We start from the raw sequence: 56819 nt of genomic DNA, 5'->3' as shown, positions 1-56819 counted from the left end.
CTCCTTCCATGCAATCGACACCGAGTCGCCAGCGGCGTCGACCTCGGCGGTCTGGCCGCTGCGGCGGTCCTCCAGCGAATATCCCCGTGCCTGTGGGCGGGCACTGGCGGGCAGATGCTTGCGGGCGAAGGGTGGGCCATCCGGGCACTGGTACAGCACCCAGCGCTCGGCGCCCTCCGTTGCCTCGCGTCGCCAGTGCACTTCACGGTAGAGGATGTCGCCCTGCGCGGAGGTGGCCACGCCCTCGCTTCGCAACCAGGGTGCCGCCAGCACGGCTTGGGGCAGGCACAGCAGCAGCCAGGCAGTGCGCATGGGTCTTCATCCGGAAGAGGAGGGCCCAGGTCATACGGCGGGGGCGGCCCGTTGGATGCGTCGTGCCGGCTGCATCCAATTGCTGCCCCTGCGCGTACAGAGGACAGACCTTCACCCGCCCGCCGCGAACCCAGATGTACCCTGACGCCGCCAGCACACTCCTCAACTTCGATAGCGCACGCACCGTGTCCAGTTCCCAGCAGCCGAGCAGCGAGCCGACGAACTGGGCCGGTGACATGGACGGCGTGGCGCGCCTGCGCGACCGCGACTGTTTCATGCGGATCTATGACTACTTCATGCCGCGGCTGTGCGTGTACCTGCGCGGCCTGGGTGCACCCGACGGCGTCGCCGAGGAACTGGCCCAGGAATGCCTGCTGCGCCTGTGGCTGCGGGCCGCCGACTACGACGCAGCCCAAGGCGCCCTCAGTACGTGGCTGTACCGGATTGCGCGAAACCTGCATATCGATCGCATCCGTCGCGAGCGCAGCTGGATGCAGGTGCAGGCAGCGGTGGAGGACGCTGCCACACTGGATGTGATCGAGCGCAGCAGTGCCGAGCAGTTCGCCGACCAGGCACGTCTGCGCCAGCGCATCAACGAACTGCCCGCGCTACAGGCGCGGCTGGTGCGGATGTCCTATTTCGAGGCCAAGAGCCACAGCGAGATCGCAGAGGCGCTGGGCATGCCGCTGGGAACGGTCAAATCGCACCTGCGCCGCGCCTTTCTGCAGCTTCAGGCCAAAGTGGGAGGTGCGCTGTGAACCCGCACCACCATCTGCACGAATCGACCCTGATGAGCTATGCCGCCGGCGCGCTGCCGGCGCCGTTGAGCATCGTCGCCGGTGCCCATCTGGAGCAGTGCCCGCATTGCCGTCAGCGCCTGCGCGACGCCGAAGCGATCGGCTCGGTGCTGCTGGAGCAGACCCAGCCAACTGCAGCGGAGACGCGACGCGAACAGCTGCGCGAGGCAATGCTGATGCAGCTGGCCGCGGAAGCGCCGGTGCCCATGGCTGGGGTCGCACGCCCCGTGCCGAAGGAGCGCCCTGAGGCCAATCCGGACCATCTGCCTGCATCGCTGCATCCGTACTTCGGCGCCTCGCTCAGCGACCTGCGCTGGCGCTGGATGGCGCCGGGCGTGCACTGCATCCGTGCAGAGCAGATGCCTTCGCTGATCATGCTGAAGATCGCCCCGGGCAAATGCCTGCCGATGCACAGCCATGGCCGCAGCGAACTGACCCAGATCCTGCGGGGTTCGTACAACGATGCGCTGGGGTTGTTCGCGCCGGGTGACGTGGCAGATCTGGACGAAGACGTGGAGCATCAACCGGTGACCGCGCCCGGTGTTCCCTGCATCTGCGTGTCAGCGCTGGATGCGCCGCTGGTGTTCAGTGGCTGGCTGGCGCGGAAGATCCAGCGTTTCGTGAAACTCTAGCGGGGACGACGATGGTCGGGACGGGCGCATTACGGATTCTGTTGACCGGTGCCGCAGGCCTGGTCGGGCAGGGTGTGGCGTTGGCCTGCCAGCGCTCACCACAGGTGTCCCGCCTGACAGCGCTGGTCCGCCACCCGGGAAGTCTGAGCGGCGCCGGCAGCGAACTGATCGTTCCGGACTTCCTGCGCATCCAGGACCGGTCGGATGAACTGGCCGGGTTCGATGCCTGCTTCTACTGTGCCGGGGCGCCACCGGTCGGCACGGCAGAGGCCGAGTACCGACGCGTGACCCTGGACACCACCCTGGCGGTGGCCCGTGCCTGGGCGGCTGCGAATCCCGAAGGGTGCTTTCTGTATGTATCCGGTGCCGGCGCGGACCCTCGGAGCCGGCTGATGCCGTTGAGGATCAAGGGCGAGACCGAGGTCGCATTGCAGGGCCTGCCGGTGCGCACCGTGATGCTGCGCCCGGGCGGTGTCAGGCCGGTCCCGGGCACCGGCACCCGTCATGCCCTGTTGAAGCCCCTGTACTGGGGCGGTGCGCCGTTGATGAAGCTGGCCAGCGCGATTGCGCCATCGCTGATGACCAGCAATCTGGCTCTCGGTCAGGCGATGATTGCACTGGCCGGCAGGGAGCATCCGCCGGCCACGGTGGAGTGCGCGGACATCAACCGGATCGCCGCTGGCCTAGGCGACCCGGCCTCCTGAGCTCAGTGCGGCGCGGCCTCCAGCGCAGTGCGTACCGCCAGCGCCAGGTCACTTCGCGTAAACGGCTTCGGCAGCAGGGCAACCGCGCGTCCCTGGCTGCCCGCCTGATCGTGGTCACGTGGATAGCCCGACGTGAACAGGACGGCGACTTCCGGCCAGCGTTCGCGGACTTGACGGACCAGCTCCCAGCCCAACATGCCGGGCATCACCACGTCCGAGAACAGCAGGTCCACCCTGGTGTCGGGGCGCTCCAGCAACCGTAGCGCGGAGGGGCCATCGTGGGCTTCCAGCACGCGGTAGCCGAGCAGCCGCAGCGAATCCACCGTGTAGGCGCGGACATCGTCGTTGTCCTCGGCCACCAGAATGGTTTCCTCGCGCGGCGAGTAGCCGGCCAGGCCGGTCTGCGGGGTGCGTGTTTCGCGGGGCAGAGTCAGCGGCGAGCGCGGAAACATCATGGTAATGCTCGTGCCGCCGCCTTCCACCGAATCGATCAGCACGTGGCCGCCGGACTGCTTGACGAACCCATGCACCATCGACAGTCCCAGCCCGGTGCCGCGGCCGACCTGCTTGGTGGTGAAGAACGGTTCGAACACGCGGGCCAGGGTGGCCGCGTCCATGCCATGGCCGTTGTCGCGCACCCGCAACATCACGTACTGGCCTGGTGTTGCATCCGGGAACAGGGCAGCGTAGTCGTGGTCGAGGTGGCTGTTGTCGACCTCGATCACCAGCCGGCCGCCGTGTGGCATCGCATCGCGGGCATTCACCGCCAGGTTCAGTACGGAGGCCTCCAGCTGGCTGATGTCGATCTCCACGCACCAGATGTCCTCGGCGCTGCGGATCTCCAGCTGTACCAGCTCACCCAGTGCACGCTGCAGCATGTCGTGCATGTCCAGCAGGCGCTCGTGGAGGTTGGCGGCCTGGCTGTGCAGCGGCTGGCGTCGGGCAAATGCCAGCAGGCGCTGGGTCAGGCTGGCGGCACGCCCGACACCCTTCAGCGCGTTGTCCAGCGCCCGGCTGACCATCGCCCCGGCTTCGCCCGCGCGCTCATTCAGCAGCATGGCGTGCTCGACGTTGCCGGAGATGACCGTCAGGATGTTGTTGAAATCATGCGCGATGCCGCCGGTGAGCTGGCCGACCGCCTCGATCTTCTGTGATTGGCGCAGTGCATGTTCGGCCTGGAGGCGCGCCGTCGTTTCCACGGCCTCGGAGACCACGGCGGTGACCACGCCTTCGGCATCCAGCAGCGGGCGGAACGAAAAATCGAAGCTGCGCGGCCCGGTCGGGAGTTCCAGCTCCAGTGAATGCAGCGAACTCCGGCCCTGCACGGCTGCAGCGACGGCCCGATCGATCAGCACGCCGATGCCATCGGTTGTGGCGAACCAGAGCGATTCACCGAAGCGTTGGCCAACCACGTCCTTCTTGTCCGCCAGCACTGCGGCCAGTGACGCGTCATTGGCATCCACCACGCGCCCGGACAGATCCAGCAGCATCTGATGCTGGAAGCTGGATTCGAAGATCGCCTGCAGGCGCCGCTTGCTGGCGCGCAACTCGGCCGTGCGCGCCTGCACCTGCTGCTCGAGCAGCTGGTTGTCCTCGCGCAGGGCCAGCTCGGCCTGTTTCAGCTGCGAGACGTCGCTACCCAGGCAGATGTAGCCGGCCACGCTGCCGTCGGCCGCATGCTCAGGCACGCAGTCCATCTGCACGAATCGTGATTGGCCGCTGCGGTGCACCAGCTCGACCTGGAAGCTGGTGCGTTCGCCCTGCAGCACCCGTTCCAGGCTCGGCAGGGCGTGTTCGAAGGCGGAAATGCCGCTGACCTCGCGCGCTGTCCGGCCCAGCAGCTCGGCCAGGCTGAATCCATGCCAGTCCAGGAACGCCTTGTTGGCGAACCGGTAGCGATGCGCGTTGTCGAGCTGGGCGATCAGCGCGGGTACGGCATCCGTCACCTGCTGCAGCTGCGCCTGGCTCTCATTCAGCGCAGCCTGCGCATGAAGCAGCTGGTTGCGCTCATGGGCTTCCTGGCGGGCGCGGCGGATCGCATCCGGCAGGCGCTGCAGGCGCTGCTTGACCACATAATCGCGCGCGCCACGGGTCAGCGCCTGCACCGCCAGCTCTTCGGTCAGCGTGCCGGAGACGAAGATGAAAGGGGTCTGCGGAATCCGCTCGCGTGCCAGTGCGAGGGCCGCATCGCCATCGAATCCGGGCAGCACGTGGTCGGCGAGGATCACGTCGAACGCACGGCTGTCGATGGCCTCGATGAACGCGTTGCGGGTCCACAGGCGCTCGGCCTCGAATTCCAGGCCGGCACGCTGCAGCTGTGCGGTGATCAGCTCCGCATCAAGCGCGCTGTCCTCCAGCATGAGGATGCGCAGGCGCTCGCTGCGGCGCGATCCATCACGCATTGTTGTGCTGCCCCGAGCCATTGGGCCGATGCGGTGGTGGCTGGTTGGTGATGCCCCAGAACATGCCCAGCCCCTGGATGGCGTCGAAGAATTCCTTGAAGTCGACCGGCTTGACCACGAAGGCATTCACGCCCAGTTCGTAACTGCGCACGAGATCCTGTTCTTCGCGCGAGGAGGTCAACATCACCACCGGCGTGCTGCTCAGCTGCGGGTCGCCACGCACCTGTTCCAGCACCTCCAGGCCATTGACCTTGGGCAGCTTCAGGTCCAGCAGCACCACCACCGGGCCGCCGTGCATGGCGCCGGCGAACTTGCCTTCGCAGCGCAGGTAATCCAGCGCTTCGGCGCCGTCGCGTACATGGATGACATCGTTCAACAGCTGGCAGCGCGCAAGCGCGGCCATCGTCAGCTCTGCATCCTTGGGGCTGTCCTCTACCAGAAGGATCGGCCGCAGGTCCCTCATGGGTGTTCTCCTGTGAAGCGGGGTAGGGTGAAATGGATCGTGGCGCCCTTGCCGGGCTCGCCCTCGGCCCAGGTACGGCCGCCATGGCGGCCGATGATGCGGCGGACATTGGCAAGGCCGATGCCGGTGCCTTCGAACTCTTCGACGTGGTGCAGGCGCTGGAACACGCCGAACAGCTTGTCCACGTAGCGCATGTCGAAGCCGCAGCCGTTGTCGCGCACGAAGAAGTGGTCTTCGTCGTCGTTTCGCTCGTGACCAACCTCGATCACCGCGTGTTCGCGCTCGCGGGTGAACTTGATCGCGTTGGCCAGCAGGTTCTGCCATACCAGGCGCAGCATCGTCGGATCGGCCTCGACCTCCGGCAGCGGTGCGAGCGTCCACTGCACGTCGCGGCCGGCGTAGTCCAGGGCCAGGCTCCGGCGCACATCCTCGGCCAGCGCGGTCATGTCCAGCCGCACACGCCCCAGCGTGGAGCGCCCCATCTGCGAGAAGCTGAGCAGGTCATCCACCAGTGTTCCGGCGGACTTGGCCGATTCCACGATCGTGTCCAGGAATCGGCGCTCGGTATCGTTCAGGCGCTCGCCCGCAGAGCTGCCCAGCAGTTCGGAATAGCCGACAATGTGACGGAACGGAGCGCGCAGGTCGTGGCTGACCGAATAGGAGAAGGCTTCCAGTTCCTTGTTGCTGCGGAGCAGCTGCTCGTTCAGTTCGGCCATTTCCTCGGCCTTGCGCAGCACGATATCGACGATGGCCGTGCGCATCTCGTGTGCCGCGTCGCAGTCAGCGTCGCTCCACGGCAGGCTGCGCTGCTGCACGGTCTCCTTCCAGGCCTCGAACGAGTTGCGCGGGGACAGCGCCACGCCCGGTGCTGCTTCCTTGCGGGGATCGCCGCCCCAGCGCACGGTGCGCACCACTTCCGGGCGGAACCACATCAGGTAACTGTCATGCAGCTGCGAAATGGACACCGCCAGCAGGCCGCTGGCGACGTCGGCCAGGTGCGCGGCAGGCGACCAGTCGGCTGCCAGGTGATCGGTGCAGTAGGTTTCCTGGCCGGCCTGCTGCGTGGCCAGCCAGTTCGCCAGGGCCAGCACGTCGCTGGAGGAAGGGCACTGGCCAACACGCAGGCAATCGCCCTTGTGCACGATCGCCGCGCCGGCCGCGCCGGTCAGCGACAGCAGGCTGGCCTCGTCCTGGCGCAGGGCCGCCATGAAGTCCTCGTCGCCGGCCATGCGACCCAGTAGCTTGACCAGTATGGAACGACGGGCAACGCGCTCTTCGATCGCACGCGCACGCTCCTTCAACGCAATCTGCAGCGACAGGATCTGGCCCATGAACTCGCAGGCAGTGCGCACGTGGTAGGGCAGGCGGCGTGGCTGCACGGTGTGGCAGGACACCAGGCCCCACAAGCGGCCTTCATGCACCAGCGATACCGACATCGACGCGCCGGTACCCATGTTGCGCATGTAGTGCAGGTGCACCGGCGAGACGCTGCGCAGCACCGCCATGCTCAGGTCGGTGGGCGGCGCGTCGCGTTGATCCTCGGCCCGCATCAGCGGGGCCGGGGTATAGCTGTTGTCCGCGATCAGGCGTACCCGGTTGCGGCGGTAGAGTTCGCGGGCCTGTGCTGGAATGTCCGATTCGGGGAAGCGCAGGTCCAGGTAGGACGGCAACAGGCCGTTGCCATCCTCGGCCACCACGATGCCGTTCCAGCCAGCATCGAACTGGTAGACCAGGGTGCGGTCGAAGCCGGTGAGCCGGCGCATGTGCGCGGCAGCCAGCTGGCAGAGGTCTTCCACGGTGCTGGCCGACTCGATGCCGGCCATCAGCTCGCGGATGGCCGGATACAGCTCTTCCAGCGAGCCGGGCTGGCCCGGAACCGGTGCTTCCAGCTCGACCAGCAGATCGGTGGCGGAACGGTGCACCAGCAACTGATGCCGGCCGTGGCCGTCCAGATGCACGGCACCGACATGGGCACTGCTGCCGATCACGGCCTGCTGGAACAAGCCCTGGAACGGCGCCAGCACGCCGCCGAACACCTCACTGACGTGCCGCATCAACGGTTCGCCGAACTGCTGCAGCAGCCCGGGCTGGCTGATGGCGCGTTCGCGCACCTGCAGGGACTGCGGTTCAACGACCAGAAGCACACCATAGGGCTGGATCGCGCCGGGGGTGTGGATCGGTTCGCGCGCGCAACTGGACAAGGCAGTGTCGTGCGCGGACTGAGCAGAAGGCATCAAGGGCGGGACTCATCATTCGTGGATGGCTGGAAAGGCCCAGTGGTACATCCGGTACCCCTCAATGGTGAAGCAAAAGCGTGCATTCGCCTACCAGTGTATGCGTGTGAAGCGTGCTTCTGTCCAAGCTGAATTCTTCATGTAGGGACGAGGTCGAGCACTTGAGGTTTTCGCGAAGAATACATCTCCGCTGCACATCAGCTCGACAGGTCATTGCCTAGAGTGGATCCACTTCCCTGAGCGACCGCCCCGTGAACCTGCAGCCCGCGCCCCTGTCCCCGTACCGCATGCTGGCTGACAGCTGCCAGTTTGAACTGCTGGATGTGGACGCGTTGCAGGACCCGGCCAGCGGCCGGCTGCTGCACCTGTACTCGCTGGTTGCCCGCTGCCTGTCCTGCGAGACGATCTTCAAGGCCGAAGAAGGGCAGGGCCTGGTCAGCCATACTGCGGCGCGGGTGGTGCGATGCCCTACCGGCTGCGGGCAGCAGGCGTTCAAGCCGGCCCTGCTGCGGACCTGGCGCCCGCAGGCCGTTGCCCAGGCGTAAGCGGCGGAGATCACAGCAGCCCGGGATTGGCTCGCCATACCGCGAAGTTGAGCGCCGAGGCGAACGAGATCCAGGCCAGATAGGGAAGCAGCAGCGTCGCCGCAGTCGGACGGATGCGCGCAAACGCGACGATCGCTGCGCAAACCAGCGCAATCAATACAATAATGTCAGCGAAGGCCAGGGCGCCCAGCTTCCAGCCGAAGAACAGCCAGCTCCACAGCGCATTGACGGCAAGCTGCACCAGGTAGAGCATCAGCGCCGGTCGTGCCCCGCGCCAGCCGCGTTCGCGCCACACCAGCCACGCGGCAATCGCCATCATGGCGTAGAGCAGGGTCCACACCGGACCAAAGACACTGGCCGGTGGTGCCCACGGGGGAAGATCGAGGGTGGCGTAGAAGCTGGCCGCGGATGTGGACGCCCACGCGCCCAGGGCGGCCGCGACGAAGGTGATCGCCACCCATCCCAGCAGCCCGAAAACCTGCGAACTCCGCTTCATACTCCGCTTCATACCGTCCAGCATCCCTGATGCGCATGATCCCGTGTACGCGCAGAGGCCGCGAATGGATGCAGGTGTCGCGGGCCTTCAGTCTGAAGATCCGGCGGCAGACGATCCCTGGCTTGCTGGCAGCAGGGAAGGCCGTTGATCAAACCACTCGCGCGCCTTGGCCAGATGCCATTGGCGCTGATCGCCGTCCAGCTCGATGCCCGCACCCAGCAGCCCCCACCGGAGATAGAGGTCACCGCGTTTGCGCTGTTCCAGCAGATCCAGCCGCGCGCGTACCGACAGCCGATCGTTCTCGGCCTGCAGGCCATCGATGACCAGATGGCCAGGGCGCCAGCGCAGCGTCGCCTGTGCCTGTACCTGTCCGGAATCCAGCAGGGACAAGGTCCAGCGCGGATAGTCGGTGCGCTCTGCGAACAGCGCCAGCAACGGTCGCGCATCGCTGAGATCCAGGTCCGTGGTGGCATCCACCTGGAACGGAGACTGCGCATCGATACGGCCACGCTTGAAGGCGACGCGTCCTTTCCATGCCGTCGAGCCCTGCGTGTCCGCCACCTGCACGTTGCGCAGCTCGACCGTGGTACCGGACAGATCGAAATGACGCTGGTTGAAGTCACCGCGGCGCAGCGTTGCGTTCACGTCGATATCGCCGCCCATGTCCAACCCTGCCACCTTTGCGCTGGCGTTGCGCCCCAACAGCCGGGCCGTGCCATGGCCGACGCGCCCGTCGGTGTCGAGGGTCGCATCACCGCTCACGGTGCCGGTGCCACGCAGCAGCCGCACCTGCGGTGAGCCGAGGTAGCGGTTGTAGGCGGTCAGATCAGGGATGGTGGCTTCACTGAAGCGCAGCTGCGCGCGGACGCCTTTGCGCAGTTCCTGCAGGCGGCCATCGCCGGTCAGGTCCAGGGCCAGATCCCGGCCGTCGAACAGGCGCACGTCCCTGGCATCGGTTGGCCGCGCAGTGAATCGCGGCAGCCGGACGGCCAGCTGGGCCTGGCCGGGGCTGCCGGCCTTCAATTCGCCATGGGCGCTGGCCGTGCCCGCCAGGCGTACGCCGGCGACTTCGGCCACGGCCTCGGCAGCCGGGATGTCCACGGTGCTGCCTTCGATCAGTTCGCCATTGCGCAGGCGCAGATCAGCTTTCAGCGTGCCGCCGCCGTCCAGTTGCAGCCACGGCTTGCGGACGAACAGGGCAGGGATCCAGTTGAGCGAGGTGAACGTCCATTCGCCGCGCACAGTGCCAGAGCTGCGTTCCAGCAGCTGTGCGGGCTGTTGGAAGGGAATGTCCCGGCCACTGATATGCAGATCGGCATCCACCTCGCTGCCTGAGCCGGGCTTTGGCGGCAGGCGCGCCTGCAGGCGCAGGTCCTTGGCCACATTGAGCTGCAGTGCCAGCATGCCGCGATCGGGGGCGCCATCGCCCAGATGGAGCGGCAGCTGCCACAGCGCGTGGTCACCGGGCTGCAGCTGGCTATCGATCAGGTGGAGCGCCAGCTGCAGGCGCCCGGGCACGGGCGCGCTGGATATCTTCGGCGTTGTGGCATCGGTGTCCATGCGCAGGCCCTGGCTGCGGGCATCCACCTCGAGCTGGGCATGCAGCAGCTTCAACTTGGCCAGGCCGGGCGCCTGGTCCCGATAATGGCGCGGATAGCTGAAGCGCGCGGTGAGATCCATGTCGCCCAACAGCTGCACGCCGTCATAGCTGGTGTCTGCCTTGCTGAACGAGACTTCGGAATCGAACAGTTCGGATGGGCCGCCACGCAGCTGCTTCAGGAACCCCACGGTACCTTGGCCCTTGCCGATGATCAGCAGCTTGCCGAAGCGTGCGCTGCGGATGCTGTCGCTGTGGATGGCGTCGAAACGCAAGGTCCAGCCCTGGTCGCTGCGCGGCGGTGAAGGGATGGCTTCTTCGACGCGGCTGATCTCGGCGGAAACTCCGGTGGCCTGCAGCCTTGGCACCCGCACCTCGCGCTGGAACAGGGGCAGCACCGCCAATCGGGCGCTGGCGCGGTCTGCATGCAGCACGTAGACGGTGTGGTTCACGTGGCCGCGCATGTGCACGTTCCAGGCGATCACGTGGCCGGGCAACAGCGTAATGGCCGGCCCAGTGGTCATTACGAACTTGTGCGGCTTGCGGTTGGTGACCTGGTCGAACAGGGGCGTGTTGAGGAAGATGTTGCCGGCCAGCAGATACAGCAGGTAGATGCCCAGCAGGACGTAGGCCGGAACGCGCCATCGACGAAGCCGGTGCGGGATGTGCGCGGAATCAGGGGGCATCTACTGCTCAAAAGGTTGGAATTTCCTCAACTATTACGGAGCGGATGGCGGTGGCGCGTGAAGCAGCTACGGGGCCGGAGCTCGATTCTGGTAGTGTGCGGCCTGGTCATGACCACAGATCTGCAGGAGACGCATGGAGATCCGGCCCGCCCGCGCAGGCGATTTCGACGTGATGTGGGGCATGTTCAAGACGGCCATTGCGACGCAGGATGCGCTGCCCTTTGCCGGCTCTTTCGCAGTCGAGACGTTTCGCGCGCATTGGTTCCAGGCCCAGGCGCCTCATGTAGCTGTGCTGGAGGGCCGGGTGGTGGGCATGTACAAGATGGGCCCGAACTTTCCTGATCTGGGGGCGCATGTGGCCAGCGCCACGTATGTGGTGGATGCGCCGGCACAAGGGCAAGGCGTGGGCCGGGCGCTGGTGGAACACAGCCTGGAGCGGGCGAGGGCGGAAGGATTCCTGGCCATGCAGTTCAATTACGTGGTCAGTACCAACGGCCCGGCGGTGGCGCTGTACCGGAAGCTGGGGTTCGACGTGGTCGGGACGTTACCGAAGGCGTTCCGGCACGGTCAGTTGGGGTTGGTCGATGTCTTCGTGATGCACAGGTTCCTGTAGTGCCGTCGCCGGGCCGGTCGCCTCAATCAGCGTTCTTTGGGAGCGTGATGACGAATGAAGTGCGACCATCCCGCCATCGTCCATGGACCGTGCCGCGGTGCGCGTGGCAGATTTCCCGCACCAGGAACAGGCCGAGGCCCAGGCTCGCGTGTTCGCCTTGTGACGCGTTGTGCGAGCCTCTGCGCAAGGGATCGAACAGGCTGTTGAACGCTTCGTCCGATAGTTCGGTCCCGGTGTTGCTCACCGTGATCATGATCTGGTCGACGAGGCCCTCAAGGCTGATCCGCACATCGGTGCCGTGTTCGCCGTACTTTGCAGCGTTGGTCGTGAGGTTGTGAACCGCCTCGCGCAACGAAGAGGCATCGAAGCAACCGCGGGCATCGCCTTCAACCTCATACGTGATAGGGACGTGGGGCAGGGCAGCGCGAAGCAATTCGACTTCCTCGCCAAGCGATTGGGCAAGATCGCAGTCCACCGGATGAATGGCCATCCCATCGCCCAGCTTGCTGCGGCTGTAAGCCAGCAGGTCGTCGAGCAGCTTGTTCATGCGCATGCTGCCATTGATGATCCGCTCGGCCTGCCTGAACAATGCCGGATCCTGCAGCCCACTGGCCAGAGTGTCCGCCGAGAACATGACCGCTGCCAAAGGACCTCGGAGATCATGCCCGAGCGCTGCCAGGAAGATCTGCCGCCAGGATTCGACCTCGGCAGAGAACTGAGCAAGGGATTCGGCGACCGCCTGGTCGATGGCCTCATTGAAACGAAGGATGTCATCGATCGATGAAGCGATCAGCTGCTGGTCGGATGCCCATCGCCGAAGTACCGAAGCCCGGAGTGCTCGATACTCAGCCACCATCTGGTTGAGACCAAAGCCGGCGATGGCGCGGGTTCGGCCATGATAGGACGCGGCGGACTCGGGGCCGGGTTTCAACGGTGCAAGCCCGTGGGACTTTGCGAGCTGCTGGGAGGCTGTCTGCGGCGATCTGAGATCATCTACAACTGCCTGAAGAATCTGGGGAAGATGATTCCGAAGTTGCTTTGCGCTGAACTCGACAGTATCGGGTGCCTGCGTCTCGGCGAATGCCACCGCGTCTTCCAGGATTTCCCGCGCATTCCGTTCGATAAAATCAGCCAGGCGCATCGCCAAACCCGTCCTTAAGTGGTGCGTCGAGCCTACACCGGCGGGCCTGCATGCTGGGTGAGAAGGTTGGCGCCGTGGAGCCTGGTTCTGCGGGCGTTGGGAGGGTTGCTTGAAGGGGAGCAGCATGCGGCCAGGGCTGGACTGGCTGGGGTTCGTATGGGGTAGACCTCTTGGTAACATAATATACATTATGCGAAATACTGTATCGGGCGGCTGCAGCCTTCGTTGGCTCTGCATGGCAATGGCTGAGGCTCTGGCTTGGCTCTTGCCTCCCTGCTGGCTCCCCCGACAAGGATGAGATTGCAGCATGAGCAAGATCGATCCCCATGATCGCATCGACCTAACCGGCCCTTGGGCCGGTTTCGGATTCCAAGCTGGGCACATGTTCACCCCCGAAGGTCATCAGCTAGAGCCATGCGACATGACCTGGTGGTCCCTGACCTGCAACATTGCGCGGGAATGGCGACTGATGATGGCTGAGGCGGCTCCCCGGAGACCAGCTGCACGAAAAGCTTCGGCCACGGCGAAATCCAGCGTCATCTACCTAGCCGAAGCGCTCAGAATTCGCCGAGAACGAAGGTCCGGCGTGCGTGATCCCGGCCCCGGCGCCGAGACGTCCAATGTGGTCTACATGAGTCGTGGGCCGAAGCCGCGTCAGCGCGTGTAAAGCGCTTCCGTAGGGGCGCTGCCCCTACACCCCCAGTACAATGCAATCTGGACGTGATTGGGGGGCGTATGGAGCGCGAACGGCCTGAGTACCTTCCGCCGATTGAGCGGAAGCGTTGGAATTTCCCGTGGCTGATTACCGGATTTTTGACTCTGGTGAGTCTTACAACCATTGGCGTGCTTACGCTGGGTCGCACAAACAGTGCCTGGAGTGAGCGTTTTGAGGGTGTGCGGCGATCCATTGAGGCCGCTGAGCAGCCGTCGACGGCTAGGACTGAGCTGCCGACGGCCAATAGCCCGGTGCCGTCGGCGCTTCCAGAGCGTCAGCACGCACAGCCATCCCAGAATGCGCAGAATCTGCGCTGTATCAATGAGGGTCGGCAGGGATTCATGCAAAAAACAGCCGTGCAGTTGATTCATAGCGAAAGCTTGCGCTCCATCATGCCGGCCACAGGCTAGGTCTTCCGAGTCTGCCGGGATGGGACTGTCGATCGTTCCGGCGGTTCGGGCTTGTCTTCCTGTAAGCGCAATTGCGCGAGCAACTGCTCCAACGTCTCCAACCGGACCCCGGCGCGCAGCGCCTCCGCTTCAGCATGCTCGCGGCGCTCCCGTTCCTTCGCGGCATCCGTGCGGGCGCCGGTCAGTTCGGTGTGTGCGGCTTCCAAGGCCTGGAGATCTTGCGCCCACCGTGCCTGCAGGGCCTGGTGCTCCACCGCTGTCTGTCGCAATGCGTCCAATTGCTGTTGCTGGGCTTGCGCCGCTTGGCGGGTTTGCGTCAATTCCCGTTCCAGGCGGCCGTGCCGTTCGAGCCACTGACTGTTGTCGCGGTTCAGTTGCAGCAGCTCGTGGTTTTTGGCGGTCAGGGCCTCATTGGCCTGACGCAGGGCGACCTGCAGTTCCTGGACCTGGTGTTCGTGCCGGCGCTGTTCCTGGTCACGCTGCTCCTTGACCGAGGTTCGGTAGTGTTCCAGCGCCTCGCGGGCATGCTGGTGCTTTTCCTCCAATGATCGGGCGTGGGCCTCGTGCTCGGCCAGGCGCGTGGTCAGGCCGGCGATGCGCTCTTCCAGTTGGCGGATCGTCATGGTGGCATCGGCCAGTGCCGTTTGCGTCGTCGTGTGCTCGCTCTTTTCCGCCTGCAACGCGGTCTCGGTGCGCTGCAACTGGGCGCTCAACGCGGCGCCTTCCTGCCGCTGGTGTTCTAAGGCCTGGCTGCGTTCCTGCAACTGGGCCTCGAAGCCCTGACGCGCCTCGGTCACCACCGTATCGGCCTCCTCCTGCAGGCGTCCGGCCAGCCGGCCGACCAGATCCTGCAACGCCTCGCTGACCGCGACCTTGGCCCCCGGGCCTTGGCCCTCTTCTTCTTCCAGTTCCTTGAGGTGGCGGTGGATCGTGGTTTTGGAGCCCGTGTTGCCCAGTGCCACCCGCACGGCGTCGACCGAGGGGTGCTTGCCCTGCGCCCGCAGGGCGTCACGGGCCTTCTGGATATCGCTCTTGTACAAGCCGCCACGTGCCATGATCCTCTCCGGACGATTTCGTAATGTATTACATACCACGTAATTACATACTATTTCAAGATCAGAACTAGCCTTAGATTGCAATAAAAATCAGGCGGGATAATGGCGGATTATCCCGCCTGACCCCTCGCAAGTGGTACTTAGTGGCCGCCAAGTAGTACGAAATGGCCTGCGCCGGGAACTTTCGGGATTCGGTGCGCTTCCAAGCGAACAGTCCGCAGTACACTTGCTTGGCGATGCCCCAGTCCTCGGCCCCTCTCACGCGAAGTCTGTCCGTGGTGCCCTCTGGCCACGGGGTCGCGTTGTATTGCGAGAAATGGCCATGAAACTGCGTGCGCTCCGGACTCGATCACTCCGTCTGCGCTTTGCTTGGCTGGCGTTGCTTGCGCTGCTGTTCCAGCAGGTTGCGCTGGCCGCCTACGCGTGCCCGATCGCCGAGACGCCGCCGGAGCCGAAGATGATGATGGCCGGCTGCGAAGGCATGGAGATGCCAGACCCGGCCGCACCAGTGCTGTGCGACCAGCACTGTCAGCGCGATCATGTCGCCCAACCTGACCTTAAAACCCCGCAGGTCCCGCCGCTGGCATTGCCGGCGCGTCACTTCACCCTGACCGAGACACTACTGCCGCCGTTGCAGGCCCAGTACTACGAAGACGTGCCCACCTGCCAGTCCGATCCACCGCCGGCGCAGCGCTTCTGTAGCTTGCAGATCTAGCCCCCGACCGCGACCTATTCCCGCGCTGACGATTTCGGCGGCGCGCTCGTCGTTGCACGTTCGGAGGTTTCATGACCTTTCCATTCTCACTGCACCGCCAGTGCAGAACTCGTCGTTGGCCTGCGTGGATGCTGGCCATCGGTTTCATGGTCACCCCTGCCTGGTCCATCGCGGCTGGCATCTCTTTCAATGACGCGCAGCGCCTGGCGGCCGAGCGCGCTCCCTTGCTCAAGGCGCGCCAGTCACAAATTGCGGCGACCCAGGAAGAAGCTGTCCGCGCCGCTGCCTTGCCCGATCCCAAGCTGACGCTGGGCCTCACCAACTGGCCGGTCACCGGCGCCGACGCGTTCGATTTTCGTGCCGACGACATGACCATGAAGCAGATCGGCGTGATGCAGGCGTTCCCGGCTCGCGCCAAACGCCAAGCGCGTCAGGCCGTAGCCGATCGCGGGATCGAGCAAGCCGAGGCGCTGTCGGTGGCCGAACAGTTGGCGGTTCAGCGAGGCACGGCCGAGGCCTGGATTGCCCTGTGGGCTGCTCAGCGCGAAGTTGCTGCGCTGCAGACCCTGCGGGAACCGGCCTCCATCGCCGTCCACGCCGCCAAGGGGCGTTTGACGGGTGCCACTGGCACGGTGACCGACACCCTGGCCACGCAAGCGGCGGCGCTGGAATTGGAGAATCGGATTGATGCCGCGCTGGCCGCGTTGGAAGCCGCTCGCGCTGGCTTGGCGCGGTGGCTTGGCGTGGATCCTGTCGATGTGGAAGCCGAGGATGCACCGCCCGAGTTGACGGAACTGCCTGTCGATCCGGCCACGCTGCTGGCCTCGATCGACAGCCAAGGGCCGCTGCTGCCATGGCGCTCGCGCGAAGCCCTGGCTGAAGCGGAAGTCGACGCTGCCATCGCCGAGAAGCGGCCCGATTGGAGCCTCGGCGTGACCTATGGGCAACGTGACCGGATGCCGAACGGTGTTTCCCGTAGCGACATGCTGATGGTCGAGTTCGCCATCGACCTGCCGCTGTTTCCGCGCAATCGGCAGGACCGCGGCGTGGCGGCGCGGCGTGCCGAGTTGGATGCGGTGGCCGCCGAACGCGAAGATGCCCGCCGCGTCCAGACCGAAGCCGTACGCCGCACCTTGGCCGACTGGCAGGGCCTACAACGCCAGGTGGCCCGCAAGGAAACCCAATCTCTTCCGCTGGCCCATGACCGCGCGAAGAGCGCGCTAGCGGCCTACGCCGGTGGCGGTGACCTGCAACCGTGGCTGGAAGCGCGTCGCGACGAAATTGCATTGCATATCGAACACGCCCGCCACTTGGGCGAACTCGGCCGCGCCTGGGCAGCGTTGGCCTATTTGCTGCCCGAGGAGAGCACACCATGACGTCCACGACGACCCGTTTAATGCTGGCGACTGCCGCGGTTGCACTGCTGGCCATAGGTCTCGGCACCGGCTATTGGTGGGCGCAGCGTCGCGTCGGTCCAGACATGAAGCCGATGACTGCCGCGCCGATGGCGAGTCAGAGCGAGCGCAAGGTGCTGTACTGGTACGACCCGATGGTGCCGGACCAGCACTTCGACAAGGCCGGCAAGTCGCCCTTCATGGACATGCAGTTGGTGCCCAAGTACGCCGACGAAGTTGCCGGCGGCGGCGTGCGCATCGACGCCGGACTGCAGCAGAGCGTCGGCATTCGCACCGCGCCCGTCGAAGTCAGTCGCCTGGCGTCCACGGTGCGCGTGCCGGGCACACTGACCTGGGACCTGCGTCAGGAATCGGTAGTCAGCGCCCGTGTCGAAGGGATCGTGAGCCGGGTGCAGGTGAAAGCTCCGTACACGAAGGTCGCGCGTGGCCAGCCGCTGGCGGCGTTGCTGGCACCGAGTTGGAGCAGTGCCCTGGCCGAGGCCCAGGCGCTGCGCCAGGCGCAGTCGACTTCGGCGCGGGAGCTGCAGTCTGCCGCCCAGCAACGCCTGCGCGTGTTGGGCGTGCCGAGTGGCATGGCCCGCGACGGCAGCGTGACGCTGAGTGCACCCAGTAATGGTGTCGTCACCGAAGTGCTCGCCCGCGAAGGCCAGACGGTGATGCCAGGCACACCGCTGTTCCGCGTCAACGGCATCGACACCCTGTGGCTGGAAGCCGCGATTCCGCAGGCCAGCGCCACGTCCCTGCACCCCGGCACATCGGTGGAAGCCATCGTCAGCGCCATACCCGGCCAGACCTTCGCCGGGGAAGTCGAAGCGCTGTTGCCGCTGGTCGATATCGCCAGCCGCACGCAGCGGGCGCGCATCGTGCTGCGCAATCCTGACGGTGTGTTGGCGCCGGGCATGTTCGCCGAAGTGACGTTGCAACCGCAGGCCGGCACGGCAGTTCCGCTGGTGCCGACCGAGGCACTGATCGCGACCGGTGCCGACAGTCGCGTCATCGTGCAGGACGCCAGCGGCGGCTTCCGTCCGGTGCGCGTCTCGACGGGGCGCAGTAGCAACGGTCGCACCGAAGTCCTGACCGGACTCAAGGGGGGCGAGCATGTCGTGGTCTCCGGTCAATTTCTGATCGATTCCGAGGCCAGTCTGTCCGGCGCACTGGAACGTCTGGGGGCACCGGAAACCGCGTCGCCGGCAGTGCCCATGAAAGCACTATCGCCGAGTAGCGCGCCGGAAATCGTCCCAACATCGACGCCGGCAAAGCCCGCTGCTGTCGCACCGCCGCGCTCGTGCCCGGTGCAGTACTGGTATGACCCGATGAAGCCGGGCCAGCACTTCGACCAGCCCGGCAAATCGCCCTTCATGGACATGCAACTGGTGCCGAAATTCGGACCGGGTGCGGCGCCCGACTGCACCATCCGCGATGTGCCGTTGGCAAGCCCGGAGAAGCAGCCATGATCGCCCGCCTGATCCACGCCTGCATCGCCAACCGTGTGCTGGTGCTGATGGCAGCCGTGCTGCTCGTCATCGCCGGCGTGTGGTCGGTGCGACACACGCCACTGGACGCGCTGCCGGACCTGTCCGACACGCAGGTGATCATCCGCACGCAGTGGCTGGGGCAGACTCCACGCATCGTCGAGGACCAGGTCACCTATCCGCTGGCGACGACGATGCTGTCGGTGCCGGGCGTCAAGGCGGTGCGTGGCTTTTCGTTCTTTGGTGATTCCTTCGTCTACATCCTGTTCGATGACGCCACCGACCTTTATTGGGCGCGCTCGCGCGTGCTGGAGTACCTGAGTCAGGTGCGCGACCGGCTGCCGCAAGGCGTGAGTCCCGCACTCGGCCCGGACGCCACCGGGCTGGGCTGGATTTACCAGTACGCGCTGGTCGATCGCACCGGCCAGCATGATCTTGGCCAGCTGCGCGCCCTGCAGGACTGGTTCCTGCGCTACGAGCTCAAGACCATCCCCGACGTGGCCGAGGTCGCCAGCATCGGCGGCGCGGTACGCGCCTGGCAGATCGCGCCTGATCCGCAGGCGTTGGCCGCCCGCGGCCTCACCGTGGCGCAGCTGGTCGACGCCGTTGATGCGGCTAATGGCGCCACCGGGGGTTCGGTAATCGAACAGGGCGAAGCCGAGCTGATGGTGCGCAGCGAAGGTTATCTGCACAGCCAGGCCGCGTTCGAGCAGGTGCCGATTGTCAGCACGACCGAGGGCGTGCCGGTGCTGCTCGGCGAGGTCGCGACCATCGCTCGCGGCCCGACCTTCCGCCGTGGCATCGCCGAATTGGACGGCGAAGGTGAAGTCGCCGGTGGCGTGATCGTGCTGCGCACCGGCAAGGATGCGCTGACCGCAATCGAGAACGTCAAGACACGATTGAAGGATTTGCAGGCCAACTTGCCCAAAGGCGTGGAGATCGTGCCGGTTTACGACCGCTCCGAACTGATCCACGAAGCCGTGCGCAACCTTACCCACAAGCTCGGTGAGGAGTTCCTGGTCGTGGCTCTGGTATGTGCACTGTTCCTCTGGCACCTGCGCTCGGCGCTGGTGGCGGTGATCACGTTGCCGCTGGGTGTGCTGGCCGCGTTCATCGTCATGCGCTACCAGGGCATCACCGCCAACCTGCTGTCGCTGGGCGGCATCGCGATCGCCATCGGTGCCATGGTCGATGCGGCCGTCGTCATGATCGAGAACGCGCACAAGCACCTGGAGCATTGGCGCGAGGAACACGGCGATGAACCACAAGGCGAAGCGCGCTGGCGGCTGATGGCGCAGTCCGCCGCTGAAGTCGGCCCCGCGTTGTTCGCCAGCCTGCTGGTGATCACGCTCTCGTTTATTCCGGTGTTCGCGTTGCAGGCGCAGGAAGGTCGGCTGTTCTCACCATTGGCCTACACCAAGACCTACGCGATGGCCGCCGCTGCCGTCCTGTCGGTGACGCTGATTCCGGTGTTGATGGGCTACTTGATCCGGGGCCGCATCCGCCCGGAGCAGCAGAACCCCATCAACCGGGTGCTGATCGCCGGTTACCGGCCGGTGCTGGACTGGGTACTGCGGCATCCGCGCCTGACCTTGGGGTTGAGCGGCGCGCTGTTGCTACTGACCGTGATTCCGTACACGCGCCTGGGCAGCGAGTTCATGCCGCCGCTGGAGGAAGGCACGTTGCTGTACATGCCCACGGCGCTGCCGGGCCTGTCGGCGGACAAGGCCCGGCAACTGCTGCAACTGTCCGACCGCATGATCAAGACCGTGCCCGAGGTCGCGCACGTGTTCGGCAAGGCTGGTAGAGCCGAGACAGCTACCGATCCGGCACCGATCGAGATGTTCGAGACCACGGTGACGTTCAAACCTCGCGACCAGTGGCGGCCGGGGATGACGCCGGACAAGTTGCGCGCCGAACTCGATGCTGCAGTGAAGGTGCCGGGGCTGACCAACCTGTGGGTGCCCCCGATCCGCAATCGCGTCGACATGCTCGCCACCGGCATCAAGAGCCCGATTGGCATCAAGGTATCGGGGCCGGACATCGGCGTGATTGAGCAGCTCAGCAGCGACGTCGAACGCGTGGCCAAGACCGTGCCGGGCGTGCGTTCCGCGCTGGCCGAGCGCGTCACTGGCGGGCGCTATGTCGACGTGCACATCCGCCCGGGGATTGCAGCACGCTACGGCCTGAGCCAAGCCGAATTGCAGACGCTCATCGCGACCGTGGTCGGCGGTGATCCGATCGGCGAGACGATCGAAGGCCGCGAGCGTTACCCGATCGTGCTGCGTTACCCGCGTGGACAACGCGACTCGCTGGATGCGCTGGTACAGCTGCCACTGGTCGCACCCGGTGGCGTGCAGCTCACCCTGGGCCAGGTAGCCGACGTGTCGTTGAGCCCCGGGCCACCCATGCTCAAAAGCGACAACGGCCGCCTGGTCGGGTACATCTATGTCGACGTTGCTGGCCGCGACCTCGGATCGGTGGTCGCCGACTTGCAACGCGCTGTTGCCGTGCAGGTGAAGCTGCCACCGGGTTACGGCATCGCCTGGTCGGGTCAGTACGAGTACCTGCAGCGCGCCTTGGCCCGGTTGCAGTGGGTGGTACCGGCCGCACTGGCCATCATCTTTCTGGTCATCTGGCTGGTTTTCCGGCGCTTCGGCGAGGTCGCGATCATCCTGCTCACCCTGCCGTTGGCGCTGGTCGGCGGGCTGTGGCTCATCTGGATGCTGGGTCATGCCGTGTCGATCGCAACGATGATCGGTTTCATCGGGCTCGGCGGGGTCGCCGCCGAGTTCGGCGTGATCATGCTGCTGTACCTGCGCCACGCTTGGGAACGGCATCTGGCCGCGGGCGAACCGGCCACGGTCGCCACGCTGGAAGCCGCAATCCGCGAAGGCGCGGTGCTTCGCGTGCGCCCCAAAGCCATGACCGTCGCCGTGATCTTCGCCGGCCTGTTCCCGTTGTTCATCGGCGCCGGCGCCGGCTCAGAGGTCATGCAGCGCATCGCCGCGCCGATGCTCGGCGGCATGGTGACCGCGCCCCTGTTGTCGATGCTCGTCATTCCGGCCGCGTTCCGCCTGCTGCGCGGGCGCGCTCTGTCTCGAACTTCGTCTGCCGTATCGGTGGACACCGCGACGTGAGCGGCGCATTGGGTTCGCTCACTTGACAACTTTAGGAGATTCATCATGAAACGTCATTTCGTTACCGCTATCTTGACTGCCGCCCTCGGAATGTTGAGTGCTTGCACCACCACGACCGCCGCGCACCGTCTGGGCTCGGTCAAGACCGTGTCCGACCACACCCTGCAGTTGTGCTTCGATCCACAGGCAGTACCGCCGGTCGCCGGCCAGCAGGTTCAACTGGTACGCCGCCAGCAATTCGGCAACCCGAAGTTCCCGCCGACCTTCCGCGAACGCCCCGTCGGCACAGCACGGATCGATGCCGACGTAGCTGGGCGCTGCGTGGCCGCTACGTTGGTCGAAGGCAAGGCGCGCCGCTTCGATGAGGTATATCCGCTATCGGCCGACCGTAAGCCGCATTGAAGCAGCACCACCGGAACCAACGACGGCAGTCCGATTGCGCTGCCGTCGCACCAACCTGCAATCGAACTACGCAACTACCGAAGGAGAACCGTATGAAAATGACCCTATTCGTTTCCGCATTGACTACGCTGCTGTTGGCGGCCTGCTCGCAGGCACCCAGCGGTGACACCGCTATGCAAGGAACCGACAACACGCCCATGCCAGCTGCGGAGCACGCGCCAATGGCCGACCAGGCAAAACCGGCCACTGGCGACATGGCGCAATCGGCCAAGACGGCATCGGCTACGGGTACTGTCGAAGCCGTCGATGCGGCCGCTGGCAAGATCACCATCGCCCACGGCCCGGTGGACGCGCTGGGTTGGCCGGCGATGACGATGGGCTTCAAGGCCACACCTGAACAAATCGCCTCGGTACAGGCGGGTCAGAAGGTACATTTCGAGTTCCAGGCACAGGCCATGGAAGCGACGATCACCCAGATCATGCCAGCCCAGTAAGCTGAATCCCAGCGGCGCATGGTGGCCATGTATCGCCATGCGTCGCACTGGCCGTTGCCGTTGGGTCGGCTAGTCGCGCGTTATGAAATTGCGCCCGAACGGGCCTTACGTCGTGCCTCTCGTGCGTCGCGAGAATTCCCGCACCTCCCTGGATGACATCAGGGCGCCGATGAGGATCTCGGCGCAATTCACATCACACCTCGCGCTAGACAACAACGATGTGGGCGATTTTCCGGAACCTTACGAAAACGAATTGGTTTTGGCTTCGTAGCGTGGTTAGCCGCCCGGCCCGCCACCGATGGTGACCAGGTCGAGCATCAAGCTTGCGTCCACTATTCGTTCTCGTTGAATGAACCACGCGACAAGCCGTTCTAGCCGCGCCGACAGATGCCTTGCAACATCAGAATTACTGCACCGGTGACGATGGCGACATCGGCTAGGTTGAATGCGGGCCAGTACCAGTCGCGCCAATGCCACTGGATGAAATCCACCACGTGCCCGCGCAGGATGCGATCCACCGCATTGCCCAAGGCGCCGCCGATAACAAGGGCGTAGGCAAGCGCCGGCGGCCATGCATGACGTGGCAGCTTGGTGAGCCAACGCGTCAACAGCGCGGCGACCGCCAGCGCCAGGAACGTCAGGACATGGCGTTGCCAGCCGCCGGCCGAGCTGAGGAAGCTGAAGGCGGCGCCCGTGTTGTAGGAGCGGTACCAGTTCCACCAGGGGTCGACCACGGGCACCGCGATGTGCTCCGGCAACGCGGTCAGCACCCAATACTTGGTCAGATGATCGACCGCCAATACGATGGCGGACACACCGAGCCACGGCAGTGCGCTCGGCATTCGCGGCGCGCGGCCCTGCGCGGTGTGTATCTCACGCATGATTGCGCTCTCGGGCCGGCCACGCCGCTCGCAGCAGCGCGGGAACGCGCCCGGCGTCACGCGCCAAGAGCATGCTCGCCAACGCCAGATAGAGCCAGGCGATGGCCGTCAGCACGAAGATTTCCCGCTCGGGGTTGGATTGGTAGAAGAACGCCAGCATCAGCTGCCCGACGAACAGCACCGCCAGCGCCACGGCGCCAACCAGGCTCAGTCGCATGCGCACCAGCAATGCCAGCGCGAACATCGACTGAGCGGCGGTCAGGAAGAATTCCTCGTGCTGGCGTGCGCCCAATGGCAATGAGGTCAACTCGCCGGCGCCAATGCTCATGGCAATCGGCAACATGCCTACCAGCAAGGTCCACTGGTTGATCTTGTCGCTGATCATGGTCGTCAGGCCCGCACGGGCACGGCCGTCCAGGACGAACAGGATCGCGATGGTGACCGCCGGCGCTTCGCTGGCCAGCGGCGCCAGCCACTGGATCAACAGGAACTCGTCCATCCCCAGGCGCCGGCCGGAAGCCACCAGCGATTCGGCGAAGGGTTCGGCCGCCAGCAGGATCACGCCTGCGGCCACCACGCCCATCAGCACCATCACCGTCCAGCGCTTGCCGGGCGAGAACCGCGCGATCACGGCTCCCGGGCCCGGTTCTTCGTCTTCTTCCTCTTCTTCGTTCTCCGTCTTTGATGTGCGCCACAGGTACAGGAAGAACAAGGCACCCAGCACGACGAAATCGAACAGGCCGATGCGATCCTTCAGGATGATGACGAAGGCATACGCGCTCGCCAACGCAAGGAAGACGATTTCGACCGAATTTTCGACCTGCAACGCAATCCCGCGTTGCCGCGAGCGCCACCAGTGCAACCCCACCAGCAGCGGCCAGGCAAGCCCGATCAACAGCCGATTGGCACCGGTCATGTTGGCGGCGGCGTAGGCCACATACCCGGACGCCGGATCTTGGCCCGCGCGGTAGGCGTAGTAGAAGTCCACCGCGTATTCGGGGAGCACCGTAATAAGTGCGACCACCGCCAGCACGAAGCTGGTGGCGATGTACTTCTCGGCAGCCTCCGCGCCCCACGACAGCAGGAAGCCGGAGGCCAGAATCGCCATGCCGAACAGCGCCATGTCGCCCAGGGCGCCGACGCTGCTCCCGGACACGCGCAGGTACAGCGCGGGCACGACGGCCAGTGCTGCCAGCCCCACTGGAACCAAGAATTCTCGGACTGCGCTGTGTGTTTGCATGACGTGCCAGCTCCCTTGGGTCCTACGCGGTGCCGTCGATGGGGAATGCTTGCTCCACCGGGCTGATATAGACCCAGCCCGCGTCCGGTCGCCCCGTCCGCCCGACACGGCGGAAGATTTCCACGGCCCGAGCCACGTCCTCATCCTTGCAGAACAGCTCCATCTGCACCTCATTGATCACCTGGTCGCCGAACTCGACCGAATACTCCTGCTCGCGCGCACTCAAGGCGCGCAGCAGTCCCTTCACGTCGAACAGGCTCAGGCGCTGGAAGCCGGCGGCTTCCAGCGCGTGGATCAGGTCGGAAACCCGGTTGCGGTGCACGAACGCCTTGATCTGTTTCATCACACGGTCTCCTGCGGGTTGGATCCGGCCGCCTTGCGTTCGGCGCGGGTTTCGAGCCAATCATACAGCACCGGCAACAGCACAAGCGTCAACAGCGTCGAACTGATCAGGCCACCCACCACCACGGTCGCCAGCGGACGCTGCGTTTCCGCGCCTACGCCGGTGGACAGCAGCATGGGCACCAGGCCGAGAATGGCGACGCTGGCGGTCATCAGCACCGGCCGCAGGCGCAGCGCGGTGCCCTGTACCACCGCTTCGCGGACCGACAAGCCCTTGTCGCGCAGCTCGTTGAGGAAGCTCACCAGCACAATGCCGTTGAGCATGGCCACGCCGAACACGGCGATGAAACCGATGGCCGAGGGCACCGACAGGTACTGTCCGGTGACCGCCAGAGCGATCAGGCCGCCGATGGTGGCGAACGGCACGTTTGCGATGATCAGCGTGGCGTACTTGACCGAGTTGAACGCGGTGTAGAGCAGCACGAAGATGAAGAAGATCGTGACCGGCACGATCAACGCCAACTTGGCTAGCGCCCGTTGCTGGTTCTCGAAGGCGCCGCCCCATTCGATCCAGTAGCCGGGAGGCAAGTGCACCTGCTGCTTGATCGCCGCGTTGGCGTCCTTCACGAAGCCATCGACATCGCGACCGCGCACGTCCATCTGGATCACCGCGTAGCGCTGCAACTGCTCGCGGCGGACGAACGAATAGCCTTCGGCGATGCTGATCTCCGCCACGCGTGACAGGGGCACCAGCGCACCGGAAGCCGTTCGCAGGGGAATGTGACGCACGGATTCAACGGACACGCGGGCGCTGTCGTCGAGGCGCACGGCAATATCGAAGCGCTTGACGCCGTCCAACAGTACGCTGACCGGTTCGCCGCCCAGCCCATTGCGCACGATCGTCAGCACGTCCTCGGCATTCAGCCCATACAACGCCAACTCGTCCCGGTTGACCTGGATGCGGATCTGCGGCTTGCCGAGATTGGCTTCAAGGGCAAGGTCGGCGACGCCCGGCACCGTGGCAAGGGTGCTCTTGAGGCGCCCGCTAAGCTTGTCGAGTTCGCGCAGATCCTCACCGTAGAGCTTTAGGGCAAGCGTGGCGCGCACGCCGGAAATGAGCTCTTCCACGCGCATCTGGATCGGTTGGGTGTAGCTCGGCACTACATTGGGCACCACCTTCTCCAGCGTTTCCTGCATCGCCGCTTCCAGCTCTTTGATATTCCGACCGGTGGTCCACTCGTCCTCCGGCTTGAGGGCGGTGTAGATCTCCATGTAGTTGACGTCGGCGGTGTCGCCCTTCTCGGCACGACCGATCATGGAGAGGGTGGTTTCCACTTCCGGGAATTGCTTGAAGGCTGCGGCGATGGTGTTGCTGGTGCGGATCGATTCGTTCAGCGAGGTCGATGGAATGCCGGTCACGCGCCACATGATCGAGCCTTCCTGCAGCTGTGGCATGAACTCCTTGCCCAGGAACGGGAACAGCGCCAGGCTCACGATCAGGGCTGCCACCGCACTGATCACCACCGTCCGCTTTTTGGCCAGGGCCTTGTCCAGCAATGGCCGGTAGATGCACTTGATCCGGGCGACCAGCCAGGTGTCGCGCTCCTCCTTGGGCTTGAGGATCATCGACGCCAGCACCGGAATCAGGGTCAGGCTCAGGATCAGCGAGCCGGCCATGGCGAAGGCGATGTTGAACGCCATCGGCTTGAACATCTTGCCTTCGAGGCCTTCCAGCGCAAACAGCGGCAGGAACACCACGATAATGATGATGATGGCAAAGGCGATCGGGTTGGCGACTTCCTTCGCCGCCGCCAGCACTGCCGAAGTTCTGTCGACCTTCTCGCCGTGTTCGAGGCGTTCGGCCATGATCCGGAACGCGTTTTCCACCATCACCACCGCGCCATCGACCATCATGCCGATGCCAATGGCCAAGCCGGCCAGCGACATCAGGTTGGCCGATAGTCCGGCTTGGCCCATGCCGATGAAAGCGATCAACATCGCCAGCGGCAGGGTAACGATCACCACCAGCGCCGAGCGCACCTCGCCCAGGAACAGGAACAGGATGATCGCGACCAGGATGGAGCCTTCGATCAGCGCCCGCACGGCGGTTTCCACCGCCTTGTTGACCAGGTCGGTGCGCTCGTAGATGGGGCGCAGCACCATGGTCTTGGGCAGCGCCGCCCGAACGACCTCCAGCTTGCCCTTGACGGCTTCGACGACGTTTTTTGCGTTCTCGCCGATGCGGGCCAGTGCCTGGCCCATGACGACCTCTTGGCCATCACGGGTCACGGCACCGAAGCGCGGTGCAGGGGCCTCCGTTACGCGGGCCACGTCGCGCAGGTACACCGGAACGCCGTCTTCGGACTTCAGCACGATGGCGCCAATGTCCTCGACCGACTTCAGCAAGCCCAGGCCACGGACGAGGAATTGCTCGCGGCCGACATCCATGACATTGCCGCCGACCTGGCCGTTATTGGCGGGGATGGCGTTGATGACATCGCTGAAGCCCAGGTGGCGTGCATACAAGCGCTGAGGATCGATCTGTACCTGGAACTGGCGCTCGCCGCCGCCCCAGGAACTCACGTCGTCCACGCCAGGCGCGGTGCGCAGGATCAGGCGCACCGTCCACTCCTGCCAGGTGCGCAGGTCCATGTCGGTGACCTGTTCCTTGCTGACACCCGGGGCGCGCTCGACCGTGTACCAGTACACCTGCCCCAGCCCGGACGTATTCGGGCCCATGCTTGGTTTCCCGTAGCCTTCTGGCAGGCGATCGCCGATTTCCTGCAGGCGTTCGTTGACCAGCTGACGGGCGAAGTAGATGTCCATGTCGTCCTTGAAATAGACCGACACGTACGACAGCCCGAACAGACTGACCGAACGGATTTCCTGCACCTTGGGCAAGCCGGCCAGCGCCGATTCCACCGGCGTGGTCAGCAACTGCTCGACATCCTCGGCCGCCAGGCCCGGGGATTCGGTGTAGACATTGACCTGGACCGGGGTGACGTCGGGAAACGCATCGATCGGCACGTTGCGCACGGCGCTGATGCCGAGGAAGGCCACCACCGCGAACACGATCAGGACCAGGAACTTGTAACGCAGGGACAGTTCGACCAGGCGATTCAGCATGGCGCGTTACCTCGCACCCTTGTGCGCAGTTCGCGGCTCATTCTTCTTCTCCCAACTGGGACTTGAGCATCTGCGACTTGAGCGCAAACGCGCCTGCGACCACCACCGTGTCGCCCGGCTTGAGACCGTCCCGGATCAGGGTCCGGTCGCCGATCACCTCGCCCGTGCGCACCGGCACCGGCTCCAGAGCACCTTCCGCGTTGCGGCGAAAGACGACGGTGTCACCGGCCAGTTGCACCAGTGCGTCGTTTGGCACGGCAACCTCCGTGGCGGCACGGCTGTCGGCCTGGGCGCTTCCCGTTGCCTCGAAGAACACATCGACGAAGTCACCGCTGTGCAGGCGATCGCCCTGGTTCGGCACCTTGATGCGCACGACGGCATTGCGCGTAGCGTCGGAGGTGCGGTGCGCGGCCTGCTGCACGGTACCGGCCAAGCGCTCGCCGTCAAAGAGCACCACCGCTTCCTGGCTAGGGCGGATGCGGTGTGCGGTACCCGCCTGCAGCTTGGCATCGACCCATACGACGGACTCATCGACCAGACGGAACAAGGCCTTGCCCGGTTCGATACGCTCACCGACGACGAAGTCGTCTTCGGTGATGCGGCCAGCATGCGGCGCGGTCAGCGTGAACTGGCCGTTGACGCCACCGCTGGCGGTGCCAGGCAGTCCGTAGGCCTGCGCCTTGGCCCGGGCGCGATCGACCGCGACCTTTGCTTCGGTAATGCGACGGCCGGCGACGGCTTCACGGCCAAGTGCTGAAACCCGGCGCCATTCCTGTTCGGCGATGCGCAGCTCGGCTTGCGCGTCGGAAACATCGACGCTTGTCAGTGTCGCCAGCGGCGCGCCGGCGCGGACTTCATCGCCGAGCTTGGCGTGCCGGCGCACGACCAGCGCCTCCACCTGGGGGGTGATCAAGGTCGTGCCATAGCCCGTATCCACCACTTCGCCCGGAGCGCGCAGTTCCTCGCTGAGCGCCGACGGCCGCAGTGTCTGCAAGCGGATGCCGGCGGCTTTCATCGCGGCATCGTCCATCTTCACCGAACTGGCGGCTTCTTCTTCACCGCCTTCGGCGTGGCCCTCACCACCCGCCTGTTCGGAATTCGCGGTTTCGGCCCCAGGCTTGGCCGCGCCTGCATCGGGGGATTTGGAACAAGCGGCCAGCGCCAGCAGCAATGCGGCGGTCAGCGGCAGGGTTAACAAACGCATGCGATCCATCGAAATCTCTCTCATGGGGTGCCTTCCATACCGGCCCAGCGTTCAAGCTGACCGGTGGCGGCGAGGTAGTCGGCATAGCTGCGCCACAGGCGCGCCTCAAGTTCGGCACCAGCGAGCTGGGTGTCAAGGGTCTGCTTGAGCTGCAACAGGTAATCGGCGGTGGACAGTTCGCCTTCCTGCCAGAGTTTCTCCAGCAAGCTGGCGCGGCGCTCCACATCGGTGCCCCTGCTACCTTGCCAGCGCGACCAGGCGGACTGCGCGGCACCGTAGCTGCCGATGGCGCGCTGACGATCCGCTGTCAGTTCCATTGTGGTGCGTTCAGCCACCGCTGCGGCCACATCGGCCTCGGCGGTGGCCGCCGCTACTTCGGCACGATATGAGTTGCGGACGAACAACGGAATGCTGATCGAGAAACCGACAATGTTGTCAGTCACCGGGCCGATGTCCTTGCGTCCGCCGCGAACGGCCAGTGTCGGGTTTGCTATGCGATCACGACGCGCCACCGTGACATCCCGCTCGGCAGCCAGCGCCGCCGCATGTGCGACCTGCCACTCCGGCAATTGCTCGACGCCTTCCGCAGGCGTAACAGGCGGTGGCAGGGTTTTGCTGGGCAAGAGTACGCTCGCAACCAATTCGGGGCTGCCGCCCACAGCCCGAAAGCGCGCTTCGGCTTCCCCGCGTTCTGCAATCAGCTGGGATTGCTCGGCTTGCGCTTCGTCGTGGGCGAGTTGAGCGAGATCCCGCTCGATTCCGGAAATGTCGTCGGCTGCGAACTGCTTTTCGGCCAGCATTGCAAATCGGGACACCAGTTCCAAACGGCGCTCGCCAGTACGGAACCGCTGTTGTGCCGATTGCAGATCAGCCCAACTGGCGAACCATTGTTTGACGAAATCGCGACGGTGCATTTGCGCTTCCGCCGTGGCCTGATCGACCCGCGCTGCGGCTGCATCACGGCGTACGCGGCGTTTGCCACTGATATCAAGCGTGAGGCTGAGTCCAGCAGTCGACGTACGTTCGTCGCCTTCTTCCTCGCGGGTCAGCTCGACTTCGGGGTTGTACAGCGGCTGTCCCGCTGCTGCCAGCCGTGCGCGAGCGGCAGCGAGTTGTGCTTCGGTGGCACGGTAACTGGGATGGCGCTGCCAGGCGGCCAGAAGCGCCGCGCGGAGGGGCGCCGGGGCCATGGCCCCGGGCGCTTGGGCGGCCCATGCCTGTCCTGCCAGCAAGCAGGCGAACAGCGCGATGGCCAGCCAGGCGACAGCGCGTCGGCGCGTCGAACGAACAAGGTGCATTGGAAGGATCCTCTGAATCGACAACATTCCTCGACGCTCCGCGCCGAGGGGGCAAACCACAGGCCGGTTAGGCGATCGGTGGCCTAAGTTCCAAACAAGACGTAATGCTGCGCCGCACGCCGGCGAGCAGTACCGCCACATCCTGCGGTGGGAGGGGGAAGCTGAAGAAGGTTTCGGGCGCCATAACGGCGGCGTGGTGGCAACTGCAGTGCGAACACCCGCCGGGCTCCTTCCTCGACGCACCCTCGCCATCGTCCGCTGGCACATTCACTACGGTCTCGAGCGAGGCCTTCGTACCATGGCCCAGATCAACGAAATCATGCCGGGTACACGCGGCGGCAGCGCCAATCTTCATGACGAAGATCAACAGCACCAGCACAACCAACCGCGCGGAAGTGCGCAAGCGCGCAAGCAAGGCACGGGACGCGGCGGACTTCAACCCTCCGGCATGGCCAGCAACAGGTGAGCTTTGAAATATCATTCAGGATGCCTGTCGCCTCGCCAAGCCTATAGCCGCAATGCGACCGCAATGGCGGCGTTGACGAACACGCCCGTGAGGGTTCAGTGGACGGCTACCTGAATCCCCAACACACTTAGATCCGTGCCCGCCCCCCAAAAGATAGCCGTGCACGAGCGCATGGAAGGTTTCAAAACAGGAGAAGAACTTAGCGACTTCCTTCGACCGTGTCATGGCGTCCTCCTCTCACTTGCGGGCCGAAGATAACTTCCGCAGCAAGCGCATGCCGTTGCCGACGACCAGCAGGCTCGCGCCCATGTCGGCAAACACCGCAGCCCACATCGTAGCCTGACCAGCTAAGGTGAGCACCAGGAACACCGCCTTGATGCCGAGCGCCAGAGCGATGTTCTGTGCCAAAACCCGGGCCGTGGCCTTCGACAGCCCGACGAAGGCGGGAATCTTGCGCAGGTCGTCGTCCATCAAGGCCACATCGGCGGTTTCGATGGCGGTGTCGGACCCGGCCGCGCCCATCGCAAAGCCGATATCAGCCCGCGCCAGCGCCGGGGCATCGTTGATGCCGTCGCCGACCATGCCGCTGGTGCCCTGTGCGGCGAGGGCTTCCATTTCCCGCAGCTTGTCTTCGGGCAGCAGGTTGCCCTGGGCCCGGTCGATGCCGACTTCGCGGGCGATGGCCTGCGCGGTGTGCGGATTGTCGCCAGTCAGCATCAGGGTCTTGACGCCGAGTGCGTGCAGTTCGGCAATGGCCTGTCGGCTGCTGTCCTTGACCGTGTCGGCCACGGCGAAGAGGGCCTGCACGCCATCGCTTGCCACCAGCGCCACGACGCTCTTGCCTTGTGTTTCCAAGCTGCTGAAATGCGCTTCCAACGCTGCCGAGCTGGCACCCAGCTCCTGCACCAGCCGATGGTTGCCCAAGTGGTAAAGCACACCTGCCACCTGGCCGCGTACGCCGCGGCCCGGCAAGGCGGCGAAGTCCTCGACTTCACGCACGGTCACCGCATCGTCCTGTCCCGCCACGGCAATGGCCTTGGAGACGGGGTGGTCGGAGCGAGCGGCCAAGCTGACCGCGACCGCGCGAGTCAGGCCTGGGTCCGCCTCGCCCCATGCGACGAAGTCGGTCTGCTTGGGTTTGCCGTGGGTGATCGTCCCGGTTTTGTCGAGCGCCAGCCATCGCAGCTTGCGACCATTCTCCAGGTACACGCCGCCCTTGATCAGGATGCCGTGCCGTGCCGCCGCGGCCAGTCCGCTGACGATGCTCACCGGGGTGGAGATCACCAGTGCGCAAGGACAGGCGATCACCAGCAGCACCAGCGCCCGGTAGGTCCATTCCAGCCACGCCGCGCCCATCAACAGGGGCGGCACTACCGCGACGCCGATGGCGACGGCAAACACCAGCGGGGTGTACCAGCGCGCAAACTGGTCGACGAAGCGCTGGGTGGGCGCACGATTGCCCTGCGCCGCCTCCACCGCGTGGATGATGCGCGCGAGGGTGGAATCATTGGCCGTGGCCGTGACCCGATATTCGAGCGAACCGGCTTCGTTGACGGTGCCGGCGAACACCAGATCGCCCTCGGCCTTTTCGACAGGAAGGCTCTCGCCGGTGATCGGCGCCTGGTTAATCGTGGAGCGGCCAAGGACCACCACGCCGTCCAGCGCGATGCGCTCGCCCGGCTTGACCCGCACCCGGCTATCGAGCGCGACCGTCTTGGCATCCGCCTCGACCCATCGGTTGCCGTCCTGCAGCACCGTGGCCCGTTCGGGCGCCAGGTCCATCAAGCCCCGGATCGCATTGCGCGCGCGATCCAGCGATCTGGCCTCGATCACCTCGGCCAGCGCGAACAGCACCATCACCATGGCCGCCTCCGGCCAATGGCCGATCAGCATCGCGCCGGTGACCGCGATCGACATCAGGGCGTTCATGTTGAGATTGCGGTTCTTCAGCGCAATCCAGCCCTTCTTGTAGGTCGACAGGCCGCCCGTACCGATCGCCACCAGCGCCAGTGCTATGACCAGCCACGCAGGGGCCCCGAGCCACGACATGACCTCGGCGAGCAGTGCCGCCGCGCCGGAAACGATCAACGGCCACCAGGCTGTCCGGGTCTGCACCGGTGCAGTCGAATCTGCGCTGCCGGCCGTGGCGACCGCTTCGGCCTCGAAGCCCAGCGACTTCAAGGCGGCTAGCACATCCGACAAGACACCGGTCGCGTGGCGGACGGTCAGGGTGCGTTGCACGAGATTGAAGGCCAGCGCGTCCACCCCCGGCATGCCACTCAACTTGCCGCGAATGAGGCTTTCCTCGGTGGGGCAATCCATGTTCGCGATATGCAGCGCCGTTTCAACGGCAGACGCCGTCGTCTCCAATGGCACCGCCTGCATGCCGATCGCCGCCAGCGCGTCTTCCACGGGGGCCAGCGCAGGCAACTGGTGAAGCACTGTCAGCGTGCGCTGCACCAGGTTGAACTGCAGGTCCGTCACGCCGGGCACTTGGCCGAGCTTGTTCCGGATCAGCGCCTCCTCGGCGGGGCAGTCCATGTTCGCGATGCGATAACGCATAACCTGGAGTGAAGGCGCCGGAAGTTGAGCCATGGTCGCCGAGTCACCACAGCTGTTGCAAGACGTGCTCATTGCGCGCGGTCTCCCTTGACGGCTTGCGGGGGCACGCGAGAGTTGCGCGCATTGTAATAAAAACTGCCGATAGCGATCACCGCCACGGCCAACTGCGCCAGCAGGGATTGCCAGGAGGGGTACACGCCCAGCCAATCGATACGCGGCGCGGCGACCAGCGCCTGACCGACCCAGCCAGCTTCCTGCAGCGCCGCGATGCCCTTGCCGACCAGCACGACGGCGAGCACGGCAATCAGGATCGAACTGATCGAGAAGAACTGGCCAATCGGCAGGCGCTTGCTCATGCGCAGCATCCAGTACGCCACCCCGGCCAACACGACGCTACCGGCGACCAGCCCACCCAGAATCGCGGTGCTGTTTTTCTGGTTCCACATCGCGATGAAGAACAGGATCGTCTCGAACACTTCGCGGTAGACCGCGACGAAGGCCAGCATGAACAGGAAGACCGCAGAGCGCCGGGTCAGCGCAGCCGAGACCTTGGCGTGCAGGTACTGCTGCCAACGCCCAGCCAGGCTTTTCTGGTGCATCCAGATGCCCACGCTGAGCAGCACCACTGCAGCGAACAACGCCGACACGCCTTCGGTGACCTCACGGTTGGCGCCGCTCACATCGACCAGATGGGTCGCGATGGCCCAGGTTGCCACACCCGCCAGCAACGCCCCGACCCAACCGGCGTGCACCGCCGGCAGGACCTCGCGACGTTCGGCCTTGCGCAGGAAGGCAATCATGCCGATCACGATCAACAACGCCTCGATCCCTTCGCGGAGCAGGATGGTAAAGCTGCCCAGGAACGCCGTGGTGCGATCGGTGTGCGCATCCCGCAAGACCGCCTCGGCGCGATCGAACAGCGCGCTCACCTCCGTCGCCTGCGCTGTCGCATCGGAGGCAGGAACGCGGCGGCCGATGGCATCGCGATAGCGCGCCATGGTGGTTTCGAGCCCACGCATCAGCGCGTTGTCCCGCGCGGCGAGTGTGGGCTCGACCGGTTCGACGCCATCCAGGTACGCCGACAAAGCCGCCGTCTTGGCCTGCCCGGCATCGCCCGCCTGATAGGCGCGGAGGCTCTCGGCCATCCGTTGCCGGGCCAGTGCGAGCGATTGGACTGCTGCCACGCCCGAAGCTGCGGTCTGGACGGCCTGCGGCTGCCCGCGCAGGTAAGCGATGATGGCCCGCGCCTGCGCGTCCTGACTGCCGGCGGCGATCAGATCCGCCTCGCTGGTGCGGGTCAGCGCTTCCAGCGTGGGAAGGCGCTGGTGCCAGGCCGGCGCGTCGCGCCACAGCGCTTCGCCCTCGGCCCGCATCTGCGGCGAATGCGACAAGCTGCCGACGTAGAACGCCAGCGCCCAGCGATCGGCTTCCGGCAGGGACGAGAAGCCGGTCATGGCCGTTCCCTGGATCCCTTGGGAAATCGCTTCGTACAAGGCGAAGGGACTGCGCTGGGCGGCGCGGGTGGCATCGGTGAAGGCAATGGGCGGCGGGTCCAAGCTCGCCGCAGCCGGCCCATCTCCGTGGCCGGCCGGACCGTGGCAGGCAGTGCATTGCGCGGCGTAGAGCTGCGCCCCCCGGGCCGGATCGGGCGGCGTCGCCGGCACGGCACCGACCGGGTAGTTGGCCAGCAGGCCGTCGGCCAGCCGATGCGCTAGATCGGCGACGTGCTTGGCGTCGGACTTAGACTCGACAGCGGTTACCAGCTGATCAGCTTGGGCGATCAGACCGGCCTGGCCGGGCGTCGACGGCAGTGCGGCCAATTGGGTTCGCACCGCCCCTGCAAATTCACGCATCTCCGCGTACTCGGCCTCGGACGCGACGCTGCCGGATTTCACGGCCGTGCCATAGTCGACGGCCACATAGTCCAGCAGCTGCCAGGTCTGGCGCGGGTTGACCGCGGACGGCGCGGTGGCGAAGGCTGGGAAGGACAGCCAAGCCAATAACGCGATCAGCAGGCAACGACAGAGGGAGTTGGTCACGGAGAGCGCCTAGGTGAAGGGCAATAAACGGCAATGGGAACCAGTTGCAACGGTGAGCGTACACCCCGTACCTGCTACGGAGTCAAGGGCAGGATTCCACGACAGGGCAACCTCCTCTCCCGTGCGCCATAGCCCCCGGAGGCCTCAAAGGGTAAAGTCCGTAGCAGCTATAGGGTCAAGAGGCGTCGATGAAGATTAGCGAAGCGGCCGAATCCAGCGGCTGCCATCTGGAAACCATTCGCTACTACGAGCGCGTGGGGCTGATGCCCAAACCGCGGCGAACCGCCAGCGGTTACCGCGAGTACCGCGATGACGAAGTGGACCTGCTGCGTTTCATCACCCGCAGCCGCGACCTCGGCTTCAGTCTGGATGAGATCCGCAGCCTGCTACGGCTGGAAAGCGACCGCACGCTCTCCTGCGGCGAGATCGATGCGATTGCCCGCGAGCATTTGACCGATATCCGCAGCAAGCTCCGCGAGCTCAATCGCATTGCCCGGGAATTGGACCGCACGATCAACGCATGCTCCGGAGGCGCCCGGGGCCAGTGCTCGATTCTGGCCACCTTGCGGGAGCCGATGCCGACCTCGCGGGTCAAAACGACAGACGTGCGTCGGAAGAGGTCGGCATGAACCGTCTGGTGATGCGATGCCTTGGTGGGAACTGCCCATGAGCCTGCGAATCGCATTGGTCCAGGCGGACTTTCCCGTCGGGGACATCGACGGCAACGCAGGGCGCATTGCCGAGCGGATCGCCGAGGCGCGCGATCGCTATCACGCCGACCTAGTGCTGTTTCCGGAACTCACGCTGAGCGGCTATCCGCCGGAGGATCTGCTGCTGCGGCGGCAGTTCCTGGCCGAATGCGCCGATGCCGTGCAGCGCATCGCCCAGGAAACAACCGGCATCGTCGCGGTCGTGGGGTGGCCGGAAGCGGCAGGCGCTGTCGTCTACAACGCGATCAGCATGTTGCGCGACGGCGCGGTGGCGGCCACTTACCGCAAGCGCGACTTACCCAATTACGCCGTCTTCGATGAGCGTCGGTACTTTGCGGTCGATCCGGACAGCGGGGCGTGCGTGTTCGAGCTTCAGGGCGTCACCGTGGGCTTGCTGATTTGCCAGGACCTGTGGGGGCTGGAACCGACGTTTGAAACCGCCGCAACCGGCGCGCAGCTGATTCTCGTCTCCAACGCCTCGCCCTTCGAGCGCGATAAACACGCGGAGCGGGACGCGCTGCTGTCTGAGCGCGCCCGCGACAATCAGGTCGCACTCGCTTACGTCAACCTCGTTGGCGGCCAGGATGCGGTCGTGTTCGACGGAGCCTCCTTGCTGGCCGATGCCGATGGCCAGGTGCATCCGGCGGCCATCGCCTTCGAGGAACATGTGCTGGTCGCCGATTTCGATCCGGCCTCACGCACGTTCACCCAGGTCTCCTGGCCAATCGACACCGACGTCGGCCGCGACGCTGTGGCCTGGCGCGCGATCGTGTGCGGGTTGCGCGACTACTGCCGCAAGAACGGCTTCGACCGGGTTTGGGTCGGCTTGTCGGGAGGACTGGATTCGGCGGTGGTGCTGGCGATGGCCGTGGATGCGCTGGGGAGCGACCGCGTCACCGCGGTGCGGTTGCCGTCGCGCTTCACCAGCGCGTTGAGCAACGACCTGGCGGCGGCGCAGTGCGCGACCTTGGGCGTGGCGATGCGGACGGTGCCGATCGACGCCCCGTTCCAGGGCTTTCTCGACACGCTGAGCGGGCTGTTCGCGGGTACGACGGTTGATGCGACCGAGGAAAACCTGCAGTCGCGCACGCGCGGTGCGGTGCTGATGGCGCTGAGCAACAAGCTCGGCGGATTGCTCCTGACCACCGGCAACAAGAGCGAGTACGCGGTCGGCTACACGACGATCTACGGCGACATGTGCGGCGGTTACGCCCCGCTCAAGGATGTCTACAAGACCGAGGTGAGTGCGTTGGCCCGCTGGCGCAATACCGTAGGCGGCGCGCCGGTCATCCCGCCCGAGGTGATCGCACGGCCGCCGACAGCGGAGCTGCGCGAGCACCAGACCGACCAGGACACCCTGCCGCCCTACGACGTGCTCGATGCGATCCTGTTCCGTCATATCGACCAGGAACAATCGCGCGAGGAACTCCTGGCGGCCGGATTCGCCGCCGCCGTGGTGGACCCGGTGCTGGACCTTGTGCGTCGCCACGAATGGAAGCGGCAGCAGGCGGCGCCGGGTCCGAAGATCTCGCGGCGTGCGTTTGGACGTGAACGACGCTATCCGATCACCAATGCCTATGCCCAGGCGCTCTCCACGCGGTGATCCCTTGAGCAGCGTCGACCGCTACCGAGAAGCCGCCACCCGCGCCAACACACGGCGCAGCTATGAGTCGGCGGTTCGCCACTTCGAGGTGGAATGGGGTGGGCATCTGCCTGCCACCGCCGACAGCGTGGCCCAGTATTTGGCCGATTACGCCGAGCAGTTGGCGATCAATACGCTCAAGCAGCGCCTGGCGGCACTGGCGCAATGGCACGGCGAGCATGGCTTCGTCGATCCGACGCGATCGCCGCGCGTGCGCCAGGTGCTCAAGGGTATCCAGACGTTGCATCCGGCCGTTGAGAAGCGGGCCGAACCGCTGCAACTGACCCAGCTCGCGCAGGTCATGACCTGGCTGCACACGGCCGCGGCGACCGCGGAAGGTCGCGGTGACCGAGCGGCGCAGCTGCGGCATTTGCGGGATTGCGCGCTGATCTCGCTCGGATTCTGGCGTGGCTTTCGCGGCGACGAGCTGATCCATCTCCAGGTCGAGCACGTGCGCATCGTTCCCGGCCAAGGCATGACCTGCTTTTTGCCCCGCACCAAGAGCGATCGGCGCAACGAAGGGCGGATCTTCAAGGTCCCGGCGCTGTCGCGCTGCTGCCCGGTATCGGCGACGGCCGAGTGGATCGCCGTGGCCGGCCTGACCGAAGGGCCCCTGTTTCGGGCGATTGGTCGGTGGGCCCAAGTGTCCGAAGACGCTTTGCATGCGAACAGCCTCATCCCGCTGCTGCGTCGCGCCTTCGCCGCGGCCGGATTGTCGGCATCTGACGCCTACAGCGGACACTCGCTGCGGCGCGGCTTCGCGGCCTGGGCCGATGCGAATGGCTGGGATGTGAAGACGCTGATGGAGTATGTCGGCTGGAAAGACATCAAATCGGCGATGCGCTATCTCGATGGCGCCGATCCGTTCGCGCGCGATCGGATCGAAGCAGGCCTGGCCTTGCCGGCACCGGCACCACTCGCGTTGCCGGCGCCTGTGGCAGTCGAGCCGCCGACACTCTCCGTGGACCTGAGTCTCGTGCTCACCCCGTTTACGCCTCGCGGCCGCGGGCCCCACCGGGCACGGCGTTTGATCGAGGATATCTGCCTGGCGCCTTACGGCGCCCAGCGTTCCGACGCAGATGGCACCCGTTACCGGTTGACCGTGCCGACAGTCGAGCCAGACGTCTTGGATGAAGCGATGGCGACCTTGATCGACGACATGCATCGCATCGCCGACAACCATCGCTGTTTCCTGGAGGCCTCGTTGCGCGCTGGCGATGGGCGGCATTGGGACTAGGCACGCCACCTTCTTACGTTGAGGAGCCTTGTTGACGGATGACGACCCTGCACGAGACCGCGTATCCGCGCCTGAAACCGGACCCGACCCTCAAGGAACTGCAGGACATCTACACGCCGACCGAGGCCGAGTTGGCCTTTGTTGCGGCCACCGCAACGCGACCCACGGCCCAACTGGCGGTGCTGGTCCACCTGAAATTGTTCCAGCGCCTCGGCTACTTCACGCTTTTGGCCGATGTGCCCGAGCGCATCATCCAGCACATCGCGCAGACGGCCGGCGATCGTCGTTCGGTGCCGATCGAGCAATTGCACAGCTACGACAGCTCTGGCGCGAAGCGTGGCCATATCGCGAAGCTGCGCGACTACCTGCGGGTGCGCGTGCTCGATCCCGACGGCCGCACCTGGCTGGCGACGGTTGCGGAAACGGCGGCCGAGACCAAGCACATCATTCCCGACATCGTGAATGTCCTGCTAGAGGAACTGGTCCATCACCGTTACGAGTTGCCGGCGTTCAGCACCCTGGAACGTCTGGCGATCCAGGCCCGCGAGCGAGTACACGATCGCTACTTCGGCCGCATTGCCGATGCGCTGACGCCCGCGGTCCGCGCGCTCATCGATGACCTGCTGGTGTCGCCCGACGACGCCTTCAGCGGCTGGCAGGCACTCAAGCGCGAGCCCAAGCGCCCGACAAACAAGGAGGTCCGCTTCTACCTGCAGCACATCCGCCGGTTGCAACACCTGGCCGAACAGTTGCCTGCGATCGACGTGCCGGTCCCCAAGCTCAAGCAGTACCGGGCGATGGCGCGGGCTCTGGATGCCAGCGAACTGGCCGAACTCAAACCGACCAAGCGCTATGCGCTCGCGGCGATCTTCATTCGCGCTCAATACGCCAAGACCCTCGACGATGCGGCCGACGTCTTCATCCGGCTCATCCAGAAGCTGGAAAGCTCGGCGCAGCAACGGCTCGTGGCCTATCAACTGGAACACAGCAAGCGCGCCGATCTCCTGATCGGCCAGCTCAAGGTCATCCTCCAGGCCTATCAGGTCGAGGGAACCGACACGCAACGGGTCGATGCGATCGGCAACGCGCTCGTCACCGAGGTGCCGGTGCTGCTCGCCGAGTGCGAGGAGCACATGGCGTACGCCGGCAAGAATTACCTGCCGTTCCTGTTGCAGCCGTACGCCACGATGCGCCCGTTGCTGCTCAATTGCCTGGAGATCATGGGCCTGCGCTCAACTAGCCATGATGCCACGATGGAGCGCATGATCGCGGCGCTGCAGGCGCTGCGCGGTCAACGTCGTGAGCTGATCGAGGCCAGTGCCCTCGGTCTGGATCCGGAGGGCGATTTCACCTGGTTGTCGAGCGCCTGGCGCCGGCACGTGTTCGGCAAGTCCGCCACGCTGGCCGGGCGCGGCTGGCTGCATCGCAAATACTTCGAGCTGGCCGTGCTGGCGCAGATCAAGGACGAACTGAAATCCGGCGACCTGTATATCCCGCATGGCGAACGCTATGACGACTACCGCGAACAGTTGGTGGACGAAGCGACCTTCGCCCAGGAATTGGAGGCCTACGGCGAAGTCTCCGGGTTGCCGACCGACGCCGCGGTCTTCGTGCGCGGACTGCGGGTGGAACTCGCCGCCTTGGCCGATGCCGTCGACCAGCGCTTTCCGGAGAACGTCCATGCAGAACTGGTCGACGGTCGCCTGATCCTCAAGCGCCTGCAACGCACGGAAGTGTCCCGTGCCATCGTGTCCCTCGACGGGGTGATTACCGAGCGGTTGCCGCCGACCAGCATCGTCGATGTGCTGGTCGACGCCGCGCACTGGCTGCAACTGCATAAGCACTTCCGGCCGATCGCCGGTACCGACAGCCGCGTGGACGAGTTGCTGCGCCGCGTCGTCACGACGTTGTTCTGCTACGGCTGCAACCTCGGCCCGACCCAGACGGCACGCTCGGTGAAAGGCTTCAGCCGGCGACAGATCTCCTGGCTCAACCTGAAATACGTCACCGAGGAAACCCTCGACAAGGCCATCGTCGAGGTCATCAATACCTACAACAAGTTCGAGTTGCCCGGATACTGGGGCAGCGGCAAGAGCGCCTCCGCTGATGGTACGAAATGGAGCGTGTACGAGCAGAACCTGCTGTCCGAATACCACATCCGCTATGGCGGCTACGGCGGCATCGGCTACTACCACGTTTCGGACAAGTACATTGCGTTGTTCAGCCACTTCATTCCGTGCGGCGTGCATGAAGCGGTCTACATTCTCGACGGTCTGCTGGCCAATACCTCCGATATCCAGCCGGAGATCGTGCATGGCGACACGCAGGCCCAAAGCTATCCGGTATTCGGCTTGGCGCACCTGTTGGGCATTCAGCTTATGCCGCGCATCCGCGGCATCAAGGATCTGACGTTCTTCCGACCCGAGCCGGGTCGCTCTTACAAGAACATCCAGGCGTTATTCGGCGAGAGCATCGACTGGGTCCTGATCGAAACCCACCTGCACGACATGCTGCGCGTGACCGTCTCGATCAAGCTCGGCAAGATCACTGCCTCCACGATCCTGCGTCGGCTCGGCACCTATAGCCGCAAGAACAAGCTGTACTTCGCCTTCCGCGAACTCGGCAAAGCCATCCGCACCATGTTCCTGCTGCGCTACATCGATGATGTCGATGTACGCAAAACCATTCATGCCGCCACCAACAAGAGCGAGGAGTTCAACGGGTTCATCAAGTGGTCGTTCTTCGGCGGGGAAGGGATCATCGCCGAGAACATCCTGCACGAGCAGCGCAAGATCGTGAAATACAACCAGCTCGTGGCCAACATGATCATCCTGCACAACGTGGAGCGGATGACCCGAATCCTGGCCGAGCTGCGGGACGAGGGGATGGGTATAAGCGCCGAGGTGCTCGCCGGGCTGTCCCCGTACCGGACCAGTCACATCAATCGCTTTGGGGACTACACACTCGACTTGAGCCGGAAGATCGCGCCGCTCGATTATTCGAGCCGGATCCTGGCGAGCTAGGTCGGAAGTGGGGACCTGCCGGCTTATGATTTTGGCGACTCTTTTGAGGCTAATAGGCCACTTCGTGGCCTCAGCAACGCAGTAGGCTCAGAAGCAAAAGCACGGCAACATCAAGAGCTTAAAAGGCGAACGGCTGTTTTTTACATGAATCCCTGCCGACCCTCTCAATGGAATGTTCTTCCGTCGAATTGAGGGGGGCTGGGAGAACCTTCCGGGCTCTCGGTGTGGCGATATCCCGGAAAGTACTGTCCAGTGCTTTGCAGGAAAGCCGTACAGGCAAATGTCTGCTGATGGAGGCTGGGTTCTCTCGCCGCGAGATCGCTGCCCGTGACGCGTCACGATAATCAGAAGGTCGCCGGGTAAGGTGGCGTCTCCGGGAACGTCCCCATTGGGCGTTTCCCGACCTCAACCAGCGCATGTGGTGACGGCTCGGGTGTCCCGGATGGCGATGACTGAGCGATGCCGCGAGCTGGGTGATCCTGACTCGACTCCGATTCCTGGCGTGGTGCGCGATACGGGTTGTAGGCCGGGCCATCGCGTGCGATCGCCACGCATACCGGTAGCGGAATCTTTGCCTTGGTGCCCTGCTCTGTGACACACGTGCAGGTGGTGTCCTGCTCGGTGGTGCCGGAGGCCATGCAATATAGCTCAGGTTGCGATTGCACGGTGCGATCATCGAAGGCGGGGGCAGACCACGGCTGAAACTCCACACGTGGTTTGTGTTTTTGCACGTATTCTTCGCGGGTGAGGGGCCGTGCCGCCGGCATGCCCGCGCCCAAGGGCGCCAGGGCCCCTGCCGCCGGCAAAGCTTCGGCCCCCTGCTCTTCCTTCTTCGCAGCTTGTGCGTTGGAGGGTTTGATCAGGAACAGCCAACCCAACCACAAGATGCCTATCAAGGCGACCGCCACTGACAGGCCCTGCCAGACTCGCTTCGGCACCTTGAACTTGTGACTGGCCGTGTGCAGCGTTGCGCTGCGATACCTGTCATAGAGGTTCTTCGGGTAGACCCAGATTTCTTCCTCGGCCTTGTCGCGAATCCGTTCGTCGTAGGGATCAGCCTGCACGCGGGTCCACGTCAGAACACCAGCCCGCTGCATGCCAAACGCACGATTCATGTGGGTATGCGAGCCGATCAGACTGCGCACCTGGTGGTGGATCTTGCTGGGCCACTGGGTGACGAACACCAGATCGAAACCGCGATGCCGGTGCGTGGACATCGAGCGAATGCGTGGATCTTCCGATTCACCCGGCTTGCCGGTGGACGGGAATAGCCTGCCATAGCGCTCCAGCCCCTGAGTGTTGCCATCCGAATGCGCTTCGTCGTACAGCACGAAGGAGCCATCGGGAAGCTGGGTCCAGTCGTTGTGATCAGGCAGCTTCTCGAACCACGGGAAGGCGTCCGGATTCTCCTCAGTGGTTGCACCTGCGACGTTGGTGAAGAAGCGTCGCGGCTGCGCCTTGCCTTCTTTGACGGCCTGCTGGTTCTGCTCGTAGAACTCCTGCGCCATGCTCATGGCGCGCAGGGTCTTGCCGTTGCCGGGCTGGCCGGAAATGAGATACATCATTTGGATGCGGCCTTCTGAACTGCGACTTTGCCAGCGTCAATCACGACCTTGGTGACCATGGCAGAGCCAACGATGGTGATGGCCTCCCCTGCCCCTGCGAGCAGCAGCACATTGGCGAGGTCGCCGGAAATGCCGCCCCAGTAGGAGACGACAAGGTTCAATGCTGATTTGACCAGCGGAAGCAGCGCGGCGCCGGTCGCAAGCCCGAGGCCCGCGCCGGTCAAAACACGTGCGAGAGAGTTGCCCAGGAGCTGGACAAGGAAGGCGGCAAGCCAAGGCATTATCTTCTGAGCCCCAGAACGATGTAGGCAGCAACGATGGCCGCGAATGCGATCACCATGCCGCGGATGTACCGAGAGAAATCACACAGCGGCTTGAACTCGAAAACCATGGCGGCGCTGTAGCCGCCGAGCGATACATTGATGGTCCGAGGTGACGGGCAAGACCCACCCCCTAGACCGCTGGACCACTGCCCTTGGTAGCTGCCGGGAATGGGGGGATCCATATAGGGCATCGGCACATCGCCCGGATACTGCGGATCGCCCGGGAGGCTCGGATTCTCTCCGCCACCGCCATCACCATCGCCGTCCCCGTCGCCATCTCCATCCCCGCTACCACCGCCGTCGCCGCCGCCGTCACCACCCCCTGAGTCGCCGTCCCCTCCCCCATCGCCACCGCCGTCACTACCGCCACCGTCGCCATCACCTCCCCCTGTCTCCCCGCCAGTGCCGCCACCATCATCGCCACCGCCGTCGCCAGCGGGCTTAGGCTCAGGCGCGTCAGATTCTGTGCAGGTGCCCCCGGTGGGCGTGTAGCTGAAACCGGCCACGCCAGCCGGATCGAGTGCGCTGGAGTACATACAGCCCCTGTGGCAAGCATTGACCGACGCGGCAGTGCTACCACCCTCCCAGCCAAACTCTTCAGGACGTGCGCTGCACTTCGTCTTCCAGCCACGCTTGACGGATGCATATCGCCCGCTAGACGCATATGAAGGTCGGACAAAGCCGACATAGCCATTGCCCTCCTGCTCAACCATCGGGTTCCAAGTAAAGCCGCCAGCAGCGTTAGATCGACCAGCCTGCTCAGTAGCTGCAGCCCAGGCAGCTGCATAGGCTTCGCCCTCATCATCGCAATCCATATAGCCCACGTCCGCGCTGGGCGAACACACAGCAGCGTGCAGTGAAGGAGCGAAGAAGTAGAGCGCCGCAACCAGTGGCGCCAGCAGGACACGCGTCATCTAGTCACCGAACGCGATGTAGAGCGCGGCACTGCCGACGCAGAGAACGAATAGACCGAGCATCATCAATCCCCCATTGAAAGGGGCCGGATTGCCCGGCCCCGTTGCTACTGCGATCAGCCGAAGATCGCAGCCTTGAACCACTTGTAGCCAACCGCGATTGCGGCCGGTGCCAGCTTGGCGGTGCCGATGGCAGCGACACCCGCTGCCAAACCGGCCAGAACGGTGAGTGCAGCGCTGTAATCCAGATCCATGATGATCCCCTTGCGTAGTTGAGTTAGTTGCGAACGGACCTGCCTAACTGCTTGTATGCCCATGCCACGGCGAAGCACACCGCAACCATGGACAACAACCCCGACACCTCGGCAGTGGTAAGTGCGGGGATATCGGTGCGCGGCACGAATCCAGCCTGCTCACAGGTGCCAGTCTGTTCGTTGAATTGCAGGCACTCGTAGACGTACCGCGCCATGACTTAGGCCTGCGCTGCCGGGCGCGGTGCAGCCTTCTGCAGCGGGCGCAGCACGGTGAACTTGCTCAGGGTTGCAACGCCCTTATTGACCTGCAGCATGGCTGGAACATCCAGCTCGTATTCGCCCGCCTGATAGCCGGGCTGGCCCTTGTCCAGGCGCACATCGAACGGATAGGCGAAGCCATCGGCCTCCAGCTTGCCGCGCTGCTTGCGGGTGGTGAACTCAACGTTCTCGTTGCGGTCGTTGGTGAAGCTGCCGCCACGCTCGTTGATCTGCGAATCCAGTACGGTGACCTTGATCATTTCGTTACCCCTTGGAGGTTGGTTGTACGGCCGCGATTTCGGGCCAGTGCGCTGCTGTGTCACCTGTGACCCACTTCGGCAGCGATGGCGAAGTGCAGGATTCGATAACCGCCCGCAGTGACTGATCGTCCGGGCAGTTCTTGGAAATGAAGTTCAGTGCCGCGCCGTACTGGCGGCGGATGTGGCGACGAACGCTCTTCCACGTCGCTTCAACAGCGGCTTTCGTGATTTCGATGCGCGTGGCAACGCAGCGCAGAAAGGAAAGGACCGGATAGGCACCCAGCAGGTAGGACGCCGGATCACGCAGAATGTCGAGCGGCAGTTCCTTGCGGTTGGAGGCGCGGAACTGCGCCTCATAGCGCACCCACGGCGACGCCTTGTCGCCCTGCTCCCTACCCTTCTCGTAGACGCGCAGCTGCTTTTCCGACTTCTTGCCGCCCACGTAGAGGGTCTTGCCGTCACCGCTGTCGTAGTCGTCAACCAGCTGTGCCTTGGGGCGCTGACCACGGTTGTCGAACTCGCCCTGGGCGTACCACTTCTGTGCGAGGCGTAAGGGGTAGTTGCCGACAAGATCATCTGCGCACACGTCGACACGGGTGATTCTGCCGCCGCAGCTTTCGAGCTTCGCTCGAAGCTCCAGCCACCGCTGCGCATGGCCGCAGCGCGCTGCTGCTACTGCCCTACACCCATCGCCGGTCAACTCAATTCGGGCGGTATAGGTGCCATCAGCACGGCGGCAGTTCTCGCCGCCAAGCTCGATCATGCCGACGAACTTCTTTTCGGCGTTGAGGATCTTGATGCGCCACAGGTAGAAGCGCCCTCCCCCGGCTACTTCGTCCAGTTCCAGTCCCAGCCCTGCGAAGAACCAGCAGAAGATCTGCAGGGCGACAACGCGGGCATTGTCGGGGCTGAAGTCGACCCACTGCCGGATCTCTTCGTATGAGTCGCCCTCACGGAATGCCAGCTCGTTCAACACCGCGAGCATGTCTACAGAGGCGGAGAACCAGTCAATGCCGACCGTCAGGGTTCCCTCGGGGTTCCTGAATTCACTGACTCCCCTGTTAGACGAGGGGAGTCCCGACCCAGCCACCTCCGCGCGATCACCGGCCATTGGAGCGATCCTTGCCGAGCTTCCACAGGCGACGAAGCCCCAGCCATGCCTGCTCGATCACGATGGAGAGCAATGCCACTCCCAGCCAAACGGCGATGAGCGCGGCGCACCCCGCAAGACCCATATCGAACTCCACCAGTTCGGCGAATGAGGGAAACCTGCTCATGCGGCGCGCTCCTGCTCTTCGGCATAGCGAGCGGCGGCCAGAAGATCACCGCGCTTGGTGGCGGCAATCTCAGCCTTTGCGAGTGCGATGACCTGGGCTTCGCGTAGCTGCTGCGCGGCGGTGCAGTCACGCCTGTCGAGCAGCCACGAGACGATGCGAGCGCCGCCGATGGAAACGGTAGCGATGGCCCCTAATAGGGCAAGTGCGAACAGAGGCTCGGTCATGCCAGAATCCCCGGTTGAACAGGACCGCCACAGGGGGTGGTATGGACGCGAAGGATCAAGCTTCTATCAGTCGGTGGGATGCAGGAGTGGCCTGCGCAATCTCCCTTGGTCTGGGGGGCGTTTTGATGGCCGTGGTGCTGATAGGAAGCGATATTCCTCTCAAGTGCATTGAGGGCGGGAACGCCGCTGACTGGCTGGCTGCTGCCGGTGCATGGGTCATCGGTTTGGCGGCGGCGTACTACACGCGCCAATCCCATGTGCACAGGGTTGAGGAGGCTGAAAGAGAAGCTGAGCGGGTTAGACGGAAGTCCATTGCGCTTCTGACTGCGACGTTCGGTGCAACGATCAAGATCGTCGGACTTGATGGCATGGTCAGGCGCTTCAAGGAAACGATCGAGGGTGATCGACCCATGGCCTGGCAGTTCGAGAACTTGATGAACTTGATGGATCCGTCTATCGGAGACATCGTTCTTCCCGACGACACAATGGCTCTGCTTGACACGGAAGCAGTGACGAAGCTGGCGCTGATCAATGGAACGCTGGGGACTTTGCGTCAGTACATCTGGCGAGGCCGAAAGTTCTTCGATGGATACGCAGAGAGCATGCGTGGGCCTGTTGACGATCCCGACGCCGCTCTTGTCAACGAGATCTACAAGGGCGTTGAAGAGGTGATGGAGAATCGAACTGCGTTCGCTGAATTGGTGGTCAATGTGATTCAAAGCTTGCGCCAGCCTCCCATCAAGTAGTTCTGCTATGCCCTTCTGCGCGCCGAGCTGCGAAGCTCGGTGCAATTCAAGGCCCTTGGATCCCGGGTGTGATTCAATACCCTTGAATTCATAAAATCAAGGGCCTTGGATCAAATGGACGTCAATTCCCTGCTCGATCAGGCGAAAGAGGCGTGCGGCGTTAGCTACGACAAGGACTTAGCGCCCCGCCTCGGCGTGCGGCCGTCTGCGATCAGCAACTATCGAAAAGGCGTTTCGCATCCAGATGCCGTGGTTTGCGCAACCTTGGCCGGCCTCACGGGGGTGCCGCTTGCACGCGTGCTGGGTGTAATCGGCGAGGCGCGAGCCATCAGCCGGGAGGAAAAGGCGGTCTGGCGGAAACTGGCGGCTACTGCGGTGGCCGTGTGCCTGGCTGTTGGATTCGCCCTGCCCCACAAGGCTCATGCCGCCGTTACCGGCATTGATAGGGTCACCGTCTATACATTATGCGAAATTGTATCAGGCGCTTCGGTCGGTACTGGTCCTCCTTCGCCGGTTCCGCTTGGCAATGGCTGGGCCTCTGGTGACGAAACAAGTAAATCTGTTACCTAGCGCCAAGTAAAAGTGTTATCTGTTCGGCCGCGACGCGCCTTCATGGCCGCGGCATCGACTTCTTGGGCGATCGAGGACCCGTCAGCGCGACTTTGCTGGTGCTTTGTAGGCGATGTATCTCAGTCAGTCTTGCTCTCAGCGAAGTCAACTCAGCCGCTTCTCGGCCCAGCTCGCGCTCCCAGGCGAGCATCTCGTCTAGGAGACTTCCAATTTTGCCAAAGACATCTACAAAGATTTCCCCTGCGCCGCGGTTAGGGTCAGCCTTGAGTTCAGCAGTCCACGTCTTTAAAGCAAAGACGATCTCGTCCGCAGTATCTGCAACCAAGCCGGGAGGAGATTCTTGAGCAACCTCAGCACGCTCAGCGGCAAGTCGATGAATCATGGTAGGTCCGAACTCCCGGTACCAAGTGCTGATTCTCCTGGATAGGTCGGGTCCGGATCCACGCCCGCCGAGTGCCTCGCGAACGTTGATGTGATGTGAGGCACGCCATCCTCCACAAGCGACGCGATTGCCAACCCTCACGCCTTAGCTCCGAGTTTCTGATTCTCCCCTTTTGCTTCGCAACCGCAAGTGCGTACGAGCATTCATTTCCGTGACGGGTGCGTACTGAAGGCGCCCCCCTCCATCTGACGACCCTGCTGCGGCCTTAATGGAGCCATCGTGCCCGCACTTTGCAGCTATGGCGCCCGCATTTTGCAGCCGTGGCGCCCGCATGACTGATAGGCCAATGAGGGGCGCGCAAATAGCGCGTGCCGATGACTTGCTGACCGGTGGCCATCGTCAAAGACCCAGCGGATGCAGCCATGCTGTCCGCACTTTGGGGATCAAGCCGAAGTTTTTTTCGAAAGATTTTTGAATGCAGCCATCGCGCCCGCACTTGGGCTCACTGGCGTCGGATAGCATAGCGTAGGCACCAAGACTCAATTTCGGAGGATTCCTCAATGAACGACACTGATCGGGAGATCATGTTGGTTGCCATGGTGATCGCCGGATTTGCGGTCTCATTCACCTGTTGGGCTGCTTGGCTAGCTTGTAGAGCGCGTCTTGCGCGGAACCAACGGATACGCCTCAGACGCAGATGACGTCATTCACTTCCTTTGTGTGAAAGTCTTCGGAGTTGGCACCTCTGAGAGCACCCAGGGGGCAGTACATTGAGTTCTGAGTTCTGTAGATGGATCTGGTCAACCAAGTACTGTAGCTCTGCCGCTTGATCAGCGGGTGCAAGCTGTCGAAGGGCCGCCTCGCTGGCGTGCGTCAATGCTAGCTCCGATCACTGTCCCGCCAGCTCGGCCAACACAGCTGGTGCATCTTCAAAGTCCGGGCGCTGTGGCTGCAGGCGCGTGCCGAGTCGTTTCACCACGTTTCCAGCCAGCGAGTCACGGTGTTCGGCGAGCCGGTCCGAAGGTGAGCCCGGATCCGGTCGACGGTTGGGCGCTCGCCCTTGGCCACCAGCTCGTCGGCGGCGGTGTGTACGTCGGATTCTGTGATGCCGCGGGCCATGCGAAGCCTCCTGTACTGGCGCCCTACTCTGCTGGTAACGCATGTCTGACGACAAAGAAGTGCCCTCTCTCAAGCCAGGAGACGCCCTTCAACTGGATGCTCAGGCCAAACACACTGGACAGTGACGCCAAATGAATTAGACACCTCCGCCAGGCTGGACAGACACACCCCATAGTGGCGGATCGCCGTCCGCAACTACATCTCACAAGAAGAACGGCATCGACAATCCGCGTGGATTCTCAACAGGCGACCGAGTCCTTCGACTCGGCCGCCTCCTGCACTAATGACTATTGCCCCAGATGCAGACTGATCGTCGCGTTCGCAAACGCCCCCGTGCCGACCACCGTCACGTAGTAGGTGTCTGCAGGCGGTGCGGGAATCTGGACCGCCTCGCTATTCCCTGGTCGAGTAGAGAACGCGTCATGGAGCGATTCGGTCGCGACGGCTCCCTTGCGCAAATAGAGCGAGAGATTGCCCGTGCCGCCATAGGCGATCACACGCAACAGAGGCGTCCCCGCCGGCACTTCGATGCGGAATGTCTTCTTGGACCCGGCGTCCCCGCTGAGCCCCGACACCGGCTCGCCTGGCTTGAGTTCGTCCACCGGGTTTTCCGACTCCACAAGGATCTTCTCGAACTGCTCGGCGTACTCTTGGGCAGTGGCGTTCGGGCTGTAGAAATAGATCCCTCCAGTCTCCTCCGCCAAGCGCTTCAGTTCCACGCGCGAAGAAATCTGCGAAGGCGTTCCTGCGGCGCCGGAATTGCTGCTGGCCGCGGCACCCGCCGTCGTCGCGCAATCGCCCGAAAGCATTACGTTGACCCTGACACCGTTCTGGGTAGCCCTGGCAATCACGCCGTTGATGTCGGACCCATCGTGCGGCGAGGCGTCGGTTGCCAGGATGATCGTACGCATTGAGCTTTCGTCCGACTCGATGCCGTCTAAGGCCAAGTTGACCGCTCCGATCGAGTTCTCGGGACATGCCCCGCCACCGATTGGTGTTAGCGCCTGCACGGCCGCCAGCGCCTGCGCCGCATCACTGGTCGGCGGAAGAACCTGCTGGAAATCGTCCTTGAAAGTGATCAACTGATAGGCTTTAGCACGCCCTTCGTCGCCCTGTTGTTCCTGCGTGGCAATGAAGGACTGCAGCCCGCCCTTCACACCCGCAAGTTGGGCCTCCATCGAGCCGGTGTCGTCAATGACCATCGAATACCGGATCGGCGGCCAGTTCCGGAATTTGTTAACCGTTTGAACCTCACCACCACACTCCGCGATATGGGTCGTTTCCATCACGGTGCGGTTGCTGAGGTTCTTGGCGCCCCCAGCCGCCATCAACACCGCGAAGTTGACCGTCGTCGAACCTCCCGCGTCCTGTGCCCCCCATTTCAGGACACTGGGATTGGAGGGGTCGCGCGAATGGCTGTTGGCCATATAGCCGCCCACGTTGGTTGCCGCCCCGCCGAGGATGCAATACACCGAGGTCCGCGCGTACCCGACGATGTCCGTTCCGTTGTCGGTGATACCGCCGGTGTTGTTGGCGATGCCAAGGAAGGCTTGCGGCGAGGCCTCGTGGGTTGCCGCCGAGGATTTCGGAATCGGCCTAACTGATACTTTGCCCGTGTCGATGTTGTAGCTGTAGACGAAACGCGAATCCAGCTCGCTCAGCGACCGGTAACCAAAGTGCTGAAGGATGACGCCCAGCTCCGGCCTTTCCGCCACCATCTTCTGTGAGTAGGCGTACGAGGCATCCGCCTGGGCGGCCTCGGTAATCGCCGTTGCCGCGCTACGCGGTCGTGCGGCCTCCGCGTCAGACCACCACGCCATCAATGCAACGCTGAGCAGGGCATACGGATAGTGATTCATCGTTCTTCCTCCTTGAACTTCCGTTAAGCAGTCGTCCCCTCACAACTGCGGTCTGCCATGATTGGCAAGACACCGTGGCGGCTCACGGCCGCGAGGAATCCTTTTCCTGTGGACCCCCAAAGAGCTGCACACTGACGTAGCCCGTCGAGTGCTGGATTTCGAATCCGCCGTCCGGGTCGATCGGCCAATGCGGCTGCTCGTCGTAGGTCAGCAACGACACCAGCTCGCTGAACGCGCGGCGCAGGTTGGCCATCCGAGCCCAATAGATCGAACCTGCCTCAGCCTCCTCGTTGCGCCGCGTTTGCACCGTCTCGAACTGTGCGGCATCGCACGGCAACGCCGCGAACCGGGCAAGCTCCAATTGGCAAGACAGCAATTCGCCCAACACACGTCGACGCAGCGCCTCCATCGGAACGAGCGGGCTCTCCTGCGCAGGAGCCGCCGTCCCGGCAAGGAGGCTTCCCACGACGGCGAACACCGTCTCCAAGGGAATGCTCTCACCTCCCCGAATGGTATCGGCCATCGCGTGCAGCGCATCCGCCAGTGCCAGATCATGCGGTGTGTTCATGGCGGCTTCCCCTTGAGTCGGCGATCACCCTAGGCTTCCCCTCTGGGAATAGGAGCGTTCTAGCACGGCTTAACTATTGACGCCCATTCAGGATTCCAGATTCCTGATGAAGATCTTGAATTTGTGGACTCCGACCCAAAAAGAACTAGTGCTCCAACTGCGTGATTGGCAGGACACCTTACCGGTGCCAGGCTGCGCGATCAGTGGAGCACTATCGCGGCCAACAACCATTGATAGCAGCCTGGTATCGATCCCGGTATGCTTGCCTTATGAACTGCCTAGCCTCGCTCGACCCTCGAATACCGGCGTGATCGCTTAGATCGATCACGCCCCTGTTGCTCATGTTGGTCAGAGCGCCGGCCTTATACCCCGGTGAGAGCACGCGCCAGATAAGCGCGTACACGTCGGTTCGATTCCGACCAGGGGCACCACCACCAAGCAGGACTTCTTGTCCTAGAGCGCAGGTGCGAGATGGTGAGTTCCCGTTCCGAAAGCCTCCACCCAATCTTCGTCGCCGCTGCCCAAAAGCGCGCGAGGTTGGCGGAGCAGTGGTTGACGGCCGCGGAAGTATCTAGGATCGTCGATCCTGCACATAGGAACTCGCTGCCGACAGTGGCAACGAAGCTCCGCCGCCAGTGGCGGCTTCTCGCAGCGTACATGGATCCGCCTTCGCCCCATTACCGCTACCCCGCATGGCAGCTTGGCGAAGATGGCCAGCCCGTCAGTCAGTTGCACGACATCCTGACGGTCTTGCGAGAAAAAGGGCCGTTTACGCCGGACGATCAGGGGCGCACGACCGGCTGGGGTGAGGTGGAGTGGTTTATGAGTTGCAACGCTTTACTGGACGGCGCGACCCCTGAGGAGGTTCTCAGGACCGATCCTGCCGCAGTCTTGCGTGCGGCGCTCATCGAATTCAATGAGGAAGAATAGCCGCTATCTATTCGTTGCTTGAGCGTGAGTGACTCCTGATTACCATGGACAAGTCACCCCAGTAGCCGAAGAGACTTGCCCGCTTTGCCGGGGAAACCCGCCCATAGGTCTGAGAACCCACGGACAAGATGCCCTGGATTCGCTCGAGCTACTGAAAAGACGCCCTGCATTGACGTGAATGCCTTAGAGCTGGTATCTCCCAGTATTTGGTTCTTCTCCCATCTGAGGGGAGAGGCTCACGGCCGACCCGCTAGATTGTGGTTGTCGAGACTACAAACTGGGGCCGGCCGTGGCCAAGCTGGATTGTATGCCGTGGCTGGGATGCTGGGCGGGATATCGCCTGGATGGATGGCGCCGGGAGGCGCGTGGCGGAGCCACTTGGCTGGTGCTTTCGCTGCTGCCTGATTCACGCCGCCGCCGACGCTGTAGCGGATGTGGCAAGTGGGTGGTGGCCATCCATGACCAGACGCTCCGGCGGGTCCGTGATCTACCCGTGTTCGATGAGCCGGTCGAGCTGGAAGTCCAGCGCCAGCGGCTGGCCTGTCCTCGCTGCGGGCCAAAACTTGAGCATCTGGATTGGCTGGAGCGACATGCCCGGGTAACACAACGGCTGTCGCAGAGCGTGGCACGCATGTGTGCCACGGCCTCCATCCATGCCACCGCAAAGTGGCATGGCCTGGACTGGAAGACGGTCAAGGCGCTTGATTTCAGGCATCTGGTGCGGACGCTGGGTCCGGTGGACCTATCGAACGTCCGGGTGATCGCGATGGATGAGTTTGCGATCCAAAAGGGGCATCGCTACGCCACGGTGGTGGTCGAACCATCACGCAAGCGCGTGCTTTGGGTCGGTCGAGGACGCAGCCGCGCAGACGTACGTCCCTTCTTTGAGCTACTCGGAAAGGACGGCTGCGAACGCATCCAGGCGGTTGCTATGGACATGAATTCGGCATTCGACCTGGAAGTGAAAGCCCAATGCCCAAACGCCGAAGTGGTCTACGACCTGTTCCATTTGGTGGCCAAATACGGTCGGGAGGTCATCGACCGGGTCCGCGTGGATGAAGCCAACAGGCTGCGTCAGGACAAACCTGCCCGGCGTGTGGTGAAGACCTCTCGCTGGCTCTTGCTGCGCAACCGGCAGAACGTCCCGGCCGATCAACGAGTGAAGCTCAAGGAGCTGCTGGCTGCCAACAAGGCCCTATTGACGAGCTATGTGCTGAAAGACGACTTGAAGCAGCTCTGGCGCTACCGTAGCCAGGCCTGGGCAGCAAAAGCGTGGAAGAGCTGGCGACAGCGCGCATTGCGTAGCCGCCTGGAGCCCCTGCGAACGTTTGTCCGTCGCCTACAGCCCTATCTGCCAGGCATCCTGGCTCATTGCCGATGGCCCCTTGGAACGAATCTGGTCGAGGGAATCAACAACAAGATCAAGGTCATCAAGCGCGTCGCCTACGGATACCGAGACGACGCCTATTTCTTCCTCAAAATCCGTGCAGCCTTCCCCGGAGTTGGGTGAAGAACCTTAAAATTAGCAAGTTTGGCCGTATCGTCGCGTACAGTCTTTGCGGTATCGCTCCTGCTCATGCCTCAACTAGCAACTGCTGCATCGGTCTGTGTCCTCCGCTCCGGTGATCGTTTGCTACTGGTGCAGGATATGGCTGCGCGCTGGCAGTTTCCGGGCGGCCACGCCGAGGCCGGCGAAACGCGAGCACAGACCGCGCATCGGGAAACACTGGAAGAGACCGGTGCCGATGTCACCTCTTCCACTGCGCTGCCGATCGAAGGCAAGGTGCATGTCTTCGCCTGCCAAGCCCGCACGCCGCTGCAGGTTCAAGGCCGCGCCGTGAACATCCTGGCTGCCCCGCACGTGGGGCGTGAGGTGATCCAGGCCCGACTGGTCACCCGGGCAGAAGCACGCCAGCTGCGCACCCGCTTTCCGGACCAACTGGAGCGCACCTTCGCCCGCATGGCCGATGTGCCAGAGAGCGCATTGCAGCCCGTTGAACACTTTGGCCCGGCAACGCCCTTCCGGCATGCCGAAGTCGAGCGCGTGAAACATACCCAGCAATGGTCATTGGGCCCCGTCGCGAAGCTGGGCAATGTGCTGGGGGAATTCTGGTTCTATCTGCTGGCCATGCCGGTGCTGTGGCTCGCCTTTGGCGCGCGCGCAACGCGCCTGATGCTGATGGCCTTGATGCTGGTGACGGTGGTCGTGCAGGGGCTGAAGGCGTGGATTGCGGTGCCGCGACCTTTCAGCTTCGACCCTGCCCTCAGCCTGGTCGGCGCCGGCGGCCCCGCCATGCCCAGCGGGCACACCGCCAGCGCGACCGCCTTCTTCCTTCTGGTGGCGCTATGGCTGGCAGGAAAGTACGCCGCAGGCATGCGCCACCGCCAGCTGGGCCTGATAGCAATGGCGCTGCTGGCTGGTGGGCTGGCCGGGTTGTCCCGGGTCTGGCTGGGCGTCCATTACTGGTCGGATGTGGGCGTCGGCCTGGTGCTGGGCGTAGCGGTTGCCTTGGCCATCTATGCACTGGGGTGCAGGTTGTCCAGCACTCATTCCCACGACCTTGATGAACGCGCCTGCTGGGCAGCGCTGGCGGTTGTCAGCCTGATTGCCGGCCTGTGCTGGTGGACCACGGCCCTGTTGCTACCGCTCAGTGTGGCGATTGCCTGCGTGCTTGCGCCGCGTCGCGGGCCGGAGGACGTCTCCCTGCGTTCGGCGGCCGTACTGTTGGCCGGCCTCTTGCTGTTTGCAGGGTTCTGTCTGCCGATTGCGCAGCGCGCCGAACCGTTCGTGCTGGAGGCCGGCCTGCAGGCGATGGTGTACGCCGCGATGGGCGTGTGGATTGCGTGGGGTGCTGGGGCGTTGGCAGCAGCATGGACGCGGCGCAGGATGTCGGGCCAGGCCGTGCCTGGCTGGCGGTATGGTGAACCGCCAAGAGCATCCACGCATGGCGTGGATCTACTGGAGTGCGGCCGGAAGCGTCCACGCAATTGGCATGCGCCACCCGCCCAGTAGAGTAGAGCCAGGCCATGCCTGGCTGGCGCCAGGGTGAACCGACACAAGCATCCACGCATGGCGTGGATCTTATCTCTTGCCAATCTGGCACCTTGGGTGCCGAGAGCCCGGCGTGGGCGACCGTGTGGATCCAGGTCTTGCGACCGAGAAGTAGCTTGGGTCCCCACGCCGGATTCTCCCTGAACCGCCCGAACAGTTGGTTGAGTTGGCGCTCGAACTGATAAGACTGGGCAAGCGGGGAGAGCTCTCGACCCTGTCAGCCTAGCGGAGTTCTGCCATGTTTGGGATCGGGATCGATGTGAGCAAAGCCACGCTGGATGTGGCCGTCCATGGAGAGCAGTTTCGCC

50 protein-coding genes and 1 tRNA gene (1 of these 51 running past the window's edge) are annotated in these 56819 nt (G+C 64.1%); 23 read left to right on the top strand and 28 right to left on the bottom strand.

The window, feature by feature from the left end:
- Positions 1-312, bottom strand: the 5' portion of a protein-coding gene (locus JLDANKMP_RS21190) for a hypothetical protein (protein WP_212562042.1). The gene continues 456 nt to the left of window position 1, outside the view; only the first 312 of its 768 coding nucleotides appear in the window; the start codon lies at positions 310-312; its stop codon lies beyond the left edge, outside the window.
- 134 nt (positions 313-446) lie between these two features.
- On the opposite strand from JLDANKMP_RS21190, the gene JLDANKMP_RS21185 reads away from it, so the two are divergent.
- Genes JLDANKMP_RS21185 through JLDANKMP_RS21175 form a run of 3 tightly spaced genes read left to right on the top strand, consistent with a single transcriptional unit; the run spans position 447 to position 2445 of the window.
- Complete coding sequence (locus JLDANKMP_RS21185) at positions 447-1070, top strand: sigma-70 family RNA polymerase sigma factor (RefSeq protein ID WP_212562041.1); 624 nt, start codon at positions 447-449, stop codon at positions 1068-1070.
- The gene (locus JLDANKMP_RS21180) at positions 1067-1741 is read left to right on the top strand and encodes a ChrR family anti-sigma-E factor (protein ID WP_212562040.1); all 675 of its coding nucleotides are present in this window, start codon (positions 1067-1069) and stop codon (positions 1739-1741) included. Before JLDANKMP_RS21185 ends, JLDANKMP_RS21180 begins: the two co-directional genes overlap by 4 nt.
- Positions 1742-1752: 11 nt before the next feature.
- Positions 1753-2445, top strand: coding sequence for an oxidoreductase (locus JLDANKMP_RS21175; RefSeq protein WP_212562039.1), 693 nt, complete (start codon positions 1753-1755; stop codon positions 2443-2445).
- 2 nt (positions 2446-2447) lie between these two features.
- Here JLDANKMP_RS21175 and JLDANKMP_RS21170 read toward each other — a convergent pair whose 3' ends face one another.
- Genes JLDANKMP_RS21170 through JLDANKMP_RS21160 form a run of 3 tightly spaced genes read right to left on the bottom strand, consistent with a single transcriptional unit; the run spans position 2448 to position 7544 of the window.
- Positions 2448-4847, bottom strand: a complete 2400-nt coding sequence (locus JLDANKMP_RS21170) for a hybrid sensor histidine kinase/response regulator (RefSeq protein WP_212562038.1) — start codon at positions 4845-4847, stop codon at positions 2448-2450.
- Positions 4840-5310, bottom strand: a complete 471-nt coding sequence (locus tag JLDANKMP_RS21165; RefSeq protein WP_005409633.1) for a response regulator — start codon at positions 5308-5310, stop codon at positions 4840-4842. The genes JLDANKMP_RS21170 and JLDANKMP_RS21165 overlap by 8 nt, the downstream gene beginning before the upstream one ends.
- Positions 5307-7544, bottom strand: coding sequence for an ATP-binding protein (locus tag JLDANKMP_RS21160; protein ID WP_212562037.1), 2238 nt, complete (start codon positions 7542-7544; stop codon positions 5307-5309). Before JLDANKMP_RS21160 ends, JLDANKMP_RS21165 begins: the two co-directional genes overlap by 4 nt.
- Positions 7545-7795: 251 nt before the next feature.
- Between JLDANKMP_RS21160 and JLDANKMP_RS21155 the strand changes: the two genes are divergently transcribed.
- Positions 7796-8089, top strand: a complete 294-nt coding sequence (locus tag JLDANKMP_RS21155) for a hypothetical protein (RefSeq protein WP_033835164.1) — start codon at positions 7796-7798, stop codon at positions 8087-8089.
- 10 nt (positions 8090-8099) lie between these two features.
- Here the strand turns inward: JLDANKMP_RS21155 and JLDANKMP_RS21150 are convergent, their stop codons facing one another.
- Positions 8100-8585 carry a TspO/MBR family protein gene (locus JLDANKMP_RS21150; protein ID WP_212562102.1) on the bottom strand — a complete coding sequence of 162 codons (486 nt, stop codon included), beginning with the start codon at positions 8583-8585 and terminating at the stop codon, positions 8100-8102.
- An 87-nt stretch (positions 8586-8672) separates the two neighbouring features.
- Positions 8673-10868: a hypothetical protein gene (locus JLDANKMP_RS21145; RefSeq protein WP_212562036.1), complete on the bottom strand. Its 2196-nt coding sequence runs from the start codon at positions 10866-10868 to the stop codon at positions 8673-8675.
- A 133-nt stretch (positions 10869-11001) separates the two neighbouring features.
- Here JLDANKMP_RS21145 and JLDANKMP_RS21140 point away from each other — a divergent pair, with 133 nt between their 5' ends.
- A complete protein-coding gene (locus JLDANKMP_RS21140) occupies positions 11002-11481 on the top strand; it encodes a GNAT family N-acetyltransferase (protein ID WP_005409638.1) in 480 nt (159 codons plus the stop codon).
- A gap of 22 nt (positions 11482-11503) precedes the next feature.
- Here the strand turns inward: JLDANKMP_RS21140 and JLDANKMP_RS21135 are convergent, their stop codons facing one another.
- On the bottom strand, positions 11504-12622 hold the full coding sequence (locus JLDANKMP_RS21135) for a sensor histidine kinase (protein ID WP_212562035.1): 1119 nt from the start codon (positions 12620-12622) through the stop codon (positions 11504-11506).
- A gap of 307 nt (positions 12623-12929) precedes the next feature.
- Between JLDANKMP_RS21135 and JLDANKMP_RS21130 the strand changes: the two genes are divergently transcribed.
- Positions 12930-13289 carry a DUF3653 domain-containing protein gene (locus JLDANKMP_RS21130; protein WP_032966757.1) on the top strand — a complete coding sequence of 120 codons (360 nt, stop codon included), beginning with the start codon at positions 12930-12932 and terminating at the stop codon, positions 13287-13289.
- A gap of 454 nt (positions 13290-13743) precedes the next feature.
- Here JLDANKMP_RS21130 and JLDANKMP_RS21125 read toward each other — a convergent pair whose 3' ends face one another.
- Positions 13744-14802, bottom strand: a complete 1059-nt coding sequence (locus tag JLDANKMP_RS21125) for a DNA-binding protein (RefSeq protein ID WP_014647101.1) — start codon at positions 14800-14802, stop codon at positions 13744-13746.
- Between the two features lie 322 nt (positions 14803-15124).
- On the opposite strand from JLDANKMP_RS21125, the gene JLDANKMP_RS21120 reads away from it, so the two are divergent.
- The 6 genes from JLDANKMP_RS21120 (at position 15125) to JLDANKMP_RS21095 (ending at position 22440) form a co-directional block, all read left to right on the top strand.
- The gene (locus JLDANKMP_RS21120; protein WP_080053033.1) at positions 15125-15517 is read left to right on the top strand and encodes a hypothetical protein; all 393 of its coding nucleotides are present in this window, start codon (positions 15125-15127) and stop codon (positions 15515-15517) included.
- Between the two features lie 71 nt (positions 15518-15588).
- Positions 15589-16893 (top strand): TolC family protein, encoded by a 1305-nt coding sequence (locus tag JLDANKMP_RS21115; RefSeq protein WP_249337032.1) that lies wholly within the window; start codon positions 15589-15591, stop codon positions 16891-16893.
- Positions 16890-18386: an efflux RND transporter periplasmic adaptor subunit gene (locus JLDANKMP_RS22420; protein ID WP_041863412.1), complete on the top strand. Its 1497-nt coding sequence runs from the start codon at positions 16890-16892 to the stop codon at positions 18384-18386. Before JLDANKMP_RS21115 ends, JLDANKMP_RS22420 begins: the two co-directional genes overlap by 4 nt.
- On the top strand, positions 18383-21544 hold the full coding sequence (locus JLDANKMP_RS21105) for a CusA/CzcA family heavy metal efflux RND transporter (RefSeq protein WP_212562034.1): 3162 nt from the start codon (positions 18383-18385) through the stop codon (positions 21542-21544). Before JLDANKMP_RS22420 ends, JLDANKMP_RS21105 begins: the two co-directional genes overlap by 4 nt.
- A 45-nt stretch (positions 21545-21589) precedes the next feature.
- Positions 21590-21946: a hypothetical protein gene (locus tag JLDANKMP_RS21100; RefSeq protein WP_141098700.1), complete on the top strand. Its 357-nt coding sequence runs from the start codon at positions 21590-21592 to the stop codon at positions 21944-21946.
- A 119-nt stretch (positions 21947-22065) separates the two neighbouring features.
- Positions 22066-22440 carry a copper-binding protein gene (locus JLDANKMP_RS21095; protein ID WP_198408824.1) on the top strand — a complete coding sequence of 125 codons (375 nt, stop codon included), beginning with the start codon at positions 22066-22068 and terminating at the stop codon, positions 22438-22440.
- Positions 22441-22811: 371 nt separating this feature from the next.
- Here JLDANKMP_RS21095 and lspA read toward each other — a convergent pair whose 3' ends face one another.
- The 6 genes from lspA to JLDANKMP_RS21065 form a co-directional block, all read right to left on the bottom strand.
- Complete coding sequence (lspA, locus tag JLDANKMP_RS21090) at positions 22812-23321, bottom strand: signal peptidase II (RefSeq protein WP_232503945.1); 510 nt, start codon at positions 23319-23321, stop codon at positions 22812-22814.
- Entirely contained in the window at positions 23314-24498 is a 1185-nt protein-coding gene (locus JLDANKMP_RS21085) for a sodium:proton exchanger (protein WP_197593451.1), read from the bottom strand. The genes lspA and JLDANKMP_RS21085 overlap by 8 nt, the downstream gene beginning before the upstream one ends.
- A gap of 85 nt (positions 24499-24583) precedes the next feature.
- Positions 24584-24904, bottom strand: a complete 321-nt coding sequence (locus tag JLDANKMP_RS21080) for a P-II family nitrogen regulator (protein ID WP_041863417.1) — start codon at positions 24902-24904, stop codon at positions 24584-24586.
- Positions 24904-28029, bottom strand: coding sequence for a CusA/CzcA family heavy metal efflux RND transporter (locus tag JLDANKMP_RS21075; RefSeq protein WP_212562033.1), 3126 nt, complete (start codon positions 28027-28029; stop codon positions 24904-24906). The genes JLDANKMP_RS21080 and JLDANKMP_RS21075 overlap by 1 nt, the downstream gene beginning before the upstream one ends.
- A gap of 37 nt (positions 28030-28066) precedes the next feature.
- Positions 28067-29200: an efflux RND transporter periplasmic adaptor subunit gene (locus tag JLDANKMP_RS21070; RefSeq protein WP_212562032.1), complete on the bottom strand. Its 1134-nt coding sequence runs from the start codon at positions 29198-29200 to the stop codon at positions 28067-28069.
- Positions 29201-29253: 53 nt separating this feature from the next.
- A complete protein-coding gene (locus JLDANKMP_RS21065; protein ID WP_158454139.1) occupies positions 29254-30531 on the bottom strand; it encodes a TolC family protein in 1278 nt (425 codons plus the stop codon).
- Between the two features lie 298 nt (positions 30532-30829).
- On the opposite strand from JLDANKMP_RS21065, the gene JLDANKMP_RS21060 reads away from it, so the two are divergent.
- Complete coding sequence (locus JLDANKMP_RS21060; RefSeq protein ID WP_158454140.1) at positions 30830-30997, top strand: hypothetical protein; 168 nt, start codon at positions 30830-30832, stop codon at positions 30995-30997.
- Between the two features lie 237 nt (positions 30998-31234).
- On the opposite strand, the gene JLDANKMP_RS21055 is transcribed toward JLDANKMP_RS21060, so the two are convergent.
- A complete protein-coding gene (locus JLDANKMP_RS21055; protein ID WP_041863421.1) occupies positions 31235-33631 on the bottom strand; it encodes a heavy metal translocating P-type ATPase in 2397 nt (798 codons plus the stop codon).
- Entirely contained in the window at positions 33628-35598 is a 1971-nt protein-coding gene (locus JLDANKMP_RS21050; RefSeq protein ID WP_041863422.1) for a cytochrome c/FTR1 family iron permease, read from the bottom strand. The genes JLDANKMP_RS21055 and JLDANKMP_RS21050 overlap by 4 nt, the downstream gene beginning before the upstream one ends.
- Before the next feature lie 188 nt (positions 35599-35786).
- Between JLDANKMP_RS21050 and JLDANKMP_RS21045 the strand changes: the two genes are divergently transcribed.
- From JLDANKMP_RS21045 to JLDANKMP_RS21030, 4 genes are read left to right on the top strand one after another with little or no spacing between them, the layout of a single operon-like run.
- Positions 35787-36227 (top strand): helix-turn-helix domain-containing protein, encoded by a 441-nt coding sequence (locus JLDANKMP_RS21045; RefSeq protein WP_014647116.1) that lies wholly within the window; start codon positions 35787-35789, stop codon positions 36225-36227.
- 31 nt (positions 36228-36258) lie between these two features.
- Positions 36259-37911, top strand: a complete 1653-nt coding sequence (locus tag JLDANKMP_RS21040; RefSeq protein ID WP_087948692.1) for an NAD+ synthase — start codon at positions 36259-36261, stop codon at positions 37909-37911.
- A 4-nt stretch (positions 37912-37915) separates the two neighbouring features.
- Positions 37916-39187: a site-specific integrase gene (locus JLDANKMP_RS21035; RefSeq protein ID WP_212562031.1), complete on the top strand. Its 1272-nt coding sequence runs from the start codon at positions 37916-37918 to the stop codon at positions 39185-39187.
- Between the two features lie 38 nt (positions 39188-39225).
- Positions 39226-42210, top strand: coding sequence for a Tn3 family transposase (locus JLDANKMP_RS21030; protein ID WP_049445196.1), 2985 nt, complete (start codon positions 39226-39228; stop codon positions 42208-42210).
- 344 nt (positions 42211-42554) lie between these two features.
- On the opposite strand, the gene JLDANKMP_RS21025 is transcribed toward JLDANKMP_RS21030, so the two are convergent.
- From JLDANKMP_RS21025 to JLDANKMP_RS20990, 8 genes are all read right to left on the bottom strand, one after another.
- Complete coding sequence (locus JLDANKMP_RS21025) at positions 42555-43775, bottom strand: zonular occludens toxin domain-containing protein (RefSeq protein WP_212562030.1); 1221 nt, start codon at positions 43773-43775, stop codon at positions 42555-42557.
- A complete protein-coding gene (locus tag JLDANKMP_RS21020; RefSeq protein ID WP_032966758.1) occupies positions 43772-44056 on the bottom strand; it encodes a DUF2523 domain-containing protein in 285 nt (94 codons plus the stop codon). The genes JLDANKMP_RS21025 and JLDANKMP_RS21020 overlap by 4 nt, the downstream gene beginning before the upstream one ends.
- On the bottom strand, positions 44056-45012 hold the full coding sequence (locus JLDANKMP_RS21015) for a virulence factor TspB C-terminal domain-related protein (protein ID WP_212562029.1): 957 nt from the start codon (positions 45010-45012) through the stop codon (positions 44056-44058). The genes JLDANKMP_RS21020 and JLDANKMP_RS21015 overlap by 1 nt, the downstream gene beginning before the upstream one ends.
- 116 nt (positions 45013-45128) lie before the next feature.
- Positions 45129-45266, bottom strand: coding sequence for a major capsid protein (locus JLDANKMP_RS21010; protein ID WP_005413437.1), 138 nt, complete (start codon positions 45264-45266; stop codon positions 45129-45131).
- Positions 45267-45484: 218 nt separating this feature from the next.
- Complete coding sequence (locus JLDANKMP_RS21005) at positions 45485-45784, bottom strand: hypothetical protein (protein WP_005413368.1); 300 nt, start codon at positions 45782-45784, stop codon at positions 45485-45487.
- Between the two features lie 4 nt (positions 45785-45788).
- Entirely contained in the window at positions 45789-46895 is a 1107-nt protein-coding gene (locus tag JLDANKMP_RS21000) for a replication initiation factor domain-containing protein (RefSeq protein WP_212562028.1), read from the bottom strand.
- On the bottom strand, positions 46885-47061 hold the full coding sequence (locus JLDANKMP_RS20995) for a hypothetical protein (protein WP_212562027.1): 177 nt from the start codon (positions 47059-47061) through the stop codon (positions 46885-46887). Before JLDANKMP_RS20995 ends, JLDANKMP_RS21000 begins: the two co-directional genes overlap by 11 nt.
- Positions 47058-47285 carry a hypothetical protein gene (locus tag JLDANKMP_RS20990; protein ID WP_212562026.1) on the bottom strand — a complete coding sequence of 76 codons (228 nt, stop codon included), beginning with the start codon at positions 47283-47285 and terminating at the stop codon, positions 47058-47060. Before JLDANKMP_RS20990 ends, JLDANKMP_RS20995 begins: the two co-directional genes overlap by 4 nt.
- Before the next feature lie 41 nt (positions 47286-47326).
- Between JLDANKMP_RS20990 and JLDANKMP_RS20985 the strand changes: the two genes are divergently transcribed.
- Both JLDANKMP_RS20985 and JLDANKMP_RS20980 read left to right on the top strand, forming a co-directional pair.
- Positions 47327-48031 (top strand): hypothetical protein, encoded by a 705-nt coding sequence (locus JLDANKMP_RS20985; RefSeq protein ID WP_146257206.1) that lies wholly within the window; start codon positions 47327-47329, stop codon positions 48029-48031.
- Positions 48032-48145: 114 nt separating this feature from the next.
- Complete coding sequence (locus JLDANKMP_RS20980) at positions 48146-48601, top strand: DUF3693 domain-containing protein (RefSeq protein WP_212562025.1); 456 nt, start codon at positions 48146-48148, stop codon at positions 48599-48601.
- 40 nt (positions 48602-48641) lie between these two features.
- On the opposite strand, the gene JLDANKMP_RS20975 is transcribed toward JLDANKMP_RS20980, so the two are convergent.
- The 4 genes from JLDANKMP_RS20975 to JLDANKMP_RS20960 form a co-directional block, all read right to left on the bottom strand.
- Positions 48642-48983, bottom strand: coding sequence for a hypothetical protein (locus JLDANKMP_RS20975; RefSeq protein WP_212562024.1), 342 nt, complete (start codon positions 48981-48983; stop codon positions 48642-48644).
- Positions 48984-49955: 972 nt separating this feature from the next.
- Positions 49956-50102 (bottom strand): DNA-binding protein, encoded by a 147-nt coding sequence (locus tag JLDANKMP_RS20970; protein ID WP_343237752.1) that lies wholly within the window; start codon positions 50100-50102, stop codon positions 49956-49958.
- A gap of 287 nt (positions 50103-50389) precedes the next feature.
- A complete protein-coding gene (locus tag JLDANKMP_RS20965; protein WP_212562023.1) occupies positions 50390-51961 on the bottom strand; it encodes a pre-peptidase C-terminal domain-containing protein in 1572 nt (523 codons plus the stop codon).
- Positions 51962-52043: 82 nt separating this feature from the next.
- A complete protein-coding gene (locus JLDANKMP_RS20960; protein WP_212562022.1) occupies positions 52044-52529 on the bottom strand; it encodes a hypothetical protein in 486 nt (161 codons plus the stop codon).
- A gap of 328 nt (positions 52530-52857) precedes the next feature.
- On the opposite strand from JLDANKMP_RS20960, the gene JLDANKMP_RS20955 reads away from it, so the two are divergent.
- The 4 genes from JLDANKMP_RS20955 to JLDANKMP_RS20940 all read left to right on the top strand — a co-directional run bounded on the left by JLDANKMP_RS20955 (position 52858) and on the right by JLDANKMP_RS20940 (position 56472).
- A tRNA-Ile gene (locus tag JLDANKMP_RS20955) sits at positions 52858-52960 on the top strand.
- A gap of 43 nt (positions 52961-53003) precedes the next feature.
- Complete coding sequence (locus JLDANKMP_RS20950) at positions 53004-53459, top strand: hypothetical protein (RefSeq protein WP_343237751.1); 456 nt, start codon at positions 53004-53006, stop codon at positions 53457-53459.
- Between the two features lie 307 nt (positions 53460-53766).
- Entirely contained in the window at positions 53767-54969 is a 1203-nt protein-coding gene (locus JLDANKMP_RS20945) for an ISL3 family transposase (RefSeq protein WP_283246326.1), read from the top strand.
- A 21-nt stretch (positions 54970-54990) separates the two neighbouring features.
- On the top strand, positions 54991-56472 hold the full coding sequence (locus JLDANKMP_RS20940; protein WP_212562019.1) for a bifunctional NUDIX hydrolase/phosphatase PAP2 family protein: 1482 nt from the start codon (positions 54991-54993) through the stop codon (positions 56470-56472).
- Positions 56473-56819: the final 347 nt, after the last annotated feature.

This window comes from Stenotrophomonas sp. PE591 (assembly GCF_018320795.1).
In the GTDB taxonomy this organism is placed as follows: domain Bacteria; phylum Pseudomonadota; class Gammaproteobacteria; order Xanthomonadales; family Xanthomonadaceae; genus Stenotrophomonas; species Stenotrophomonas maltophilia.
This window is presented reverse-complemented; position numbering and strand designations above follow the sequence as displayed.

Excerpts from the sequence above, each read along its gene's own strand:
- JLDANKMP_RS21185 (WP_212562041.1), top strand. The coding sequence starts at position 447 with ATGTACCCTGACGCCGCCAGCACACTCCTCAACTTCGATAGCGCACGC.
- JLDANKMP_RS21175 (WP_212562039.1), top strand. The coding sequence starts at position 1,753 with ATGGTCGGGACGGGCGCATTACGGATTCTGTTGACCGGTGCCGCAGGC.
- JLDANKMP_RS21170 (WP_212562038.1), bottom strand. The coding sequence starts at position 4,847 with ATGCGTGATGGATCGCGCCGCAGCGAGCGCCTGCGCATCCTCATGCTG.
- JLDANKMP_RS21165 (WP_005409633.1), bottom strand. The coding sequence starts at position 5,310 with ATGAGGGACCTGCGGCCGATCCTTCTGGTAGAGGACAGCCCCAAGGAT.
- JLDANKMP_RS21160 (WP_212562037.1), bottom strand. The coding sequence starts at position 7,544 with ATGCCTTCTGCTCAGTCCGCGCACGACACTGCCTTGTCCAGTTGCGCG.
- JLDANKMP_RS21150 (WP_212562102.1), bottom strand. The coding sequence starts at position 8,585 with ATGAAGCGGAGTTCGCAGGTTTTCGGGCTGCTGGGATGGGTGGCGATC.
- JLDANKMP_RS21145 (WP_212562036.1), bottom strand. The coding sequence starts at position 10,868 with ATGCCCCCTGATTCCGCGCACATCCCGCACCGGCTTCGTCGATGGCGC.
- JLDANKMP_RS21140 (WP_005409638.1), top strand. The coding sequence starts at position 11,002 with ATGGAGATCCGGCCCGCCCGCGCAGGCGATTTCGACGTGATGTGGGGC.
- JLDANKMP_RS21135 (WP_212562035.1), bottom strand. The coding sequence starts at position 12,622 with ATGCGCCTGGCTGATTTTATCGAACGGAATGCGCGGGAAATCCTGGAA.
- JLDANKMP_RS21130 (WP_032966757.1), top strand. The coding sequence starts at position 12,930 with ATGAGCAAGATCGATCCCCATGATCGCATCGACCTAACCGGCCCTTGG.
- JLDANKMP_RS21125 (WP_014647101.1), bottom strand. The coding sequence starts at position 14,802 with ATGGCACGTGGCGGCTTGTACAAGAGCGATATCCAGAAGGCCCGTGAC.
- JLDANKMP_RS21120 (WP_080053033.1), top strand. The coding sequence starts at position 15,125 with ATGAAACTGCGTGCGCTCCGGACTCGATCACTCCGTCTGCGCTTTGCT.
- JLDANKMP_RS21115 (WP_249337032.1), top strand. The coding sequence starts at position 15,589 with ATGACCTTTCCATTCTCACTGCACCGCCAGTGCAGAACTCGTCGTTGG.
- JLDANKMP_RS22420 (WP_041863412.1), top strand. The coding sequence starts at position 16,890 with ATGACGTCCACGACGACCCGTTTAATGCTGGCGACTGCCGCGGTTGCA.
- JLDANKMP_RS21105 (WP_212562034.1), top strand. The coding sequence starts at position 18,383 with ATGATCGCCCGCCTGATCCACGCCTGCATCGCCAACCGTGTGCTGGTG.
- JLDANKMP_RS21100 (WP_141098700.1), top strand. The coding sequence starts at position 21,590 with ATGAAACGTCATTTCGTTACCGCTATCTTGACTGCCGCCCTCGGAATG.
- lspA (WP_232503945.1), bottom strand. The coding sequence starts at position 23,321 with ATGCGTGAGATACACACCGCGCAGGGCCGCGCGCCGCGAATGCCGAGC.
- JLDANKMP_RS21080 (WP_041863417.1), bottom strand. The coding sequence starts at position 24,904 with ATGAAACAGATCAAGGCGTTCGTGCACCGCAACCGGGTTTCCGACCTG.
- JLDANKMP_RS21075 (WP_212562033.1), bottom strand. The coding sequence starts at position 28,029 with ATGCTGAATCGCCTGGTCGAACTGTCCCTGCGTTACAAGTTCCTGGTC.
- JLDANKMP_RS21065 (WP_158454139.1), bottom strand. The coding sequence starts at position 30,531 with ATGCACCTTGTTCGTTCGACGCGCCGACGCGCTGTCGCCTGGCTGGCC.
- JLDANKMP_RS21060 (WP_158454140.1), top strand. The coding sequence starts at position 30,830 with ATGGCCCAGATCAACGAAATCATGCCGGGTACACGCGGCGGCAGCGCC.
- JLDANKMP_RS21055 (WP_041863421.1), bottom strand. The coding sequence starts at position 33,631 with ATGAGCACGTCTTGCAACAGCTGTGGTGACTCGGCGACCATGGCTCAA.
- JLDANKMP_RS21045 (WP_014647116.1), top strand. The coding sequence starts at position 35,787 with ATGAAGATTAGCGAAGCGGCCGAATCCAGCGGCTGCCATCTGGAAACC.
- JLDANKMP_RS21030 (WP_049445196.1), top strand. The coding sequence starts at position 39,226 with ATGACGACCCTGCACGAGACCGCGTATCCGCGCCTGAAACCGGACCCG.
- JLDANKMP_RS21025 (WP_212562030.1), bottom strand. The coding sequence starts at position 43,775 with ATGATGTATCTCATTTCCGGCCAGCCCGGCAACGGCAAGACCCTGCGC.
- JLDANKMP_RS21020 (WP_032966758.1), bottom strand. The coding sequence starts at position 44,056 with ATGCCTTGGCTTGCCGCCTTCCTTGTCCAGCTCCTGGGCAACTCTCTC.
- JLDANKMP_RS21015 (WP_212562029.1), bottom strand. The coding sequence starts at position 45,012 with ATGACGCGTGTCCTGCTGGCGCCACTGGTTGCGGCGCTCTACTTCTTC.
- JLDANKMP_RS21010 (WP_005413437.1), bottom strand. The coding sequence starts at position 45,266 with ATGGATCTGGATTACAGCGCTGCACTCACCGTTCTGGCCGGTTTGGCA.
- JLDANKMP_RS21005 (WP_005413368.1), bottom strand. The coding sequence starts at position 45,784 with ATGATCAAGGTCACCGTACTGGATTCGCAGATCAACGAGCGTGGCGGC.
- JLDANKMP_RS21000 (WP_212562028.1), bottom strand. The coding sequence starts at position 46,895 with ATGGCCGGTGATCGCGCGGAGGTGGCTGGGTCGGGACTCCCCTCGTCT.
- JLDANKMP_RS20995 (WP_212562027.1), bottom strand. The coding sequence starts at position 47,061 with ATGAGCAGGTTTCCCTCATTCGCCGAACTGGTGGAGTTCGATATGGGT.
- JLDANKMP_RS20990 (WP_212562026.1), bottom strand. The coding sequence starts at position 47,285 with ATGACCGAGCCTCTGTTCGCACTTGCCCTATTAGGGGCCATCGCTACC.
- JLDANKMP_RS20985 (WP_146257206.1), top strand. The coding sequence starts at position 47,327 with ATGGACGCGAAGGATCAAGCTTCTATCAGTCGGTGGGATGCAGGAGTG.
- JLDANKMP_RS20980 (WP_212562025.1), top strand. The coding sequence starts at position 48,146 with ATGGACGTCAATTCCCTGCTCGATCAGGCGAAAGAGGCGTGCGGCGTT.
- JLDANKMP_RS20975 (WP_212562024.1), bottom strand. The coding sequence starts at position 48,983 with ATGATTCATCGACTTGCCGCTGAGCGTGCTGAGGTTGCTCAAGAATCT.
- JLDANKMP_RS20970 (WP_343237752.1), bottom strand. The coding sequence starts at position 50,102 with ATGGCCCGCGGCATCACAGAATCCGACGTACACACCGCCGCCGACGAG.
- JLDANKMP_RS20965 (WP_212562023.1), bottom strand. The coding sequence starts at position 51,961 with ATGAATCACTATCCGTATGCCCTGCTCAGCGTTGCATTGATGGCGTGG.
- JLDANKMP_RS20960 (WP_212562022.1), bottom strand. The coding sequence starts at position 52,529 with ATGAACACACCGCATGATCTGGCACTGGCGGATGCGCTGCACGCGATG.
- JLDANKMP_RS20945 (WP_283246326.1), top strand. The coding sequence starts at position 53,767 with ATGCCGTGGCTGGGATGCTGGGCGGGATATCGCCTGGATGGATGGCGC.